This window comes from Herbiconiux moechotypicola, assembly GCF_024979255.1.
GTDB lineage: Bacteria > Actinomycetota > Actinomycetes > Actinomycetales > Microbacteriaceae > Herbiconiux > Herbiconiux moechotypicola.
Genome location: NZ_JANLCN010000003.1, coordinates 226,583 through 283,637 on the forward strand (window position 1 = coordinate 226,583; position 57,055 = coordinate 283,637).

At 70.1% G+C, this 57,055-nt stretch carries 50 protein-coding genes and 1 pseudogene (2 of these 51 cut by a window edge); 22 read left to right on the forward strand and 29 right to left on the reverse strand.

What is annotated here, in order from left to right; genetic code table 11:
* The 12 genes from N1031_RS06190 to N1031_RS06245 all read right to left on the reverse strand — a co-directional run.
* On the reverse strand, positions 1-691 hold the 5' end (the start) of the coding sequence (locus N1031_RS06190) for a sensor histidine kinase (RefSeq protein WP_259478734.1). Its footprint begins 1,409 nt before the window's first position; 691 of the gene's 2,100 nt are visible here — the first part of the coding sequence; it begins with the start codon at positions 689-691; the stop codon falls past the left edge of the window.
* A gap of 107 nt (positions 692-798) precedes the next feature.
* Complete coding sequence (locus N1031_RS06195; RefSeq protein ID WP_259478735.1) at positions 799-1,191, reverse strand: hypothetical protein; 393 nt, start codon at positions 1,189-1,191, stop codon at positions 799-801.
* Entirely contained in the window at positions 1,188-1,796 is a 609-nt protein-coding gene (locus N1031_RS06200) for a nucleotidyltransferase domain-containing protein (protein ID WP_259478736.1), read from the reverse strand. The genes N1031_RS06195 and N1031_RS06200 overlap by 4 nt, the downstream gene beginning before the upstream one ends.
* Before the next feature lie 158 nt (positions 1,797-1,954).
* Positions 1,955-2,344, reverse strand: coding sequence for a hypothetical protein (locus tag N1031_RS06205; protein ID WP_259478737.1), 390 nt, complete (start codon positions 2,342-2,344; stop codon positions 1,955-1,957).
* A gap of 144 nt (positions 2,345-2,488) precedes the next feature.
* Positions 2,489-3,646 (reverse strand): NAD-dependent formate dehydrogenase, encoded by a 1,158-nt coding sequence (locus N1031_RS06210; protein ID WP_259478738.1) that lies wholly within the window; start codon positions 3,644-3,646, stop codon positions 2,489-2,491.
* 45 nt (positions 3,647-3,691) lie between these two features.
* The gene (locus N1031_RS06215) at positions 3,692-5,047 is read right to left on the reverse strand and encodes a hypothetical protein (protein ID WP_259478739.1); all 1,356 of its coding nucleotides are present in this window, start codon (positions 5,045-5,047) and stop codon (positions 3,692-3,694) included.
* A 68-nt stretch (positions 5,048-5,115) separates the two neighbouring features.
* Entirely contained in the window at positions 5,116-6,297 is a 1,182-nt protein-coding gene (locus tag N1031_RS06220) for a Bcr/CflA family efflux MFS transporter (protein WP_259478740.1), read from the reverse strand.
* Positions 6,298-6,314: 17 nt separating this feature from the next.
* The gene (locus N1031_RS06225; RefSeq protein WP_259478741.1) at positions 6,315-6,746 is read right to left on the reverse strand and encodes a RidA family protein; all 432 of its coding nucleotides are present in this window, start codon (positions 6,744-6,746) and stop codon (positions 6,315-6,317) included.
* Complete coding sequence (locus N1031_RS06230; RefSeq protein WP_259478742.1) at positions 6,743-7,603, reverse strand: fumarylacetoacetate hydrolase family protein; 861 nt, start codon at positions 7,601-7,603, stop codon at positions 6,743-6,745. The genes N1031_RS06225 and N1031_RS06230 overlap by 4 nt, the downstream gene beginning before the upstream one ends.
* Positions 7,600-8,049 (reverse strand): YybH family protein, encoded by a 450-nt coding sequence (locus N1031_RS06235; RefSeq protein ID WP_259478743.1) that lies wholly within the window; start codon positions 8,047-8,049, stop codon positions 7,600-7,602. Before N1031_RS06235 ends, N1031_RS06230 begins: the two co-directional genes overlap by 4 nt.
* Entirely contained in the window at positions 8,049-9,332 is a 1,284-nt protein-coding gene (locus tag N1031_RS06240; RefSeq protein WP_259478744.1) for an FAD-dependent monooxygenase, read from the reverse strand. Before N1031_RS06240 ends, N1031_RS06235 begins: the two co-directional genes overlap by 1 nt.
* The gene (locus tag N1031_RS06245) at positions 9,325-10,077 is read right to left on the reverse strand and encodes a dienelactone hydrolase family protein (protein ID WP_259478745.1); all 753 of its coding nucleotides are present in this window, start codon (positions 10,075-10,077) and stop codon (positions 9,325-9,327) included. The genes N1031_RS06240 and N1031_RS06245 overlap by 8 nt, the downstream gene beginning before the upstream one ends.
* A 328-nt stretch (positions 10,078-10,405) precedes the next feature.
* On the opposite strand from N1031_RS06245, the gene N1031_RS06250 reads away from it, so the two are divergent.
* The 5 genes from N1031_RS06250 (at position 10,406) to N1031_RS06270 (ending at position 16,760) form a co-directional block, all read left to right on the forward strand.
* Positions 10,406-11,458, forward strand: coding sequence for an ABC transporter permease (locus tag N1031_RS06250; protein WP_259478746.1), 1,053 nt, complete (start codon positions 10,406-10,408; stop codon positions 11,456-11,458).
* Positions 11,459-11,526: 68 nt separating this feature from the next.
* Positions 11,527-12,717, forward strand: coding sequence for a sugar ABC transporter substrate-binding protein (locus N1031_RS06255; RefSeq protein ID WP_259478747.1), 1,191 nt, complete (start codon positions 11,527-11,529; stop codon positions 12,715-12,717).
* A complete protein-coding gene (locus N1031_RS06260) occupies positions 12,714-14,312 on the forward strand; it encodes a sugar ABC transporter ATP-binding protein (protein WP_259478748.1) in 1,599 nt (532 codons plus the stop codon). Before N1031_RS06255 ends, N1031_RS06260 begins: the two co-directional genes overlap by 4 nt.
* 26 nt (positions 14,313-14,338) lie before the next feature.
* On the forward strand, positions 14,339-15,388 hold the full coding sequence (locus tag N1031_RS06265) for an amidohydrolase family protein (RefSeq protein WP_259478749.1): 1,050 nt from the start codon (positions 14,339-14,341) through the stop codon (positions 15,386-15,388).
* A gap of 13 nt (positions 15,389-15,401) precedes the next feature.
* Entirely contained in the window at positions 15,402-16,760 is a 1,359-nt protein-coding gene (locus tag N1031_RS06270; RefSeq protein ID WP_259478750.1) for a DUF3500 domain-containing protein, read from the forward strand.
* On the opposite strand, the gene N1031_RS06275 is transcribed toward N1031_RS06270, so the two are convergent.
* Positions 16,703-17,389, reverse strand: a complete 687-nt coding sequence (locus tag N1031_RS06275) for a GntR family transcriptional regulator (RefSeq protein WP_259478751.1) — start codon at positions 17,387-17,389, stop codon at positions 16,703-16,705. The genes N1031_RS06270 and N1031_RS06275 overlap by 58 nt on opposite strands.
* A gap of 79 nt (positions 17,390-17,468) precedes the next feature.
* Positions 17,469-18,389 (reverse strand): LysR family transcriptional regulator, encoded by a 921-nt coding sequence (locus N1031_RS06280; RefSeq protein ID WP_259478752.1) that lies wholly within the window; start codon positions 18,387-18,389, stop codon positions 17,469-17,471.
* 125 nt (positions 18,390-18,514) lie between these two features.
* Between N1031_RS06280 and hpaD the strand changes: the two genes are divergently transcribed.
* The 4 genes and pseudogenes from hpaD to N1031_RS06300 all read left to right on the forward strand — a co-directional run bounded on the left by hpaD (position 18,515) and on the right by N1031_RS06300 (position 21,807).
* Positions 18,515-19,510 (forward strand): 3,4-dihydroxyphenylacetate 2,3-dioxygenase, encoded by a 996-nt coding sequence (gene hpaD, locus N1031_RS06285; protein ID WP_259478753.1) that lies wholly within the window; start codon positions 18,515-18,517, stop codon positions 19,508-19,510.
* 1 nt (position 19,511) lies between these two features.
* Positions 19,512-20,219, forward strand: a pseudogene (locus N1031_RS06290) (RraA family protein); the annotation flags it as partial.
* Positions 20,216-21,019 (forward strand): 2-oxo-hept-4-ene-1,7-dioate hydratase, encoded by an 804-nt coding sequence (hpaH, locus tag N1031_RS06295; RefSeq protein ID WP_259478754.1) that lies wholly within the window; start codon positions 20,216-20,218, stop codon positions 21,017-21,019. The pseudogene N1031_RS06290 and the gene hpaH, both read left to right, overlap by 4 nt.
* Positions 21,004-21,807 carry an HpcH/HpaI aldolase family protein gene (locus tag N1031_RS06300; protein ID WP_259478755.1) on the forward strand — a complete coding sequence of 268 codons (804 nt, stop codon included), beginning with the start codon at positions 21,004-21,006 and terminating at the stop codon, positions 21,805-21,807. The genes hpaH and N1031_RS06300 overlap by 16 nt, the downstream gene beginning before the upstream one ends.
* Here N1031_RS06300 and N1031_RS06305 read toward each other — a convergent pair.
* Positions 21,801-23,132: a bifunctional folylpolyglutamate synthase/dihydrofolate synthase gene (locus N1031_RS06305; RefSeq protein ID WP_259478756.1), complete on the reverse strand. Its 1,332-nt coding sequence runs from the start codon at positions 23,130-23,132 to the stop codon at positions 21,801-21,803. The genes N1031_RS06300 and N1031_RS06305 overlap by 7 nt on opposite strands.
* Positions 23,116-24,444 carry an aminodeoxychorismate synthase component I gene (gene pabB, locus N1031_RS06310; protein ID WP_259478757.1) on the reverse strand — a complete coding sequence of 443 codons (1,329 nt, stop codon included), beginning with the start codon at positions 24,442-24,444 and terminating at the stop codon, positions 23,116-23,118. Before pabB ends, N1031_RS06305 begins: the two co-directional genes overlap by 17 nt.
* Positions 24,445-24,593: 149 nt before the next feature.
* Between pabB and N1031_RS06315 the strand changes: the two genes are divergently transcribed.
* On the forward strand, positions 24,594-25,088 hold the full coding sequence (locus tag N1031_RS06315; protein ID WP_259478758.1) for a MarR family winged helix-turn-helix transcriptional regulator: 495 nt from the start codon (positions 24,594-24,596) through the stop codon (positions 25,086-25,088).
* An 18-nt stretch (positions 25,089-25,106) separates the two neighbouring features.
* Here N1031_RS06315 and N1031_RS06320 read toward each other — a convergent pair whose 3' ends face one another.
* On the reverse strand, positions 25,107-26,471 hold the full coding sequence (locus tag N1031_RS06320; protein ID WP_259478759.1) for an aminomethyl transferase family protein: 1,365 nt from the start codon (positions 26,469-26,471) through the stop codon (positions 25,107-25,109).
* 180 nt (positions 26,472-26,651) lie between these two features.
* On the opposite strand from N1031_RS06320, the gene N1031_RS06325 reads away from it, so the two are divergent.
* From N1031_RS06325 to N1031_RS06370, 10 genes are all read left to right on the forward strand, one after another.
* Positions 26,652-27,986 (forward strand): aminomethyl transferase family protein, encoded by a 1,335-nt coding sequence (locus tag N1031_RS06325; RefSeq protein WP_259478760.1) that lies wholly within the window; start codon positions 26,652-26,654, stop codon positions 27,984-27,986.
* A 117-nt stretch (positions 27,987-28,103) separates the two neighbouring features.
* The gene (locus N1031_RS06330; protein WP_259478761.1) at positions 28,104-28,958 is read left to right on the forward strand and encodes a methylenetetrahydrofolate reductase; all 855 of its coding nucleotides are present in this window, start codon (positions 28,104-28,106) and stop codon (positions 28,956-28,958) included.
* A complete protein-coding gene (gene purU, locus N1031_RS06335) occupies positions 28,955-29,860 on the forward strand; it encodes a formyltetrahydrofolate deformylase (protein ID WP_259478762.1) in 906 nt (301 codons plus the stop codon). The genes N1031_RS06330 and purU overlap by 4 nt, the downstream gene beginning before the upstream one ends.
* Before the next feature lies 1 nt (position 29,861).
* Complete coding sequence (locus tag N1031_RS06340; RefSeq protein ID WP_259478763.1) at positions 29,862-30,737, forward strand: bifunctional methylenetetrahydrofolate dehydrogenase/methenyltetrahydrofolate cyclohydrolase; 876 nt, start codon at positions 29,862-29,864, stop codon at positions 30,735-30,737.
* A 63-nt stretch (positions 30,738-30,800) separates the two neighbouring features.
* Positions 30,801-32,138, forward strand: coding sequence for an aminomethyl transferase family protein (locus N1031_RS06345; protein ID WP_259478764.1), 1,338 nt, complete (start codon positions 30,801-30,803; stop codon positions 32,136-32,138).
* 112 nt (positions 32,139-32,250) lie between these two features.
* Positions 32,251-33,258, forward strand: a complete 1,008-nt coding sequence (locus N1031_RS06350) for a FecCD family ABC transporter permease (protein WP_259478765.1) — start codon at positions 32,251-32,253, stop codon at positions 33,256-33,258.
* Positions 33,255-34,289, forward strand: a complete 1,035-nt coding sequence (locus N1031_RS06355) for a FecCD family ABC transporter permease (RefSeq protein WP_259478766.1) — start codon at positions 33,255-33,257, stop codon at positions 34,287-34,289. Before N1031_RS06350 ends, N1031_RS06355 begins: the two co-directional genes overlap by 4 nt.
* Complete coding sequence (locus tag N1031_RS06360; protein WP_259478767.1) at positions 34,286-35,122, forward strand: ABC transporter ATP-binding protein; 837 nt, start codon at positions 34,286-34,288, stop codon at positions 35,120-35,122. The genes N1031_RS06355 and N1031_RS06360 overlap by 4 nt, the downstream gene beginning before the upstream one ends.
* A complete protein-coding gene (locus N1031_RS06365) occupies positions 35,119-36,132 on the forward strand; it encodes an ABC transporter substrate-binding protein (RefSeq protein WP_259478768.1) in 1,014 nt (337 codons plus the stop codon). Before N1031_RS06360 ends, N1031_RS06365 begins: the two co-directional genes overlap by 4 nt.
* 7 nt (positions 36,133-36,139) lie before the next feature.
* Positions 36,140-36,952, forward strand: a complete 813-nt coding sequence (locus N1031_RS06370) for an alpha/beta fold hydrolase (RefSeq protein ID WP_259478769.1) — start codon at positions 36,140-36,142, stop codon at positions 36,950-36,952.
* A 24-nt stretch (positions 36,953-36,976) separates the two neighbouring features.
* Here the strand turns inward: N1031_RS06370 and N1031_RS06375 are convergent, their stop codons facing one another.
* Positions 36,977-38,380: an alpha/beta hydrolase gene (locus tag N1031_RS06375; RefSeq protein ID WP_259478770.1), complete on the reverse strand. Its 1,404-nt coding sequence runs from the start codon at positions 38,378-38,380 to the stop codon at positions 36,977-36,979.
* Positions 38,381-38,473: 93 nt separating this feature from the next.
* Here N1031_RS06375 and N1031_RS06380 point away from each other — a divergent pair, with 93 nt between their 5' ends.
* Complete coding sequence (locus N1031_RS06380; RefSeq protein ID WP_259478771.1) at positions 38,474-39,436, forward strand: hypothetical protein; 963 nt, start codon at positions 38,474-38,476, stop codon at positions 39,434-39,436.
* A gap of 15 nt (positions 39,437-39,451) precedes the next feature.
* On the opposite strand, the gene N1031_RS06385 is transcribed toward N1031_RS06380, so the two are convergent.
* The 10 genes from N1031_RS06385 to N1031_RS06430 are packed head-to-tail and all read right to left on the reverse strand — an operon-like array spanning position 39,452 to position 55,701.
* Entirely contained in the window at positions 39,452-40,378 is a 927-nt protein-coding gene (locus N1031_RS06385) for a sugar phosphate isomerase/epimerase family protein (protein ID WP_375163612.1), read from the reverse strand.
* The gene (locus N1031_RS06390; protein ID WP_259478773.1) at positions 40,321-41,520 is read right to left on the reverse strand and encodes a dihydrodipicolinate synthase family protein; all 1,200 of its coding nucleotides are present in this window, start codon (positions 41,518-41,520) and stop codon (positions 40,321-40,323) included. Before N1031_RS06390 ends, N1031_RS06385 begins: the two co-directional genes overlap by 58 nt.
* Before the next feature lie 3 nt (positions 41,521-41,523).
* Complete coding sequence (locus N1031_RS06395; protein ID WP_259478932.1) at positions 41,524-42,651, reverse strand: Gfo/Idh/MocA family protein; 1,128 nt, start codon at positions 42,649-42,651, stop codon at positions 41,524-41,526.
* A gap of 23 nt (positions 42,652-42,674) precedes the next feature.
* On the reverse strand, positions 42,675-46,196 hold the full coding sequence (locus N1031_RS06400) for a polysaccharide lyase family 8 super-sandwich domain-containing protein (RefSeq protein WP_259478774.1): 3,522 nt from the start codon (positions 46,194-46,196) through the stop codon (positions 42,675-42,677).
* 23 nt (positions 46,197-46,219) lie between these two features.
* Positions 46,220-47,431, reverse strand: coding sequence for a serine hydrolase domain-containing protein (locus N1031_RS06405; RefSeq protein ID WP_259478775.1), 1,212 nt, complete (start codon positions 47,429-47,431; stop codon positions 46,220-46,222).
* Positions 47,428-50,472: an alpha-mannosidase gene (locus N1031_RS06410; RefSeq protein WP_259478776.1), complete on the reverse strand. Its 3,045-nt coding sequence runs from the start codon at positions 50,470-50,472 to the stop codon at positions 47,428-47,430. Before N1031_RS06410 ends, N1031_RS06405 begins: the two co-directional genes overlap by 4 nt.
* Before the next feature lie 16 nt (positions 50,473-50,488).
* The gene (locus N1031_RS06415; RefSeq protein WP_259478777.1) at positions 50,489-52,375 is read right to left on the reverse strand and encodes a glycoside hydrolase family 3 protein; all 1,887 of its coding nucleotides are present in this window, start codon (positions 52,373-52,375) and stop codon (positions 50,489-50,491) included.
* 31 nt (positions 52,376-52,406) lie between these two features.
* On the reverse strand, positions 52,407-53,330 hold the full coding sequence (locus tag N1031_RS06420; RefSeq protein WP_259478778.1) for a carbohydrate ABC transporter permease: 924 nt from the start codon (positions 53,328-53,330) through the stop codon (positions 52,407-52,409).
* Positions 53,327-54,322: a carbohydrate ABC transporter permease gene (locus N1031_RS06425; protein ID WP_259478779.1), complete on the reverse strand. Its 996-nt coding sequence runs from the start codon at positions 54,320-54,322 to the stop codon at positions 53,327-53,329. Before N1031_RS06425 ends, N1031_RS06420 begins: the two co-directional genes overlap by 4 nt.
* Positions 54,319-55,701: an ABC transporter substrate-binding protein gene (locus N1031_RS06430; protein WP_259478780.1), complete on the reverse strand. Its 1,383-nt coding sequence runs from the start codon at positions 55,699-55,701 to the stop codon at positions 54,319-54,321. Before N1031_RS06430 ends, N1031_RS06425 begins: the two co-directional genes overlap by 4 nt.
* 202 nt (positions 55,702-55,903) lie before the next feature.
* Here N1031_RS06430 and N1031_RS06435 point away from each other — a divergent pair, with 202 nt between their 5' ends.
* Positions 55,904-56,944, forward strand: a complete 1,041-nt coding sequence (locus N1031_RS06435) for a hydroxyacid dehydrogenase (protein ID WP_259478781.1) — start codon at positions 55,904-55,906, stop codon at positions 56,942-56,944.
* Positions 56,945-57,000: 56 nt separating this feature from the next.
* Here the strand turns inward: N1031_RS06435 and N1031_RS06440 are convergent, their stop codons facing one another.
* Positions 57,001-57,055, reverse strand: the 3' portion of a protein-coding gene (locus N1031_RS06440; protein ID WP_259478782.1) for a glycoside hydrolase family 9 protein. The gene runs 2,801 nt beyond the window's last position; the window shows 55 of its 2,856 coding nt (coding positions 2,802-2,856); its start codon lies beyond the right edge, outside the window; it ends in the stop codon at positions 57,001-57,003.

Below are 57,055 nucleotides of genomic sequence, written 5' to 3' on the forward strand. Positions count from 1 at the left end.
CCGCCGTGGCGCCGCGGCGACGGCTGATGGTCACGGCCAGCGCCCCCACACAGGCGAGCACCGTGGTGGGGAAGGCGAGGGCGAGCAGCACCTGCCAGAGGGCGTCGGGCAACGGCAGTGCCGGCACCCCGGGGTCGAACCGCACCAGCAGCTCCGACCGGGCGGGATCGCCGTCGGCGAGCACCTCCGCCGGGGCGAGCAGGAAGGTGAGCGGCATGACGGCCGCGAGCGCGAGGCTCACGATGCTCACCGCGCGCCAGACTCCGGTGGCGAGCGTGCCGTCGGGGAACAGCAGCAGGATGAGCGGGATGGGGAGCACGAGCACCGCACCGAGCCTCACGTAGTACCAGAACCCCCAGGAGGCGAGCACGTCGGCGACCCCACCGACGGACTCCGTGGCCAGGGCATGGTTCACCAACCCCACGGCCGGCCCGTCGAGGCCCCAGAGCATGCCGAACACCACCAGCACCACGGCGATCGGGTGCGGGCCGAGTCGCCACATGAGCAGAGCACCCGGAATCGTGAGCACGAGCCCTGGAACGGTACCGCTGGAGGCCGAGCCGAACTCCTCCACGATCGGCGCCCCCAGGTCCAGGACCACGGCCACCACGGCGCACGCCACGACGACCACGACCGCCGCTGCGGCAACCAGCCGCCACAGCACGGTCGCCCGATCCCCCGTGCGGTCCATGCCCCCATCCTGGCAGCCCGACGGTCCCGCCCACACGGGACTCCGGTCCCGCATCCCCGGGCGCGACGCCCCCGACAGCGAGCGCCCCAGGCTTGCGTCGCTCCCCCTCAGATCGTCTGCGCGCGTTCCACGAGCGCCAGATGGGCGGTGTACGCAAGCCTCACGTCCGCAGCCGACACCGAAGCCGCGGCGTAACCGGCCTTGGTCTTCAAGCCCAGCAGGCGTCGAAGGTGCTTCGCCGCACTCGGATCTGCCCGCTCGAGTAGTCCGATCGATTCCTCGTGATTGCCCGAGGCGTTGTAGCCGGCGCCGCGACGGATGCAGATGGCATCGGCTGCAGCGATCCCCGCGTGAACGGCGAGAGTGACGTAGGCGTCGGCGCTCTCGACCACTCCGCTGGCCGGATCTCGGAGGAACGCTGCCGCATCGGCGAATTCGTGTGCTTTTCTCAACCGTGCTGCCGCATCCGCCGGTGTGGCCGGGCGCACCGGCGGTGTCATGCTCCGATGAGCCGCCGGAAGGCAGCCCGTTCTCCGTAGACAGGGATGCCTTCGGCGAGCACCTCGCGAAGCACGGGAACTTTGGCGGCCGCATCCGTCGCCTCGCTGGTCGAAAGCACCAGGGGCCGGACGTCGTTTCCCGTCCATCGCTCGACGGCCCCCGCCAAGTCGCCGACCTGGCCCTCCCAGAGAGCCGATGTGGGGTCATCGGTGATCATCAGAAGATCGATGTCGCTGTCGGTTCGCATGTCGCGCCGCGCGGTCGACCCGAAGATCGCGGCGAAAACGGGTGGAGCAGCCCACCCTCTCATGGACTCGGTGATCCGTGCGATCAACGTGGCCGAGAGCTCTGCAAGCTCGAGGATAGCGGGAGCGGCCAGGTGATCGCGGTTGAGGCGATAGGCCGTGGACCTGCCGATGCGCAACCGCTGCACGATGCCTTGGGATGCCAGTCGGTCGAGAGATCTGCGCACGCCTTCTGTCGACCGCCCGATTCGTGCGTGCACTTCAGCGACCGTGTGCTCGACATCGGCCTGAGCGAGCGCGCCCAACACGTCGCCGTCGACACCCGCGGTCACCACACGGAACGGCGATTGCAACTCCACCCTGCCTCCTACAAAAATACGCGTAGGCGTACAATTGTATGCGCGCTGCGGAGGAGAAGAAAGCCGTGACGTCATGCCCGAATGGTGTACCCGAGACGACGGGATGACACCTGAGTACTTGATACTCAGAGAGACAACCTCACCGCGGAATGGCCCGCTCAGGGGCGGGGCACCACCGGGCTGGTGACCGCCTCGCCGTTGACCGTGGCGGTGGCCCAGAAGAGGGTGCCCGCGGAGAACCACGCCGCCGGGTAGGAGGTGACCGTGGTGCCCGCCGGGCTGGTGTCGCCCGATACCAGGGGCGACTCGGCGCCGCCGTCGTTGTACCAGACCGTGTACGGGCCGCCGAGGTGCACCCCGGGCGAGACGTAGGTGTCGATCGTGAACTGGAGGTCGTCGCCGACGAGCAGCACCTCGAGCGTGACCGACGCCGTGGTCGACGCCGCCGCGGCGGGCGCGGCCGCCACCGCCAGCACGACGGGCGCGGCCCAGGCCGCCTGCACCACCGTGCGGCGCGGAATCCCCGAACGGTCCTGTCCCTCCCCCATGCTGAGGAGGATAGCGCCAGGAGCGCCCGCTGTCACCCCCGAGCGCCCCGCACCGGTTGACGACGGAGGTACCTAACCGTTCCGTGCCCGAAACCGGTGCGGGGCTGTTCCACCCACCCGACGACGGCCGGGCGGAGACCTTGCCTACTTCGCCTGGTACGAGTGCGCGCCGGTTCCCGCGTACGCCCCGCCCTCGACGATGAGGTATTCGGGGCGGATGGCGCGCCCCGCGAACCACGACTCCAGGATCTCGCGCACCCCGGCCGCGTACCGTGCCTGACCGGCCAGCGAGGTACCGGAGGTGTGCGGGGTCATGCCGTGATGCGGCATCGACCGCCAGGGATGGTCGGCCGGAGCGGGCTGAGGAGCCCACACGTCGCCCGCATAGCCTGCGAGCCGGCCGCTCTCGAGCGCCCGCACGACGGCGTCGCGGTCGGCGATCGCACCGCGCGCAGGATTGACGATGTACGAGCCCCGCCGCATGGAGGCGAGCAGCTCGTCGTCGATGAGGCCGCGGGTCTCCTCGGTGAGGGGCGCGTGCACGGTGAGCACGTCGACCTCTTTCACCAGGCTGCGGATGTCGTCGTGGAAGGTGAGACCGTACCGCTCCTCCACGTCGGCGGGCAGACGGTACCGGTCGTTGTAGTGCAGCTTCACCCCGAACGGCGCGAGGCGTTCGATCACGGCGCGCCCGATGCGGCCGGCGGCGAACACGCCGACCTCCATGCCTTCGAGGTCGTAGGAGCGCGACACCGCGTCGGCGATGTTCCAGCCCCCGCCGATCACGATCTCGTACTGGGGGATGTAGTCGCGCACGAGCGCCAGCACCTGCATGACCGTGTGCTCCGCCACCCCGATGCTGTTGCTGTAGGTCACCTCCGCCACGGTGATGCCCCGCTCGATCGCGGTCGCCAGGTCGACGTGGTCGGAGCCGATTCCCGCCGTGATCGCGAGCGAGAGACGCTCTGCCTTCGCCAGCCGCTCCGGTGTGAGGTAAGCGGGCCAGAACGGCTGCGAGATCACGACGTCGGCGTCGGGCAGCTCGCGTTCGAACTCGCTGTCGGGTCCCTCCTTGTCGCTCGTCACCACGAGGGTGTGCCCCGCGGCCTCGAGGAACGTCCTCAGTCCCAACTCACCCGACACGCTGCCGAGCAGTTCACCGGGCGTGAAGTCGATCGCGTGAGGACTCGGCAGGCTCTGGCCGTTCGGATACGACTCGATCAGCGGGATCGAGTCCCGCGCGTAGGCCGGTGGGAAGCCGGTGACCGGGTCGGGATACAGCACGCACAGCACTTTCGCCATCGCAGAACTCCTTCGTCGCAGTTGTCGATTGAAGCTTACATGTTTTCAGATGTCTGTAACATCGATCCGCCGCCGATCCGGTTTGAACGGCAGCGTCGTGACCGTCACGCGCACGGTGCGTTGTGCGGTTCCCGGCGCGCCCCACACCACCTCGAGCATCCCGCCGGCCCCTGCCAGCCCGCGGTCGACGACCGCGAGCGAGATGGTCTTGCGCAGCCCCAGACTGAGGGTGCGCCCCGTCGACACCCCGACATCGACACCATCGCGCAGCACCCGGTCGAACACGGGCCCCTGCACCTTCGGCCGCTCCATCGGCTCGGGCAGCTCGCCGTCGCCGAAGTACGCCCCCATGATCGCGGCCACGTCGTCCCGATTCCACTCCAGGCCCACGAGCACCCTGGCAGGCCCGCCCTCCCGCCGCTCGGCGAGCAGGCTCTCCCGGCCGAGGAAGTCGTGGTCGAGCGCCCCACGGTCGCCCCATCCGAGTTCGGTCGGCCGGCGGAAGTAGTCGGCGAACTCCGTGGTCACGAAGCTGCCGCCCGGGTAGCCGCGCTTGAACTGCCAGGGCGCCCCCGGCGTGATGGCCGACGCAGGCATGTAATCCAGCCCGTTGGTGGCGATGCCCGCTTCGATGTGCTGCACCGACTGCGCCCGGAACCCCAGCTGGCGGATGCCGTGAGCGGCACCGGCCGCCACGATCGCCTCCCAGATCGCGTCGGCGCGATCGACCGGCCCGTGCACCTCGTAGCCGAGCTCGCCGGAGATGCCGGTTCTCAGGATGCGCACCGGAGCACGCAGGATGCTCGCCGTCACGCTGCGATTGAACGCGAGCCCGCGCAGACCCGTCCCGGTCACGGTCTCGACCACGGCGATCGATCGCGGTCCCTGCACACCGAACACGAAAAAGTCGGGGCTGATGTCGTCGGCTTCCACCTCCCAGTCGCCCTGGGCGAGTTGCCAGAGGAGCCACTCGCCGCTGCCCGCCGTATAGACGAACTCGTCGTCACCGGTTCTCAGCAGAATGCCCTCCGAGGCGATCCACGCGTTCTGGTCGAGCTGCACGTGGTGCTTGATCTGACCGATGTCGAAGCGGCTCAGGTCGTTCATGCCGAGGCCGCTCAGGAATTCCCGCGCCTGAGGTCCGCGCACCCGGGTCTTGGCCAGCCCGCTCCAGTCACCGATGTAGCAGCTCGTGACGTGGGCGATCGACTCCTCGGCCCAGTCGCTGTACTCCAGCGGCAGGTACTGCGGGCCGAACCGCCCGACGGCGGTCTTGGCCGTTCCGGCGTCCTGAGCCGCTGCGGCAGGACTGAACAACGGCGGCCGCTCGGTCACGAGCGGGCCCGAGCTGGCCTTCTTGAAGGCGAGGTACGTGTCCCGGAACAGGTTCGCTTCGTCCATCGGGACTCACTCCTGTGAAAGCGCATCATCGCGCATATGAATACACCTTATATGTATACAGTTCTCTGTCATAGTGATTCCGGTCGGGCGGCCAGCCAGGCAAAGAGCGCGAGCGACGAACTGATCGCGATCACCACTCCCAGGTTCGCCGCACCCGCGCCGAGCAGACCGGTCACGGGAGACCCGAGCGCTCCCCCGAAGAACTGCGCCGACCCGACGAGGGCAGAGGCCGCACCGCTCGGCACGGGAGCGAGCTGGCCCCAGCTGTGCGCCCCGGGCAGCACGAATCCCGTCGCGGCCGCGAAGGCGAGTGAAGTGCCCCACAGAACCGGTTGCGGCGCCTGCGACACGGCCGCGACCGCCATCGCTGCGCCGCTCACCGCCGCGAGGGCCAGCCCTGCCCCGAGGGGCCACGACGGATGCCGGGTTCGGACGAGCCGCCTGAAGACGAGGTTGGCCGCCAGCATCGCTACGGCATTGGTGGCGAAGACCACCGCGAAGACCCACGGCGGCTGCCCGAACTCGCCCTCCACCACGAACGCGGCCGAGGCCACGTAGGCGTAGAACCCGAAGGAGTGGGCAGCCAGACCCACGGCGATCCACCGCAGACGACGGTCGCGAGCGGCCACCGACAGCCCGCCGAGGAGACTCGTCGCCGGCGATCGCCGCGCGGGTGGCAGCGTCTCGGGCACCATCGAGGCGAACGCGAGTGTGACGACGGCCCCGAAGGCGGCCAGCACCACGAAGTCGGCCCGCCACCCCCAGGCGAGCGCGATGACCGCCCCGGTCACGGGCGCGACGACGGGGGCCACGGCGGTGACGAGCGACAGCACGCCGATGCGCGACGCGAGACTCGGCGCATCGGGTGACAGATCACGCACGATGCTCCTGGCCACCACGATCCCCGCCGCGCCGCACAGTCCCGCCAGACCTCGCACCACGAGGAGCATCACGGCGTCGACGGCGAACGCGCTGAGAACCGAGGTCAGGGTCCAGCCCGCGACCCCGACGAGCACCACGGACCGTCGTCCGCTCCGATCGCTGAGGGGGCCCCAGATCGACTGACCGACAGCCACTCCGAGCAGGCAGGCGGTCACGCTGGCTTGGGTGAGCGACTCCGATCCACCGAGCTCCGAGCGCAGCAGGGGCAACGAAGGGGTGTAGATGTCGACCGAGAGCGGCGCGGCGGCGGTGAGCAGAGCGAGCACGACGAGGATGCGGGCCAGGCGGGCCGACGAGGTGGCACCCACACCGGATCCGCCGACGGTCACGGGTCGGTGACCGCGCCGCGCTCCGCCCCGGTGCCGGAATCCGGCACAGCGAGCACCGCCACCAGATCGCACTGGATGAGGGATCCGCCGTCGAGCTGGGCCGCCATCACCTGGCGAGCGGGCCGGCTCGACGCGTCGGGGAACAGCTCGATCCAGGAGCGGTTGATCGCCTCACGGTCGCGGTAACGCACCACCCAGAACGTCATCTTGACGATGTCGTCGACCGAGCCGCCCGCCGCAGCCAGCAGCGCGGCCACGTGGCCGAAGACGTGGCCGACCTGCTCCTCGAGCGAGTCGGGCAGCTCCCCCGAGTGCGGGTCCCGCCCGGTCAGCACCCCGGAGAAGAGGAACGGCCCGATGCGCGAGCCCGCGGGTACGGGGTTCACGTGCGAGAAGCCCGCCAGCTCGATGCTGCTCCGTCGCGTCATGGTCGCACCTCGGCCACGACGCGATTCTCGATCGCGCCCAGCCCCTCGATCTCGGCCCGCACCACGTCGCCCACCGCGAGGAAGCGCCCCGTCGGAGCCCCGATCCCGGCCGGCGTTCCGGTGGCGAGCACGTCGCCGGGCTGGAGGGTCATCACCTGGGTGAGATAGGCGATCTGCTCGTAGACGTCGTAGATCATGTCGTCGGTGCGCCAGTCCTGGCGCACGTCGCCGTTGACCGAGAGCGTCATGCGCAGGTCGAGCGGGTCGGCTATCTCATCGTCGGTGGTGAGCCACGGCCCGAGCGGCCCATGGGTGTCGAACGACTTGCCCAGGGTGAAGGTGGGCGAGCGCTTCTGCAGCCAGTCGCGCACCGAGACGTCGTTGGCCACGAGGTACCCGGCGATGACCGAGCGGGCGTCCTCCACCGCGACGTGGCGGCACGGGCGCCCGATCACCACGGCGAGCTCGATCTCGTAGTCGAGCTGATCCGAGATCGCGGGCTTCACGATGTCGCCGTGCGGCCCGATGATGCAGGAGACCTGTTTGTTGAACCACAGCTGGCTGGTGGGGATCGGGATGCCGGCGGCCCGGGCCTCCTCGGCGTGCTCCTTGTAGTTCATGCCGATGCCGAGATACTTCTGCGGAGAGTCGACGGGCGCCTCGAGCACCACGTCGGCCAGCGGGACGGCGTTCCCCTCCGCCGCACGGATCGCCGGCGCGAGTGCGGGGAGCTCGGGGAGGATCGCACGGAGCGAAACCCCCACCCCGGGCACCGAGGAGATGTCGACGAGATGGTCGCCGTCGACCCGGCCCAGCCTGGTCGGGCCGTCGCCCCGTCGGTAGCGCGCGATCTTCACGAACGCACCCCGCTCGTCTCCGCCTCGGAGGGCAGCGCCGGCCAGGCCTGCTCTCCCCGCGGTGTCATCTGAAAGGAGAGATAGTGCCACTCGCCGTCGTCGTCGCGGTAGAGCACCTGCGTGACGACACCCTCGACGGTGCGTTCGCCACCCTCGGCGGTGCGCAGCCGGTTGCGCATGGGGCCCGTGAGCACGGCGGTGTCGCCCACGACACGGATGTCCAGTTCGCCTCGGGTGATCTCGAGGTAGGCCCGCCGCAGGGCGACGTGCTCGAGCAGCTGCTCCTTGCGCTGGGTGAGCCCGGGAGCGTGCACGTGCACCAGCCGCTCGTCGAACAGGCGGTCGAGTGCTTCCACGTCACCGTCGATCAGTGCCCGGATGCGGCGGCTCTCCACCTCGAGCAGCTGCCTCTCGACCTCGGGTCCGGGCCGACTCACCGTGGCCATCAGGCCGTCGGCTCGCTCGCCACGAGCTCCCAGGTGCGGAACCCGGTCGCCTCGCCCGCCTCGTGCCCGGGGCGCGGCTGCCCCACGAGGGCGTGGTATTTGCTGAAGATCGCGTCGGCCTCGGCGAGAGGCAGCACCTCCTCGATGTCGACGAACCGCTCGCCCTGCGTGCGCTCTTCGACCATCCGGCGGATCACCTCGTAACCCTCACCACGGTGTGCCATCACGATCCCGTTGACGGCCTTCAGCCGCTCGCCCTCGAAAGCGGCGAGCGCCTCCCCCAGGTCGCCGATCGTGGCGAGCTTCTCGGCGAGCACGCCGCCGTCGACGATGGCCTGGCACGCGCCGTTGCCGCCGCGCGGGTACATGGCGTGGGCGGCATCGCCGATCATGACGACCCGCCCGTCGATCCAGGTCTCCAGAGGATCGTGACGGATGAGCGGGAAGAGGTATACCTCGCGGGCCTCGCGCAGCATCTGCTGCACGTCGAGGAAGTCGAGGTGCGTGTCGTCGTAGTGGTGGATGATCTCGTCGACCGAGCCGAGCTGGTTCCAGTCCTCGACCGTCTCGTCACGGGTGGCCTCCACCACCCAGTTCACCAGGGTGAGTCCCGTTCCCTCGAAGTCGTCGGCGATCGGGTACACGATCATGCTCGAGATCTGGGGGGCGCCGATGTGCAGGATGGTGCCGCCGGTCTTGAAGGGCTTCATGAGCGTGGTGCCCCGCCACATGGTGATGCCGGAGTAGACCGGGTCGGCGCTCTTCGGGTGCATCTGACGGCGCACCACGGAGTTGATGCCGTCGGCGGCGACCACCAGGTCGGCGCGCACCGAGCTCGAGCTGCCGTCACGGTGCTGCAGGTCGAGCGTCACCCCGTCGGCGTCCTGCGTGTAGCCGAGCAACCGGCGGCCAGTGACGACGGCATCGGCCCCGAGACGCTCGATCACCGTGCGGTGCAGCAGCATCTGCAGGTATCCGCGGTGCACGAAGCGCTGCTCGTAGAGGTAGCCCATGTGCGCGCCGCAGAGCTCGGCGTAGATCTCCTGCCCGTACTTGTTGTAGAAGATCGACTCCTGCGCATCGACCGAGATCGCACGGAACTCGTCGAGCAGCCCCAGTTCGTCGAGCTCCTTCGAACCGTAGACCTTCACGTCGATGCCCACACCGAGCGGGCGCAGTTCTTGCACCGACTCGTAGATCGTGGGGCGGAAGCCCTTCTGGTGCAGCCGCAGCGCGGCGGCGAGCCCGGCGGGTCCGGCTCCGATGATGGCGATGTCAAGCATGGGTGGTCTCCTTGGTGAGGGGGAAGAGGTCGTCGAGGAAGCAGGTCGCCGAGGCCCAGGCGCGCTCGGCGCTGCGCGGGTTGTAGGCGACGACGTCGCGCATCGGTGAGAGATCGGAGGCGGGGTTGGTGAAGGCGTGCTTGGTGTGGCCGTAGAGATCGAGCTCCCAGTCCAGGCCGGCCGCCGTCAGCGACGCCTCGAGTCCGGCGCGCATCGGCGCCGTGGCCATCGGGTCGTCCGCACCGGCGCACAGCAGCACCCGCGCGGAGGCGACGGGCTCGTCCCACCCGGTCTCGAGCAGGTCGAGACCAGGGTGGATGCTCACCACGCCCCGTACCACCCCGCCTGTGCGGAGGTGTTCCAGCGCCGACGATCCCCCGAAGCAGTAGCCCATGCTCGCGAGCGCGGAGGCGTCGACCTCGGGCTGCGCGCCGGCGGCCCGATGGGCCGCGTCGATCCGGCCTAGCCAGCTTTCGCGGTCTCCCGCCATCCCGCCGATGAAGGCCCCGATCTCCTCGGGTGTCTCCGGTCTCGCGCGCCCGCCCCAGACGTCGGCCGCGAACACCGCGAGACCCCGGGTGGCCAGGCGCTCCGCGGTCGCCATGAGTTCGTCGGTGAGACCGAACGCGTCGTGCAGCAGCACCACGCAGGGAAGCGATGCCGACGAGGCCGGTGCGACGAACCAGCCGAGCATCCGGGTGTCGTCGTGGTGGTACTCGACGTCTCGAGCGGTCAGGTTGGCCATGCGTCACCTTTCTGATGCACGCGCTCTGCGATGAGGCGTGCTGCGATCGTAGGCATGATCGCACACGATTTCAAGGTGAATCGTATGCGAACCTTCCACCCGCTCTGACACGGCGGAGATTCACACAAACTGCTTTAAGCGTCTTTGATCAGCCTATTCTCACGAGCTGGCCGAATTTCGTGTGCGATCGGTCTATCTAAACCGGCTCGATCCTCATATGATTTCGCACACGATACCTGGCGACCGCATCGATGCGGACCGCCGGTGCGAACCGTTGCACACAGCCGTGCAGCGGCACCCACGCAGCACGGATCGGGAGCACGACCGAATGACCAGCCCTTCCAGCGCAACCACGACGGCCTCGACCGCCCCCACGCCCGACCCCTACACCGGCGCCGTCGGTCTCGCCACGGAACCGGGATCGGGGAGGGGTGCCTCGTTCGGATGGTTCAGCGCCCGTTTCGCCGTGATCGGCGTCTGGCTGCTCATGATCGTCCTGTTCGCGGTGCTCGAGCCCTCGACCTTCTTCACGATCGGGTCGTTCCGCACCATCTTCGGCAGCCAGCAGGCGCTCGTCTTCCTCGCGGCCGCCCTCCTGTGCACGATCATCGTCGGCGAGTTCGTCGACATGTCGGTAGCCTCGAACTTCGGCCTGTCAGCCATCCTCGTGACGGTGCTGACCGTCACCCACGGCTGGAACGTGTGGGTCGCCGCCGTGGTCGCCGTCGCCACCTCCACGCTCGTGGGGGTGATCAACGGACTGCTGGTGGTGAGGCTCGGTGTCAACACGATCGTGGTGACCCTGGGCATGGGCACGTTCCTGCTCGGCATCGCCCTCTTCCTCAGCAATCTCATGCCGGTGAGCGGGCTCCCGGCATACTTCGCCCAGATCGCGCTGTTCCCCGTGCTCGGCCTGCCGATCAGCTTCTATCTGGGTGTGCTGCTCATGCTCGGCTTCGCCTACGTGCTGGCGTTCACGCCGCTCGGCCGCAACATAAGATTCGTCGGCGAGAACCGCGAGGTGAGCCGGCTCGCGGGCGTGCGCGTCACCCGCGTGCGCATTGGCGCCTTCACGGTGGCCGGCCTCATCGCCGGGGTCGGCGGGGTGTTCGCCGCCGCGGCGACGGGCGGTTTCGACCCCGCCGTCTCGCAGAGCTACCTGCTCCCCATCTTCGCCGCCACCTTCCTCGGCACCGCGATCCTCTCCCCGGGCCGGTTCAATCCGCTCGGAACCCTCGTCGCCGTCTACTTCCTCGCCACGGGTGTGCTCGGGCTGCAGCTGCTCGGCGCCACCTCGTGGGTGTCGAGCGTGTTCTACGGCGGCGTGCTGGTGGTCGCCGTCACGATCTCCACCGTGCTCCACGCCCGATCGCGACGCTGAGCGCGCCGGGTCACTCTTCCCCTGTCCCCTCCATCCGATTGCCGACGTTGTCAACAAGGAGAACCAGAATGATCACAGCATCAACCCACCGGGGCCGACGGTCACGGGGGCTCGCCCTCACCGGAGCCCTGGCCGCCCTCGCCCTCACCCTCGCCGCCTGCTCGGGCGATTCCGGCACGGCCGAGGGAACCGGCTCCGCATCGACTCCCGCGGCGAGCGCCGGCGGCGACTCCGAGCTCGCGCAGACCGTCGCAGCGGCCCAGCAGCCTCTCGACGCCTACCCCGTTCCCACAGACCCCATCGACGACGCCTCCTCCCTCGCGGGCAAAACGGTCTACTACGTGCCCATCACCCTGCAGGCGCCCTCGTTCTCGGTGGCACTCGAGGGGCTCGGCGCCGGCCTCGAGGCGGTCGGCATGAAGCTGCAGGTGTGCGACGGCAAGGGAACACCCACCGACATCAGCGCCTGCGTGACTCAGGCGACCGAGGCGGGCGCGGCCACCATCATCGCCGACGCCATCCCCTACGGTCTCGCCGGCAACGCGTTCGATGCCGCCCAGGCGGCGGGCATCCCCGTCATCATCCAGAACCAGGTCCCCGACGCGGCGCACCCCGCATCCGACACCCTCGCCTACATCGAGGGCGGCGGCACCGCGATGCAGATCGCACTCGCCCAGTGGGTCGCGCTCGACTCCGACGGCACCGCGAACCTGCTCATCAACCAGAGCACCGACGGCCCGTCGCCCGCGGCCTACGTCGAGGCCTCGAAGACCGAGCTGGCCAAGGACTGCCCCGACTGCACGGTGACCGTCAACGAGATCTCGGTGTCGAGCTTTCAGCTGATCCCGTCGTCGACGAGCTCGCAGTTGCTGCAGAACCCCGACATCGACTACGTCGCGGCCCAGTTCGAGCAGTACCTCCAGCCCACCCAGAGCGGCGTGCAGCAGTCGGGCCGAGCAGACTCGGTGAAGGGGATGACCGGGGCGGCGCAGCTGGGCAGCCTGCAGGCGCTCGCGAACGACAACTTCCTCTACGCCGCAGCCGCTCAAGCCACCGCCTACCAGGGTTGGGTCGACGCCGACGCCGCCATGCGCCTGACACTGGGACTGGGGCTTCCGGAGTACGTCATCCCGATCAGGCTGTTCACCCGCGAGAGCGTGGGCGACGTCGACCTCACCGAAGACGCCCAGAACTCGGGCGAGTGGTTCGGCCCCACCAGCTACACCGACGATTTCCTCACCCTCTGGGGTGTTGCGTGAGCTCGGAGACCCTGCCGGGGGTGCGGCCCGAGTCGGGCGCACCCCCGGTGCCGCGCCTGGAGGTCGAGTCGCTCTGCATGACCTTCTCGAACAACAGGGTGCTGCGCGATGTGGCGATCGACGTGCGGCCGGGCGAGATCCACGCCCTCATCGGTCAGAACGGCTCCGGCAAGTCGACGCTCGCGAAAGTGCTCACCGGGCTCTACGAGCCCGATCCCGGCACGCGCGTGATGGTCGACGGCGTCGGATTGAGACTCCCGGTCCGCCCGCGGGAGGCTCGCGAGCGCGGGGTCGCCGTGGTGCACCAGAGCCTGGGGCTGATCGAGGGCCGGTCGGTGCTCGAGAACATGCGGGTGGGCCGGCTTCAGGCGAGCCGGCTGCTCCGGCGCATCGACTGGAAGCGGGAGCGGGCAGCGGCCGAGGCCGTGTTCCAGCGGCTGGGCCGGTCGGTCCCCCTGAACGCCGAGGTCGGTTCGCTCCGCGAGGAGGACAGAGCCACGGTCGCCATCGCCCGTGCACTGCAAGACGCTGAGCCGGGCAGCGGCCTGATCATCTTCGACGAGTCGACACGGTCGCTGGGTCGCCGCTCGCTCGAGCACTTCTTCCAGATCCTCGACGAGATCGTGTCGACCGGCACGGCGGTGCTCATGATCACCCACCGGCTCGAAGAGGTCGTCGACGCTGCCGACCGGGTCACCGTGCTGCGCGACGGCCGGGTCGTGGAGGCGGGTCGCGAGGTGGAGGGTCTCAACGAGGCCGCCCTCACCGCCATGATGCTCGGCCGCAACCTCATCGATCTGGAGCGCCGGTCGCCCGGGACCGCGACCGTCGACGCTCCGGCCGTGACCGTGGAGGGCCTGACCGGGCTCGGCGTGCGCGACGTCGCGCTGACGGTGGCGCCCGGTGAGGTGCTCGGCCTCACCGGATTGGCCGGCTCGGGATACGACGACGTGCCCTACCTCCTCTCGGGCGTCACACCGGCCGAGTCGGGCACCCTCGATCTCGGCGGGCAGCGTCTCGATGTCCCCGGGCTTACGCCCGCCACGGCGATCGATGCCGGGATCGCGCTCGTGCCCGAGGGTCGGGAGCATGCCGGCCTGGCGATGAGCCTGTCGGCCGCCGAGAACGCGGTGTTCCCCGCAAGCAGCCGGTCGACGAGACCGCTCTCCCGACTCGACCGAGCGGGCGAGCTCGCCCGCGTGAGCGAGTGGATGGACCGGCTCGACGTGCGCCCCCGGCAACCGAAGGCTCTCGTGAAGACGTTCAGCGGCGGAAATCAGCAGAAGGTGCTGCTCGCCAAGTGGCTCGCCACCTCCCCTGCCCTGTTCATCCTGCACGAGCCCACCCAGGCCGTCGACGTCGGCGCCCGGCACACCCTGGTGGCCGCGATCCGTTCGGCGGCGAGCAACGGATGCGCCGTGCTCGTGGCCGGCTCCGACGAGAACGAGCTCGCCCTCCTCTGCGACCGCGTGATCGTCTTCGGGGAGGGGTCGGTGCGCCAGGAGCTCTCCGGTGACCTCACCCCCGACGGCATCGTCGAAGCCATCTACTCCAACGGCTCCCGCACCCGCCTGCGGCACACTCCGAACCACTGATCACTCACGGAAAGAGACACACACCGATGACCGTCGTCGACATCAACATCCACCACCTGCCCGAAGACCTCTTCACCAACGAGAAGATGCTCGACGGCTTCCTCAGCACCGCTCCGCGCGGATTCGGTGAGATCGCCCGGGTCATCACGATGGAGGACGGCAAGAAGCAGCTCATCCTGGAGAAGCCCGTCGGGTCGCAGAACCTCAACTACGTCGAGGGCGACTACTCGGTCGAGTCGAAGCTCGCGGCGATGGACGAGGCGGGGGTCGACTACGGCATCATGCGGGTACCGGTCTGGCAGGAGTGGCTGAGGCTCGACACCTGCAAGGAGGTCAACGACAACGCCCACGACATCGTGAAGCGCTCGAACGGCCGGCTGTTCGCCACGGCCTGCGTGCCTCCGTGGGGCGGCAAAGAGAACATCTACGAGCTCGAGCGGTGCGTGGGTGACCTCGGCGCGGTGGGCGTGCAGCTGGCCTGCCACTACGGGCAGCTCTACCTCGACGACGAGGCCTTCGAGCCCTACCTCAAGGTCATCGAGAAGCTCGACATCCCTGTGGTCGTGCATCACACGCCCCTGCCCGTGGAGTGGAAGTCGGTCGTCGACTACACGAACCTGCGCCGGGAGTACGGGCGCATCATCGACCAGGGCATCGCGGTGGGTCGCGAGCTGTTCAGCGGCATGTTCGACCGCATGCCGAACCTGCGCTTCATCCACACCATGCTCGGCGGCAACTGGTTCGCGCAGACCGCGCTTCTCACGCCCCACGCCTCGAACAAGAAGGAGGCGATGGTGCGGCTCGACCCGACCGGGGGCGACAAGATCAAGAGCTACCTCGAGAACAACCTCTTCTTCGACCTCACCCACCCGCACTCCTGGGGCAAGACCCAGGTCGAGGCGGCGCTGAAGATCAACGGCGCCGACCACTACCTGTTCGGGTCGTCGTTCCCCGTGTTCTACGGCTGGATGGGTCAGGGTGTCGAGTTCGTGAAGAACGAGCTCGAGATCAGCGACGCCGATCGTGAACTCGTGCTCTACGGCAACGCCAAGCGCCTGTTCAACCTGCCGATCTGAACGGGGCGCACCCATGACCACGCACGACGACGACATCGACGGCTACTTCTCCGCCGCCCGGGTCACCGGGCGGGCGGGGGCGATCGAGCTGCCCCCGGACGGCTACCGCGATCACCTCTACGACCTCGACGATCCGGTGCTGGCCGGGAGCAGAGGGATGGACTACGAGGAGTTCTCGGCCGACCGGCAGACCGCACCGTTCCTGCAGGAGCTCCTCGCCTACTGGGACGGTCTCTACCGCGAGCCCTTCGTGGGCATCACCATCGACGGGCAGGTCAGAGAGGGTCTCTACCGACTGGCCGACGAACCCGCGCAGAACGACATCGTGCCCGTCGAGGCAGCACGCCGGGTCCTGGAACTGCTCACCGACGGTCAGCGCGAGCTCATCCGCCATGACATCGATTCTCCGGAATGGCGGGCGTGGAGCAACCCCGAGTTCGTCTTTCACCGGGTGGGCCTCCGGCTCGAGGCGCTCGAGGACAGGGTGGTGGAGGCCGTGCTCGAGATGGTTCGGTGTTCGCTGAGCCCGGAGGGCTACGACCGCGTGCGCGAGGCGATGGCCCTGAACGGCTTCCTCGGCGATCTCGTCGACCTGCCTCGGATCATGAACGATCGCAGTTACTGGGTCTCACTGTTCGGCGATCCCTCGTCCGACGAGCCGTGGGGCTGGCAGCTGTTCGGTCACCATGTCGCTGTCAACGTCGTCTTCGTGGGGGGCCGTCAGGTGGTCGCGCCCGTCTTTCTCGGTGCAGAGCCGGCGCTCTCCGACGGTGAGAGGCCACCGCTGTTCGAGGCGCGGGAGCGACTCGCGCTCGATCTGGCGGAGTCGTTCACGCCGTCCCAGCGAGCACACGCCGTGGTGTACGACTCGGTGCTCGACCCCGCCATGCCCGAGGACCGCCTGCATCCCGCCGACGAGCGTCACGTGGCCGGGGCATTCCGCGACAACCGCGTCGTGCCCTACGAGGGCGCGAGCGTGCGCCTGTTCTCGGCCTCGCAGAAGAGTCTGCTCCTCGCGATCGTGCAGGACTTCCTCCTGCTGCTCACCTCGTCGCAGAGGTCGGCCACGCTCCACGACGTCGAAGCCCATCTCGATGAGACCTGGTTCTCCTGGTACGGCGCGACCGACGGCACGCAGCCCTTCTACTTCCGCATCCAGAGCCCCGTCGTGTTGGCCGAGCTCGACCACCACGCGGGCGTGTGGCTGAGCAACCGCCTGCCGGCGCGGTTCCACGTGCACACCACGCTCCGGCTGCCGAACGGCAACGACTACGGCAAGGCCTACCTCTCCGAGTGGCGCCGGCGTGCCGCCGGTCAGTCGGATGCGTGGACCGCGCCCGTCTCTCCTGACGCCGACAGCTCCGCGTCGTAGCTGGTCACCGCCTCCAGGGTGTTGATGTCGTGCCGGCGCGCGGCCGTCTCGACGAGCTCGGGGTCGGCGCCGCCCTCGATCAGGTCGAGGATGGCGTCGTGCTCGGAGATCGAGGCGAGCGCGCGGCCGGGTGCGTACCAGAACGCCGATCGGCGCACGAGTTCGAGCCGGGTCCATTCCGCCGACACGAGGTCGTTGAGCCGCTCGTCGTCGCAGCGTGAACAGAGCACCGCGTGGAACCGGCGGTTGAGCACACCGAACCGACCGGGATCGAAGTTCGCCAGCGCCTCCCCCATCTCGCGGTTGAGCGATCGGGCGAGCGTCAGGTCGTCCGGGGTGAGGTGTACACCCGAGAGCGCTGTCGCGAGCCCCTCGAGGCGCGCCAGCAGACGCATGGTGCGCTGCCACGTCTCGGTGTCGAAGCTCTTCACCACGGCGCCGGAGTGTCGCACGATGTCGACCCAGCCTTCGGCCTCGAGCCGGCGCAAGGACTCCCGCCAGGGGATCGAGCTGATGTTGTACTCGCGACCGAGCTGGTCGATCACCAGCCGGCGACCAGGCCCGTACGTGCCGTCCATGATCCGTTCTTTCAGGATCTGGTAGGCCTGTTCGGCCTTGCTCCCGGCCATGGGCGCCTCCCTTCCGCTATCCGACGGTGGATGCGTTGTCCCCACCGATCCTATCTGTGATCGCACAGGATCTGCTCGATCAGGTCGCCGGAGGCACCGGATGCGCCGAGATCCAGTCGAGCAGCCTCTCGGTCACCGCGCCGCGCGAGCCGGCCTTCCGGGCCAGGACGAGAGCCCGAAGCGGCTCGGGTTCGGGTTCGAGCCGCCGCAGCACGAGATCGAACCGGGCGAGGCTCCGGCCGTCGGGGTCGGGGAGGATCCCGCGCACCAGTCCCGCCTCGATCAGCGGCACACTCGTCTGGATCGTCTCCACGGTGCGGAAGGACGAGGGGGTCACACGGCTCTCCCCCAGAGCGGCCTCCACCGCTTCGGGCAGGCTCGGCACCGCCGAGGTACGACGGGGGATGACCAGTTCGCGGCTCTCGAACGACGAGATCGGGAGAGGTGAGGGCGCCGTCGTCTCATCGGGCGGGAGCGCGGCGACGAGGGGAACCGCGCCCCAGTCGACGATGTCGAGCGTCGACCGGTGACGCTGCACGAAGCGGTCGGCGTCGGCCACCAGGATGGCTGCTAGGTCTGCGCCGCGCTGCTGCAGCAGCTCGATCGCCGCCCACGGCGGGGGATCGACGACCCGGAGCTCGACCCCGGGCAGGTCTCGGGCATAGGCGCGCAGCAGCCACGGCACCCGGTGCCACATCAACGCCGGCACCGCCGCGATCGTCAGCGCGCCCGCAGCGCCCGAACCGAAGCGCCCGATCGTCTGCGCGATGTCGTCGACCTCGCCCAGCACCCGCGAGGCGGCGTCGAGGAGGTAGCGCCCGGCGCTCGTCGGTTCGACGCCGCGAGGGGTGCGCACGAGCAGTTGCACGCCGAGTTCGGCCTCGAGCTGCGCGATGGCGACGCTGAGCGGTGGCTGCGACACGTGCAGCAGCCCCGCGGCGGCGGTGAACGACCCCGCCTCGACCACGGTGTTGAAATACCTGAGGTGTCTCAGCTCCACAAATCAGAGCATAGCCAACCGCTCTCCATAGCCACAGCCTATGGCGAATAGAGGAACTCGGTAGTTCTGCCGGCCGGCCGTGACTGTCAGGCTCGGTCACGTCACCGAACGATCAGGAGCCGCCGATGTTGCCGACCACGAACTTCGATCCCCCCTTCACGCTCACCCGGGCGAGCCACGTGTCGCTCTCAGTGACCGATCTCGCCGCCAGCCGCGACTTCTACCGCGACGTGGTGGGGCTCGTCGTCACCGAGGAGACCGACGACGCGGTGTACCTGCGCGGCCTGGAGGAGGCCGCGCACCACAGTCTCGTGCTCGAGCGAGGCGACGAGGCGAAGGCCCTTCGCGTGGGATTCCGGGTGCGCACCGACGCCGACGTCGTGGCCGCCGAAAGGCACTTCGCCTCGATCGGCCTCGAGCACCGCCGGGTCGAGAAGCCCCACCAGGGCCCCACCCTGCAGTTCCGCGACCCCGTGGGCACCCACCTGGAGATCACGTCGTCGATGGATCTCGTGCCCCGCAAGATGCAGAACTTCGACGAGTTCGTCTCCGGGTCGCCCCAGCGCCTCGACCACTACCAGGTGGTGACCTACGACGTGCAGACCGCGACCGACTTCTGGACCGGGCTCGGCATGCGCATGTCGGAATACACCGCGAAGGATGGCACTGACGAGCTCTGGGGCAGCTGGATGGAGGTCAAGGGCAACACCCACGACCTCGTGTTCACCAACGGGCACGGCCCGCGGCTGCACCACTTCGCCTACACCGTCCCCGACGCCTCGTCGCTGCTGCACGCCGCCGACGTGGCCGGGGCGCTGGGCTTCGGCCAGGAGATCGACCGCGGCCCGGGCCGGCACGGCATCAGCAACGCCCTCTTCCTCTACCTGCGCGACCCCGATCAGCACCGCGTGGAGCTGTTCACGACGCACTACCAGTTCATCGATCTCGAAGACGTGCCGATCCGCTGGGACGTGAGCAACCCGCAGCGCGCGCAGCTGTGGGGCATGCCCGCTTCCCGACGCTGGTTCTTCGAGGCGAGCGAGTTCCCGGGCGAGGGGCTCCACGAACCGCTGCTGCACGCGACGCCCGCCACACTGGAGGAGTTCCTCGGTGTGCACTGAGCCCCTCTCCCCCACGCTGCGCGCCAAGCTCGAAGCGGCGCCGACCGCGGGTCTCTCCGCCCAGTTGCGCAAGCGCGGACTGACCCGCACCACGATCGACGGCCTCGTGCCGATGCACCCGGGCGCGAAGCTCGTCGGCACCGCGGCCACTCTGCGCTTCATCCCACTCCGCGAAGACCTCTTCGCCCTCCACGGCACCGGACACAACGCCCAGAAGCGCGCCTTCGACGAGGTGGGCGAGGGCGAGGTGATCGTCATCGAGGCCAGGGGCGAGGCCGGTTCGGCGACGCTCGGCGACATCCTGGCCCTCAGGGCGCACGCCCGGGGAGCGGCGGGCATCGTCACCGACGGCGGTGTGCGCGACTACGCGGCCGTGGCCGCCGTCGGCATCCCGGTGTTCTCGAGCGGTGCCCACCCCCAGGTGCTCGGCCATCGCCACGTGCCCTGGGAGGCCGGGGTGACCATCGGATGCGGAGGTGCCGCGGTGCAGCCGGGCGACGTGCTGGTGGGAGACGGTGACGGGGTCGTGGTCATCCCGCCCCGCCTCGCCGAGGAGGTCGCGGATGCGGCGCTCGCGCAAGAGGACGAGGACGCCTGGATCGCGGAGCGGGTCGCCCAGGGGGCCGCGCTCGACGGTCTGTTCCCCCTGGGGCCGGAGTGGCGGGCGCTGTACAACGCCGGCCACGCCGAGCGGGAGACCCCGCGATGAACCGGGCGGATCGCACCCTCTCCGAGGCTGGCGTCGCCGCGATCGCCGATGAGCTCGCCTCCGCCGAACGTGAGCGCACGACCGTGCCCCTGCTCACGGCTCGGCACCCCGGCATGACGGTCGACGACGCCTACGCCGTGCAGAACGAGTGGCGCCGCCGCGGCACGGCCGCCGGGCGACGGCCGGTGGGCCGCAAGATCGGTCTCACCTCGAAGGCCATGCAGCAGGCGACCGGCATCACAGAGCCCGACTACGGAGCCGTGTTCGCCGACACCGTCTTCGCCGACGGCTCAGCGATCGAGCACGCCCGCTTCTCGAACGTGCGCATCGAGGTCGAGGTCGCGTTCGTGCTGGGCGAATCGCTCGAGGGCCCGGGGGTCACGATCTTCGACGTTCTGAGGGCCACCGAGTACGTGGTGCCGGCCCTCGAGATCCTGTCGTCGCGCATCGAGCTCGCCGGCCGCACGATCGTCGACACCATCAGCGACAACGCCGCCTACGGCGGACTGGTGCACGGCGGAACGCCGGTGGCGGTCGACGCTGTCGACCTGCGCTGGATCGCCGCCCTCCTCCACCGCAACGAGCAGATCGAGGAGAGCGGAGTCGCCGCGGCGGTGCTCAACCATCCCGCCACCGGTGTCGCCTGGCTCGCCCGCAAGCTCGCCCAGCACGACGACCGGCTCGAGGCCGGCGAGATCGTGCTGGCCGGATCGTTCACCCGCCCGGTCTGGGTGGAGCGGGGCGACACCGTGCTCGCCGACTACCACGAGCTGGGGACCGTCTCATGCCGCTTCGTCTGACTCCGCCGTTCAGCGAGGTGCTCGCCGGCTCGGCACGACCGCTCGCGGGCATCTGGGTGTGCTCGGGCAGCCCGCTGGTGGCCGAGATCGTGGCGGGGTCGGGCACCGACTGGCTGCTCATCGACCAGGAGCACGGGCCGAACGATCTCGCCTCGACCTTGGCCCAGCTGCAGGCCGTGGCCGCCTACCCGGTCACCCCCGTCGTGCGCGTGCCCTCGGGTGACCCGGTGCAGCTCAAGCAGGTGCTCGACCTCGGTGCCCAGAACCTCCTCGTGCCCATGGTCTCCTCCGCCGAGCAGGCGGCCGCGCTCGTGCGCGCGGTGCGCTATCCGCCGCTCGGGACGCGCGGGGTCGGCAGCGCCCTGGCCCGCTCGGCCCGCTGGAACCGGGTCGACGACTACCTCGCCGACGCCCACCGGCACGTGTCTCTGTTCGTGCAGATCGAGACGGCCGGCGGCGTCGACGACGCCGCCGGGATCGCCGCCGTGGAGGGCGTCGACGGCGTCTTCTTCGGCCCCTCCGACCTCGCCGCCTCGATGGGCCTGCTCGGCCGGCAGACGCATCCGGAGGTCGTCGCCGCGGTCCTGCGCGGTTTCGACGCGGTGATCGCCGCGGGCAAGCCCGCGGGCGTCAACGCCTTCGATCCCGCGGCCGCGCGCGCCTACCTCGAGTCAGGTGCGCGCTTCGTGCTGGTCGGAGCCGACGTCGCGATCCTCGCCAGGGCGACCGAGGCCCTGGCCGCCGAGTTCGGCGACGTCACGCTCCCTGGAGACCGGCCGTCCTACTGACCGCCCGGCTCGTCCGCATCGCCCGCGAACTCACCGATCAGCGTGATCGACCCCGTCACAGCCACACCGCGGCTCCCGCTGCCGCTCGCCCACGCCGTCGCCGCGTCGACGGCCGCCCGGGGCCGTTCATAGGCACGCACGCCGATACCGGGCGCCTCCTCGGCCACCAGCCGGGCGAGCTCCTCCGCCGCGATCGCCCGCTCCGAAGCCGACGCGGTGGCGAAGAACGCCCCCGCGACGCCGGCCAGCGCCCGCACGATTCCCCGTGCATCCTTGTCGTCGAGCACCGAGAGCACGAAGCCGAACCGCTTTCCCGTGAAACACTCGGCGAGGGCGGCGGCGAGACTCTGCGCGCCGGCGGGATTGTGCGCGGCGTCGAGCACCACGAGCGGGGTGCGTGACACGATCTGCAGCCTCCCGGGCGAGTCGGCGGCGGCGAGAGCCGCACGCACGGCGTCGGGGTCGAGCCGGCCAGTGCCGAGGAAGGCGTCGACCGCCGTCACGGCGACCGCGGCGTTCATCGCCTGATGCCGCCCTGCGAGGCCGAGCCGCGCATCCGTCACCGCCCCGAACGGCCCGGTCAGGTCGATCGTGAGGGTGCTGTCGGTGGTCGCGTGGCTGGTCACGGTGAAGTCGCGCCCCGCCCGCCGCAACGGAACTCCCCGGGCGCGGGCTGCGCGTCGCAGCTCGCGCATCGCCTCCTCGGGCTGCGGTGCGGTCACCGCGACGGCCTCCCGTTTGATGATGCCCGCCTTGGTCGCAGCGATCTCTCCCACGGTCGACCCCAGCTGCGCGACGTGGTCGAGCGCGATCGGGGTGAACACCGCCACGCTGCCGTCGGCGACGTTCGTGGAGTCCCAGCTGCCCCCCATGCCCACCTCGACGACGGCCGTGTCGAGTCCGTCTCTCGCGAATGCGGTGTAGGCCACCGCGGTGAGCGCCTCGAAGAACGTCACCCGGCGCCGGCCGTCCCCGAGCAGCTCGGCGTCGACCACGGCGAGCGCCCCTGCCACCTCGTCGTAGACCCGCTCCAGCACGGCGTCGTCGATCGGCCGCCCGCCGAGATCGATGCGCTCGGCGAACCGCACCAGGTGAGGACTCGTGAACAGTCCTGTGCGCTGCCCGTGCGCGCGGAGCAATGCGGCCGACATCCGGCTGGTGCTGGTCTTGCCGTTGGTACCCGTGACGTGGATGAAGCGGAAGGCGTCGTCGGGCCGGCCGAGCAGGTCGAGCACCCGCCTGGTCGCATCGAGCCGGGGCTCGGGCGCCGCCTCACCCGTGCGGTCGTAGAGGGCTTCCGCCACGGTGTCAGCGGTGGTGCGCATCAGCGTCTCCGATCGTGGTGCCGAGTGCCGCCAGCAGCGGCGCGATCTTGGTATGGGTCTCGTCGATCTCGGCATCGGGCCTGGACAGTGCGGTGATGCCGCCGCCGCTCCCGATGCTCGCTCGGTCGCCGCGCATCACGATGCTCCTGATCGTCATGGCGAGTTGGGCGGTTCCGTCGGCCGAGATCGATCCGAAGGCGCCCGCGTAGGCCCCACGCGGCCCTCCCTCGAGCTCGTGCAGAATCGACATGGCCGCGCGCTTGGGCGCACCGGTCATCGAGCCGGCGGGAAAGGCCGCGGTCAGCAGCTCCCCCAGTCCGCAGTCCTCCCGCAGTCTCCCGGTCACCGTGCTCACGAGCTGGAACACGTTCGGATGCGCCTCCACGTCGAAGAGCGAGGTCACCGCCACCGAGCCCAGCTCGCACACCCGCGAGAGGTCGTTGCGCATGAGATCGACGATCATGAGGTTCTCGGCACGCTCCTTCGGGTCGTCCTTCACCTCACGGGCGAGGCGGTCGTCTTCGTCCGCGGTCCGCCCTCGTGGACGCGTGCCCTTGATCGGCCGGGTCGTCACGAGCCGGTCCCGGTCGAGCTCGAGAAAAGTCTCCGGTGAACTGCTGAGCAGCGCGTGCTCGCCGGCTCTGATGAACCCGCCGAGCGACGAGGGGTTGAGCCTCCTCAACCGCCGGTACACCGCGAGTGGAGCCTCGTCGGTGGTGGTCTCGAAGCGGTTGGTGAGGCAGAGCTGGTAGGCGTCACCCGCGGTGATCGAGGCCTGACAGCGTTCGATCAGCCGCCGGTACTGCTCGACGGTGTGCCGGGGCTCGACCGGTCGCCTCCTCGGCGCGGGCGCCGGCTCGTCCGGAGCCCTGCCCACCAGGGCCCGCAACTCCTCCTCGGTGCGGCGCATCCACGCCTCCGCCTCGGGGCCGGCTCGGGCGGAGAGCCGGACGGTGCGCGCGCTATGGTCGAAGTCGACGCGCCGCGCGACCGGCAGCATCGCCGAATCGGCCCGCTGCGACTCGGCGAGAGGGGCCCCCATGTGTCGGGCCGCGGTCTCGTAGCCGAACCACCCCACCCAGCCGAGGGCGGGAGGGTCGTCCGCCCTCGAGACCACGTCGATCGGCGACTCCCCGAGCGGCGTCTCCCGCCCCGGCTCCGGATGCACGAGTACACTGCCGCCACCGGGCACCGAGAGGACCGCGACCACTCTCTCCTCGCCTCCCGCGTCGCCGAGCGAGGAGGTGCCGCGGTCGGTTCCCGGTCCGGCATCGAGCCAGAAGGCGTGCTCCGACGCCCCGAAGAGGCGCACGAACGCCACCTCCGGGTCGACCCAGAGCGTCAGTTCCCGCTCGCATGTCGGCGTCGAAATCACAGATGTCTGCAATCTATAATCATGTCTACTATTGTCATCAACTCACCGCGGAGGACGACCGTGGTGGCGGACCGACCGGAGGACCTGTGGCGACGACACCCCGCGACCCGGAGGGATTCTCCTGGGAGGAGAGCCTTCCCTACACCCTCTGGCGCACGCAGAACGCCGTGCACCGCTACATCCAGGGCGCCATCGAGGGCCTCGGGGTGACCGTCACCCAGCTGGGGCTCGCCGTCCACCTCGACAAGCTCGGGCCGCTGTCGGCCTCCGACATGTCGCGGGGGTTCCGCATCACTCCGCAGAGCGTGGCGACCGCGCTCGCCCGGCTCGACAAGATCGGCTGGGTGGAGCGCCGGCCCCACCCGGTGCACGGCCGGGTGATCCTGTACGAGCTCTCGCCGGCGGGCCTCGAGGGGGTGCGGGTCGGCTCGCAGCGCATGGCCGAGGTCACCGAGCGGGTGAACGCGGTGCTCTCCCCCGAGGGCTCGCGGAGCGTGGTGCTCGAACTCCGCAAGATCCTGCTCGAGCTCGAGGGGAGCGACCGGCCGATGGAACTGCTCTGGCCGATCCGCACCGCGTGAGCCACGCACGGCACCGGGCTAGCGGTTGCCCGAACCCTCTGTGCTCTCGCTGAACGGCCGGGCGATGATGGTGGCACCCACCTTCGTCTGCGTGTGCCGTTCGACGAACGGTGTGTCCCGCCCACCGTCGGGCTCGCCCCACACCATCTCGACGCGGTCGCCGATCACGTGCGCATCCTCGTCGATCATGCCGAGCGAGATCCACCCGCGCACGTTCGAGGAGTAGTTCGGCAGGTTCATCACGCCGACGAGCTCGCCGTCCTTCTCCACCCGGTCCCATTGCGAGGCCGTGTAGAACGCGGCGGGCGTCTCGATGTACTTGAAGCGCTTGTCCCCCTCCTCGTACATGCTCGAGAAGATCCGAGCCACGTCGTCGCGATCCCACCGGATCCAGGCCTTCACCCGTCGCTTCTCGCCCGCCCGCCGCTCGAGGGCCTCACGGCCGATGAAGTCGTGGTCGAACTTGGCGATGTGGGTGTATCCGAGGTCCCACGGGGTGACGTAGTAGTCCTCGATGCGGTCGGAGACGAAGCTGCCCCCGAGCGCCAGGTTCGCCTCGAAGGAGCGCGCCGGCAACCACTCCCGGAAGGGCTTCATCTCGTCGCTGGAGTAGATCGCCGGAACGGTGTTGGCGATCCAGCCCGATTCGCCCGCGACGGAGGCGTAGGCCCGCCCGCCGATCTGCGTGATGCCGAACTCGGCGCCGGCGGCCAGGAGCGTGGAACGCACCCCGTCGAGATCGGCCCAGGGCCCGAAGAACTCCAGACCGGGGAAGCCCGACATGCGGTGGTTGAGCGCCGTGGTCTGGTAGTCGCCGATGTGGAAGGTGCCCATGTGGAAGAACTTGATCTCGGGCAGCGGACCGCCGTTGACCTTCTCGAAGATCTTCGTGGCGTTCGGCCCCTGCAGTTGCAGGCGGTAGAACTCCCGGGTCGGCTTGTCGCTCTGCACGCTGCGCTCGTCGCGGCTGAGCTCCACGTCGTAGTCACCCGTCTCGGCGTTGAACTGCACCCAGTTCGACACCGGGGGCCGGCCCACGATGCGCACATGGTCCTCACCCAGGCAGAACAGGATGGCGTCGCCGATCATGTTGCCGTCGTGCCCCACGGCGATGAGCTGCTTCGCCTTCATCGGGCCGAACCCCCTGAAGCTGTTGGCACCCAGATCGGAGAGCAGCCGATAGGTGTCCGGCCCCTTCACGGTGAGGTCGTTCATGTGCAACGACAGGTCCATCAGTGCGGCGCTGGTGCGCCACGACTCCTGCTCGTCGCGCCAATTGCTGAACTCGGGCTTGACCGGGAACTGGTAGGCGCCGGACCGGCCGCTCTGCAAGAGCTGCAACGGCCCACCGGCGGAACGGATCTCGTCTTCGAGACTGGCCATGGGTCTTCCTCTCGGAATGGTGCCCGCGTCGATGCGGGATCGGGTTCAGACTATATCAGTCAACTGTCATCATCAAAGTCATCTTCAACACTCGACGGCACCAATGTTTGCAGACTCCTGTTATCAATTCTGATGACTGCTACGGTGGTGGCCACGACTCGATGGAGAGGAACGGCCACCATGAACGCACCCAGCCTTCAGGACGGGATCGACCGAGCGGGATCGCCCGTGCGACTGCTCTGGAAACCGGGGAGCGCTCCCTGGTCACCGCCGGTCGTGAGACCCGAGTACGCCGGGTGGGCCACGGAACAGGAGGCGTGGAGGTCCACGGTCGTCCTCTCCGACCTCTCCTTCCACATGTCGGACATGTTCCTCGAAGGCACGGGCGCGCTGGCGCTGCTGCACGCGGTCAGCGCCAACAGCTATCGCTCGTTCGCCATCGGCCAGGCCAAGCAGTTCATCCCGGTGGCCGCCGACGGCCAGCTCGTCACCGACGGCATCCTGCTGCGCACCGGGGAGGAGTCGTTCACCCTGAGCGGGGTGCCGGCCGCCCAGAACTGGGTCGCCCACCACGCGACGGCAGGCGGCTACGACGTCGCGTTCGAGATCGATCCCGATCGGGCCTACCGCCCCGACGATCCACGTCTCTTCCGGCTCCAGGTGCAGGGCCCCCTGGCGCTCGACCTCGTGCAGAGGGCCTTCGGAGCACCCCTGCCCGAGACGAAGTTCTTCCACTCCACCGAGGTGACCCTCGACGGCCGCCGCTTCCGCGCCCTGCGGCACGGAATGGCAGGCCAGGCCGGCTACGAGTTCATCGGCGACTACACCGACCACGACGCCGTGCTCGAAGCGCTTCAGCGTGCGGGTGAGCCCCTCGGTGCAACCTCGCTGGGAGGGCTCGCCTATGCCACCAACGGGATCGAGAGCGGGTGGATCCCCACCCCCACACCGGCGATCTACTCCGACCCCGCGCTCGAGGACTACCGGCGATCGCTGAGCCTGTTCTCGTTCGAAGGGCAGAACCCCCTCTACGGCAGTTTCTACTCCGACGACATCGACGACTTCACCACGTCGCCCTGGGAGCTGGGCTACGGCCGGTCTCTCAGCTTCGATCATGACTTCATCGGCCGAGACTCCCTCGAGGCCGCGCGAGAGTCGACGTCGCGCACCAAGGTGACACTCGAGTTCGACGCCCACGACGCTCGCGCGGTCCTCGGCGCCGATGACGAGTACGCCCTCAGCTACGGGCGCTACCGCGTGGAGAACCACACCGGGCTCGTAGGCACCGCGTTCTACACGGCGCGCATCGCCCCGGTCGGCACGGTGCTCTCGCTCGCGCTCGTCGACCGCGCCGTGGACGAGCCGGGCACGGAGGTCGAGGTGGTCTGGGGCGACCATCCCGGCCACGGCACCCCGGCGGAGGTCGAACTCGGTCTGCCGCGCGTCCGGGCCGTCGTGCGGCCCTCACCCTACGATGCCTATGCCAGAACCGCCTACCGTGCAGCCCGTCTCTGATCGTGCTTGCATCCCGAAATGTTTTAAGGTTACAGTGATGTTCACAGACGCCTGCAATACCTGTTCCAAGGGTAGGCCCGGCGCTGCTGCAGCCACGACGAAGTGCGGAGGAACCCGATGCCCACCACCCTGACCCCCTCGGCCCTGCTCGAGAGGTTCTCTCTGGAGATGACCGGCAAAGACGTGCCCGGACTGCACGAGGCCGCCGCACTCATCCCGCCGTCGACGCGCATCAACGTGACGTTCCTGGGCAACGAAGACCTGCCCGCCCGCCTCACCGCTTCGCGCGCCGTGCAGCACGCCGGCTTCGTTCCCGTGCCGCACGTGTCGGCGCGTCGCCTCGCCGGGCAGGCCGAGCTCGAGGAGTTCCTCGGGCTCCTGCGCGACCAGGGAACCATAGAGGACGTGTTCGTCGTAGGAGGCGACCCGCACACGCCTGTCGGGCCCTACGACGATTCGCTCCAGGTCATCCAGACCGGCCTGCTGCAGCGGTACGGGGTGGCCGAAGTGGGCATCGGCGGCTACCCCGAGGGCCACCCCGACATCAGCGACGATCGTCTCTGGGGCGCTCTGACCGACAAGGCCGCCGCGCTCCGCGACCAGCAGCTGCGGGGTACCGTCATCACGCAGTTCGGGTTCGACGTCGCGCCCGTGTTCACCTGGATCGAACGCGTGCGCGAACGCGGCATCGACCTCCCCGTGCGGGTGGGCGTGCCCGGCCCGGCGGGAATCAAGCGGCTGCTCGCTTTCGCCGGCCGTTTCGGCATCTCCTCGAGCGCGGGCATCGCGAAGAAGTACGGGTTCTCTCTCACCAACCTGCTCGGAACAGCCGGCCCCGACCGCTTCATCACCCAGCTCGCGCAGGGATACGACGCCGAGCGGCACGGTGAGGTGCGGCTGCACTTCTACACCTTCGGCGGGCTGAAGGCCACGGCCGAGTGGATCACCGCGTTCGAGGCGGCCCAGGCATGACCATCACGGATGCGCCACCCGCGGTCGCCCCACTGCGCGGCTCGGTCACGAACCAGGCCTGCCTCATGGTGCACGGTCTCGATCGGCCTGGCATCGTCGCCGCCATCTCCTCGACGCTGGCCAGGCACGGCGCGAACATCGTCTCGCTCGACCAGCACACCGACGACCCCGCCGGCGGGCACTTCTACCAGCGCACCGTCTTCTCCCTCGACGACCTGGTGGTCGCCCGCGAGTCGCTCGAGAAGGACCTCACCGCCGAGCTCTCCGACCGCTTCGACCTGGAATGGTCGCTCACCAGCCGTTCGACGCCGAAGCGGGTCATCATCCTCGCCTCCAAGTCCGACCACTGCCTCCTCGATCTCCTCTGGCGGCATCGCAGAGGGGAGATCCCCATGACGGTGCCGATGGTCGTCTCCAATCACACCGACCTGGCCGAGGAGGTGCGCGCCTTCGGCATCCCGTTCTTCCACGTCCCGTCGGTCCCCGGCCCCGACAAGTCGGCGGCCGAGGCCCGGATCGTGGAACTCATCCGGGGCAACGCCGACCTCGTGGTGCTGGCGAGGTACATGCAGATCCTCTCCCCCGGCTTTCTCGAGGGCGTCGGAGTGCCGGTCATCAACATCCACCACTCCTTCCTGCCGGCGTTCATCGGGGCGGCGCCCTATCGCAAGGCGAAGGAGCGTGGTGTGAAACTCATCGGCGCCACCGCGCACTACGTCACGGAGGAGCTCGACGAGGGCCCCATCATCGAGCAGGACGTGGTGCGCGTCTCGCACGCCGACTCCGCCGCCGACCTGCAGCGCAGGGGTGCCGACGTCGAGCGCGCCGTGCTGTCGCGGGCCGTGTCGTGGCACTGCGACGACCGGGTCATCCGCACGGGCTCCGAGACGATCGTCTTCTGAGATGACGGCTCGACGACTCGACGGCCTCGCCACCGCGGCCGCCATCAAGGCCGAGCTCGCGGACCGTGTGGCGACGCTGCGTGGGAGAAGGGTCGTCCCCGGCCTCGCCACCGTGCTCGTGGGAGACGACCCCGGCTCGCGGTGGTACGTCGCGGGGAAGCACCGCGACTGCGCAGAGGTCGGCATCTCGTCGATCAGGCGGGACCTGCCGGCGGACACCGACCAGGCAGAGCTCGACGAGGTCATCCGCGAACTCAACGCCGACCCGGCCTGCACGGGTTACATCGTGCAACTCCCACTCCCCGCCCATCTCGACACCGACCGTGCGCTCGAACTCATCGATCCCGCGAAAGACGCCGACGGGCTGCACCCCACCAACCTCGGTCGGCTCGTGCTCAACGTCGACCGCCCGATCGGGTCGCCACTGCCCTGCACTCCGCGCGGCGTGATCGAGCTCGTCGAGCGTCACGGTCTGTCGTGGGACGGCGCCGACGTGGTGGTGATCGGCCGGGGTGTGACCGTCGGCCGATCGATCGGGGCACTGCTCACCCGGCGTGAGTACAACGCCACCGTCACACTCACCCACACGGGCACCCGCGATCTCCCGGCGAGGCTCCGCGAGGCCGACGTGATCGTGGCCGCGGCGGGATCCGCCGGTCTCGTGCGGCCCGAGCACGTCAAGCCTGGCGCGATCGTGCTCGACGTGGGGGTGTCGCGGTCCGTCGACCCGATGACCGGCCGCTCCCTCGTGGTCGGCGACGTCGACCCTCGGGTCGACGACAGGGCCTCCTGGCTCTCCCCCAACCCGGGAGGTGTCGGGCCGATGACCCGGGCCCTCCTGCTCGCCAACGTCGTGGAGATGGCCGAGCGCACCTGAGCGCCCGCCCTGCTCCACGCACACTCGCTCCACGCACACTCGACGATGAGAGGAACCACCAGCATGAACGCACCGAGCCTGCAAGACGGGATCGACAGGGCCGGATCGGCCATCAACCTGCTCTGGAAGCCCGGAGTGGCACCCTGGACCGTGCCGGTGGTGCAGCCGGAGTACGTGGGGTGGAGCGAGGAGCAGAACGCGTGGCGCAGCACCGTCGCCCTCTCCGACCTCTCGTATCACATGTCCGACACCGTCATCGAGGGTCCGGATGCGACCAAGCTGCTCTCGGCGGTGAGCGCGAACAATTACGAGAACTTCGCCATCGGCCAGGCCAAGCAGTTCGTTCCGGTCTCCTACGACGGCAACATCATCGTCGACGGCATTCTGCTGCGCGAGAGCGAGAACCGCTACACGCTCACCGGAGTGCCGGCCGCGCAGAACTGGGTGAAGTACCACGGCACCACCGGGGGCTACGACGTGGAGTTCTCCACCGACCCCGACTCCTCGGTGCGCAAGGACGGCGACCCGAAGCTGTTCCGCTATCAGATCCAGGGTCCGCTCGCCCTCGAGCTAGTGGAGCGCGCCTTCGGCGGTCCGCTCCCCGAGACGAAGTTCTTCCACTCGATCGTCACCGAGCTCGCGGGCAAGCCGGTGCGCGCGCTGCGGCACGGCATGGCGGGGCAGGCAGGCTACGAGTTCATCGGCGACTACGCCGACCACGCCGAGGTGAAGGCGGCCCTCATGGCGGCCGGCGAACCGCTGGGCCTCGTGCTCGTGGGCGGGCTGGCGTACTTCACCAACGGCGTCGAGAGCGGCTGGGTGCCCACGCCCACACCGGCCATCTACACCGATCCGCGACTGGAGGACTACCGGCGATCCCTCGGCCTGTTCTCCTACGAGGGCCAGAAGCCGCTGAACGGCAGCTTCTTCTCCGAAGACATCGAGGACTACTACCTCTCCCCCTACGACCTCGGGTACGGGCGTTCGATCTCGTTCAACCACGACTTCATCGGCCGCGAAGCCCTCCTGGCCGCCAAAGACGCGCCGCGCCGCACCAAGGTGACACTGGAGTTCGACGTCGACGACGTGCACCGCGTGCTCGGCGACGACCCGGGTCACACGCTCACCTACGCCCGCCATCGCGTCGAGAGCGAGGGCGAGCTCGTCGGCGTGACCTACTACACCGCACTCATCGGACCGGTCGGTACGGTGCTGTCGCTGGCACTGGTCGACGCCGAGCACGCGACCCCGGGCACGCGGGTCGAGGTCGTGTGGGGTGAGCACCCGGGCGCGGGCACGGCTCCGGATGCAGACCTCGGCTTCCCGCGCATCCGGGCCACGGTGCAGACCTCCCCCTACGACGAGTTCGCCCGAACCCAGTACCGACTCAACCGGGTGTGAGCGCACCCGCCGGCGATCGGGAGCCGCCCCGCGGGGGATGCCTGCCGATGAGGCCACCATGACCGCACCCGATGCGGCGAAAGACGTCAGGTGAGGCTAACCTAAATCACTGATGCCTCCCCGACTCACCGCCCGCCGCACGCTCGCCTTCGTGAGCGTCGTCGTCGTGCTCGTGATCGCGGTGGTGCTGAGCCTCATGGTGGGGCGCCAGGCGCTCTCCCCCGTCGAGGTGGTGCGTGCGCTGATCGAGGGCGGCACCGGCAACACCGTCGACATCGTGCGCGGCCTCCGGCTCGAGCGCACGCTGGTGGCGCTCGCGGTGGGGGCGGCCCTCGGCGCCGCGGGCGCGCTCATGCAGGCGCTCACCCGCAACCCGCTCGCCGACCCCGGCCTCCTCGGCGTGAACGCGGGCGCCGCGGCGGCGGTGGTCACCGGGTTCACCTTCTTCGGCATCACCAGCGCGCTCCCACAGATGTGGCTCGGCCTGGTCGGCGCGGCCGTCGCTTCGGTCGTGGTGTACCTCGTCGGCTCGGGCGGGCGCGCCTCCGCCGGCCCCGCCCGGCTCGCCCTGGCCGGTGCCGCCCTCACGGCGGTGCTGTTCAGCTACATCAACGCCCTCGCGATGAGCGACCAGGCCACCTACAACGAGGTGCGCTTCTGGGTTGTCGGCTCGGTGGTCAACCGGGGCCTCGACACGCTCGTCATCGCGCTGCCGTTCCTCGTGCTCGGGGTCGTGCTCGCCCTGATCGTCGGCCCCGGCCTCAACGCCCTCGCGCTCGGTGAGGACAGCTCGCGCTCGCTCGGCCTCGGCGTGGGGCGCATCCGCGTGCTCACCGCCGTCTCCATCACCCTGCTCTGCGGAGCGGCGACCGCGGTGGCCGGTCCGATCGGCTTCCTCGGGCTCACCGTGCCGCACGTCGCGCGGGCCGTCGTGGGCGCCGATCAGCGGCGCATCATCCCGTTCGGCATGCTGCTCTCGGCGGCGTTCCTCGTGCTCGCCGACACCCTCGGCCGGGTCGTCTCCGGCGGGGCCGAGATCGAGGCGGGCCTCATGACCGCGATCCTCGGCGGCCCGGTGTTCATCGCGCTCGTGCGCCGGCGACGGATGGTGCCCGCATGACCCGCCGCTGGAACGTGGTCGCCGGGCCACTCGCCCTCCGCTTCCACGTGCGCTCCGTGGTGGTGGCGGGGCTCCTCGTGCTCGCCCTCGTGGGCGCGATCCTCGCCTCGCTCACCCTCGGTGCGCATCCGGTCGGCCTCGTGCCGGCCCTGCAGGCCGTCTTCGGCGAGGGGAGTGTGGCCGACGAACTGATCGTGGGTCAGCTGAGGCTGCCGCGAGTGCTCACCGGAGCGCTCGTGGGTGCCGCGCTCGGCATGGCCGGCTCGCTGTTCCAGTCGGTCACGCGCAACCCGCTGGGCAGCCCCGACGTGATCGGCTTCACCTCGGGAGCCTCGACCGGCGCGCTGGTGGCCATCCTGGTGCTCGGGATGGGCGCGGGCGGCACCGCGATCGGTGCGGTCCTCGGCGGCGCGGCGACCGCCGCGATCGTGTTCGCCCTCGCCACCCGCCACGGCGTCGCCCCGCTGCGGCTCGTGCTCGTGGGCATCGGAGCGGGTGCCATCCTGCTCGCCGTCAATCAGCTCATGATCGTACGATCCCAGCTCTACGACGCGCAGAGCGCCGCGGTGTGGCTGGTGGGCAGCCTGGCCGGTCGCGGCTGGCCCGACGTGATGTTCCTGCTCCCTGTCGTGATCATCGGAGGCGTGCTGGCGGCGGCGCTGGCGTCGGCGCTCACGCTCGGCGAGTTCTCCGACGACCGGTCGGCAAGTCTCGGCCTCCGCCCCGGGCGGGTGCGCCTCGGGGCTGTGACCGTGGGGGTGCTGCTGGCTTCGGCCGCGGTCGCCGCCGCCGGCCCCATTCAGTTCGTCGCCCTCGCCGCACCGCAGATCTCGCGCCGCCTCACCGGCGCCACCGGCCCGAACGCCCTCACCGCGGCGCTGACCGGCTCGGTGCTCCTGGTCCTCTCCGATCTCGCCGCACGCGAGGCCTTCCAGCCCCGGCAGCTGCCGGTCGGCGTGGTCACCGGCCTCGTCGGAGGCCTCTATCTGATCTGGCTGCTCGGTCACGAGTGGCGGAAGGGACGCGGATGACCGGCACAGAACGCCTTCGCGCCGAGAACGTGGTGCTCGGCTACGGCGACGCCCCCATCGTCGACGGACTCAGCATCGAGGTGCCCGACGGCTCGTTCACGGTGATCGTCGGAGCGAACGGCAGCGGCAAGTCCACCCTTCTGCGCGGCCTCGCCAGGCTGCTGCGCCCGAGCCAGGGAGAGGTGGTGCTCGACGAACGCCCCCTGCGCGCCTACGGGTCGAAGGAGCTCGCCCGCCTGCTCGGCCTGCTGCCGCAGTCGCAGGCCGCACCCGAGTCGATCGGCGTGGCCGACCTGGTGGCGCGCGGACGGTACCCGCACCAGACCCTGCTGCGCCAGTGGTCGCCTTCCGACGCCGCGGCCGTCGAGCGGGCGCTCGAGCGCACGGGCACGGCCGAACTCGCCGACCGCACCTTCGACGAGCTCTCCGGCGGGCAGCGGCAGCGGGTATGGGTGGCCATGGCGCTGGCGCAGGAGACGAGCATCCTGCTGCTCGACGAGCCCACCACCTTCCTCGACATCGCCCACCAGGTCGACCTGCTCGACCTCTGCTCGCAACTGCAGCAGGAGAACGGCTACACGATGGTGCTCGTGCTGCACGACCTCAACCTCGCCACGCGGTACGCCACCCACCTCGTCGCGATGAAGGACGGGTCGATCGTGGCCCAGGGCGAGCCCTCGGCGATCATCACCCCCGCACTCGTCGAGGAGGTGTTCGGCCTCCCCTGCACCGTCATCCCCGACCCGGAGACCGGCACGCCCCTCGTCATCCCGCGGCGTTCGCCGCACATGCCCCCGAATCCCCTGCCAGAACAACAAGGAGAATCACAGTGAACCGACGACACATCCGCCTCGCCGGCGTCGCCCTCGCGATGGGCACCGCCCTCGCCCTCACCGCGTGCAGCGGCGGCACGACCGACAGCGGCACGGCGGGCGAGACCTCCGCCGCCACCACCGGCGCCTTCGAGTACACGGATGCGCGCGGCGAGACCGTCGCGCTCGACTCGGTGCCCACCACCGTCGTCGCCCAGGCCACCGTGGCCGCCGCGCTCTACGACGCGGGCTTCACCGTCGCCGGCGCCTATGGCGAGCTCGTGCCCGACGCCGACGGCGCCTACAGCTACCAGGTCGGCGACCTGCCGGTCGACGAGATCGAGGTGATCGGCAGCACCTACGGCGAGTTCGACATCGAGGACTTCGCGCTGCTCGAGCCGCAGCTGATCGTCGACTACACCTTCGACGGCGAGACGCTCTGGTACGTGCCCGCCGAGCAGGCCGAGCAGATCTACGCGCTCGCCCCCGGCATCGCGCTGAACGGCTCTCCGGCCACCACCGACGAGGCGATCGAGAGCTTCGTCGAGCTGGCCGGCCTCCTCGGCGCCGACACCGAGAGCGACGAGCTCGCCGCCGACAAGGCCGCCTACGACGCCGCGCTGGCCACCATCGCCGAGGTCGCGTCCGCATCCGGCCTCACCGTCGCCGTCATGTCGCCCGGCACCGACAGCCTGTACGTCGCCGACCCCGCGTTCCTGCCCGAGTTCTCCACGCTCACCGCGCAGGGTCTCGACGTGATGACCCCGGTCGACCCCGACGGCCAGGTGTTCAAGCAGGTCAGCTGGGAGCAGGCCTCCGACTACTCCGATGCCGACGTCATCCTCGTCGACGCCCGCGGCTACGACGCCGTCGCCGACGACCTGATGGGCGTGCCCACCTGGGCCAGCCTCCCCGCCGTGCAGGCGGGCCAGGTCTACAACTGGTACGCGGCTGCGCCCTACTCCTACAAGCAGTACGCGCAGATCTACCAGGAGCTGGCCGACGAGCTGGCGAACGCGTCGAAGCTGTAAGGACCGGATGAGCCGCGCCCGTCGCTTCGGCGACTCCGCCGCGCAGCCCGGCGCCCGTCACCGCGAGGTGGCGGGCGCCGGGTCGCCGACGGTCGTGTTCGAGGCGGGGCTCGGCATGTCGGGCGTCGTGTGGGCGCTCGTGCACCCGCGCGTCGCCGAACACACCCGCGCCGTGGTGAGCGACCGCCGGGGCATCGGGCGCAGCGCCGACGCCGTAGGCCCCCGCACCCTCGACGCCCTCGCCGCCGAACTCGGTACGCTGCTCGACGAGCTCGGCGGACCGTTCGTGCTCGTCGGCCACAGCTGGGGCGGCCCCATCGCCCGCGTCGCCGCCGCCGGTCGCGACGACGTGCGCGCCCTCGTGCTCGTCGACCCCTCCGACGAGCACCTCGACGAGTACTTCACCCCCGCCACCCGGCGCCGCATGGCCATCGCGGGCCCGGTCACCCGCGCCGCCGCCGCTCTGGGGCTCTACCGCCGTGCGTCGTCCATGGGCGACGTGCTGTCGCCGGATGCACGCCGCCGCTTCCGCGACGAGAACTTCGGCCGCCGCGCGGCCCGGCAGCTCGACGCCGAGGTCGCCCACTTCCTCCCCGGTCTCGCCGCGCTGCGCGCGCATCCGCCCGCCGTCGACGCCGCCCTCACGATCGTCTCGGGCTCGGGCGGGGCCATCGAGGAGGCCCACGCCCGCTCGGTCGCGCTCGCCGGAGGCCGCCTCGTCGTCGCCGAGGGCGCCGGTCACAACGTGATGCTCACCGACCCCGACACCGTCGTCGACGCCGTCGTCGCCGCCGTTCTCGCGGCGCCGCCCGCCGGCTGAACCGGCCCCGCCACCGCCCGCTGCCTACCGCGGGTCGGCGAACCTCGCGAGCCAGTCGCCGAGGGTGGTCTCCAGCACCGACGAGAACGGGTACGCGATCTGGTCGGCGGGCTGGGGCACGTCGGCCGAGCCGACGTCGCGCAGGATGTGCACCATGTCGGGGATCTCGGTGAACTCGGCGACACCGGGCGCGAACTGCCCCGCGACCGCGACCACGCCCGAGTCCGGTGTCCCGTCTCCGCACGGGGTGTTGAAGTCCTTCGTGCCACACGTGACGAGCGTCGGCACGCTCACGAGGGGCGGCAGCTCGTACGGGTCGACCGCGTCGTACTGCTTGCCGTACAGGGTGCGGTAGGCGTGGGTCACCACCATCTGCGCGGGGTCCGACCCATAGATGTTCGACTCGATCGTGCTCTGGAAGACCGCGGTCATGTCGACGGCGTCGGGCAGCGGCACGGGGCCGGGCGCGGGATAGGGCGGGGTGCCGGTGCGGATCTCCGCCACGCCGGCGGCCATCCAGTCGGCCAGTGTCTGCTCGTCGTCGGCGGTCATGGCACCCGCGGCCACGGCGGCCTCCATCTGCACGCTGAACTGGGAGGACACGACGTCGAGGATGTGCGTGTAGGCCGGCTCGATGAGCAGCAGCCCCGCCAGCGCGGGCGCGTCGCCGAGCTCGGTCGCCACGATGAGTGAGTCGGCGCCGCCCTCGCTGTGCCCGAGCAGCAGGATGCGGTCGGAGTCGACCCCCGGCTGCTCCGCCACGAACGAGAGGGCGTCGCGGATGGGCTGCACCCGCAGCTGGTCGTAGCCCAGCGCGAGCATCTCGTCGGGGTCGGCCGCATAGGGGCCGAGCCCCGTCGCACCCGTGCCGAGCTTGTCGTAGCGCAGCGACGCGACGCCGTTCGCGCTCATCACGTCGGCCAGCCATTCGTAGGCCTCGGTGTCGAGGGTGGGCGCGTTGCCGTTGCGGTCGACACCGCCGGTGCCGACGACGATCACGACCGCCGGAACCGGCTGCGAGGTGTCGGTCGGGCCGCGGAAGCTGCCGTGGAAGGTGACGCCGCCGCTGTCGAAGGCGACCTCCTGATCGGCGCCGATCACGGGCTGCACCGGAGTGGTCGTCGGCGTGGGGGTCGGAGCGGGCGTCGGCTCCGAGGTGGGGCCGGCAGAGGGGCAGGCCGAAGCTTCGGCCGACGACACGGATGCGGTCGCAGGCGCCGCGGCTCCTCCCAGCTGGAGGGCCCCGGATGCGGCGAGCACGGCCAGTACGATGGCGAGCGTCGTCGTCGCAGCACCCCGGCCGCCGCCCGAACCGCGCCGGCGACGCAGCAGCACGAGCACCACCGCGCCCGCCGTGAGCACGAGCACACCTACCAGCAAGAGGGGCAGCGACCCCGCGGCCCCCGTGTCGGCCAGACAATCCGTCATCGCACATCCCTCCGATGACTCAGTGTCCTGAACCGTCCACCCCGCCGACAAGACCCGCTTGCGGACATGTCCGCTACAGGACACGCTGAGACGATGAACGACGAGTCCCTGCTGTCCATGGCCTATCGCGGCCGCCCGTCGACCGTGGCCGAGCTCGCGACGCTCTCGCACCTCCCGCTCGACGAGGTGGAGGCGATCGTCGCCAGACTCCGAGACCGCGGCAGACTCGGTGGCCACGGCGCCGACCTCACCTACACCGCGCCCGCCGACTGGGCGGCCGAAACCGTCGCGGCGCACGCCGCCGAGCTCCGCCACAGCGCGCGCGACCTGCTGGGCGAGATCGAGCGGATCGTGGCCGAGCTGCCCGGGATGATCGGGCACTGGTCGATCGGCGAGACCTCCGCCGATCCGATGCCCGTCGTCACCCGCCACGGGCCGCGGGCCGCCGAAGACGTCTGGTACGAGCTCGGGCAGCGCGACACGGGAACCTTGGAGGCCGTGCTCCCCGACATCACCCGCTTCCTCTCGAGCCCCGCCGAGCGGGTGGAGCGTTTCTCGACCGCGTTCCGCCGCAAGGACGCGGTGCGCGTCGTGCTCTCCACCCCCGCGGCGGCCGATCCCGCCCTGCAGCAGCTCCTCACCGCCTTCACGGCGGCCGGGATGGAGTACCGCTTTCTCGACGATCCCCCGAGCTGGTTCTGGGTCGACGGCGACCAGCTCGCCGTGCCGTACGAGTGGGGCGAGGGCCGCCCCACGAGCGTGGTGAGCGTGCGCAACACGGCCCTGGCCACACTGGCCTCCGCGTACTTCGCCACGCTGTGGCATTCAGCGGCCCCAGCAGTGCCGGCCTCCGCATCCGCGCAGCCCTGGACACCGCTGCTCACCCTGATGCGCAAGGGCATCACCCTCGAGACCGCGTCCCGGATGATCGGGGTGAACCCCCGCACCGGTCGCCGCCGGATCGCCCAGGCGATGACGCACTACGGCGTCTCCACCCTGTTCGCGCTCGGAGTGGCCTGGGCCGCGGACGCCGACGCCGCCGCAGACCCCGAATGACCACGATGCGCCGGGCTACCGGCCTGCCAGGTGTGGAGACACGACCGTGTCGAACGCCTCGGCGGTGCGCCGCACCGCCTCGACAGGGTCGGCCGACCACACCTCGGCGTTGAAGATCTCGACTTCGATGTCCCGGTCGTAGCCCGTCGCCTCGACGGCGCGGGTGAGCAGCGCGAAATCGATCACGCCGTCGCCGGGCTGGTGACGGCTGAGCAGCACGTCGGCGGGGAGCGGGGTCTTCCAGTCGCACACCTGATAGCTCGCGATGCGGCCCTCCTGCCCCGCCGCGGCGATCGACGTCAGCACGTCGGGGTCCCAGAACACGTGGAAGGTGTCCACCACGACCCCGACCGCGGAGGGATCGAAGTCGGCGGCGATGCCGAGCGCCTGGGCGAGGGTCGAGACGACACAGCGATCGGTCGCGAACATCGGATGCAGCGGCTCGATGGCCAGCGTCACACCGGCCACGGCCGCATCCGGCACCAGCTCACCGATCGCGTCGCGCACCCGTTCGCGCGCACCCGCCAGGTCCTGCGACCCCTCGGGCAGTCCGCCCGCCACGAGCACGAGTACCGCCGTGGAGCCCGGTGCTCCGGCGGCCGCGAGAGTCGCGGTCTCCTCGATCGCGACGCGGTTGTCGTCGAGGGAGGCTCGGCGCTCCGGGCCCTCGGGCATCGTGAAGAACCCCGACCGGCAGTGGGTGGTGACGCGCAGGCCCGAGTCGGTGAGCATCCGTGCCGCGGTGTCGAGGCCGACTTCCTGCACGGGCTCGCGCCACAGCCCGATCGCCTCGAGCCCCGCATCCGCCGTGACGCGCAGGGCCGTTGCGAGGTCGGCGTGCTTGATGGTGGCCTGGTTGAGGGAGAGTCGCGGGTGGGGTGTGGTCACGAGCGGGCCCCCGCCAGTGGCCGCAGGCCGTTCAGGGCGAGCATCCCGTGCCATCTCTCGGCGGCGAGTTCGGGCTGCTCGAGAGCGTGCGCCGTGTTCGCGAGTTCGATGATGCGGCTCAGGTGGGGCAGGTCTCGGGCGGAGTGCAGTCCGCCGACCATCTGGAACGCGGGTTGGTGGCCGTTGAGCCAGGCCAGGAAGGCGACGCCGGTCTTGTAGTAGAAGGTCGGTGCCGCGAACACCTGGCGTGAGAGCGCCTCGGTGGGGCCGAGGATGCGGGCGTAGCCCTCGGGGTCGCCGGCGTCGAGCGCCTGGATGGCTGCGGAGGCGACCGGGGTGATGGCCGCGAAGGCGCCGAGGAGCGCATCCGAGTGCCCGGGGCCGGATCCGGTGCCGGTTCCGAGGGAGTCGCCGCCGATGAGGTCGACGTAGTTGAAGTCGTCACCGGTGAACATGCGCACACCGTTGGGGAGGCGTTCGCGCACCCAGATCTCGGCATCGGCGTCGAGGAGGCTCATCTTGACGCCCGCGACGGCGTCGACGTTCTCGGCGATGATCTGCAGCAGCACGGTGGCAGCCTCACGCCAGTCGGCCGAGCCGAAGTAGCCGGCCAGCGACGGGTCGAACGCGGTGCCGAGCCAGTGCAGCACGACCGGGGTCGATGCGGAGCCGAGCACGCGGCGATAGACGCGATGGTAGTCGTCTGCGGTCGTGGCCGTGCGAGCGAGATGACGGCTGGCCATCAGCACCGGCCCCGCGCCCTGCTCTTCGGTGAAGTGCAGCTGCTCGAGGTAGGCGTTCTCGATGACGCTGAGCGACACCGAGACCTCCTCGAGGTGGTCGGTGTTGACGCCCACCACGACCGAGCCGCCCTCCTCGCGAGCGAGCTGCGCCGACCGGGTGATGAGTTCGCGAGTGGCGGCCGCATCCAGGCCCATGTTTCGTTGGGCGGTGTCCATCGCGTCGGCGACGCCGAGACCCCAGGAGTACACCTGACGGCGGAACGCGAGGGTCGCGTCCCAGTCGATCTCGGCGGGGGAACCGGGGGTGTTGTCCGCCCAGGTGACCGGCACCACATGAGCCGCAGCGTACGCCACGCGCGATCGCAGCGGGCCGGCCGGTTTCGCGTAGTCCGGCGCCTCGAGCAGCTCCGCGGTCGTGAGGGCGCCGTCGGCGCCGAGAAGAGTGAGTGTCATGGCTCAGTCCAGGGCGAGGGGGTCGAGTGCGATCTTGCGGCCCTCGCGGCTGGACCGGAGCCCCGCCTCGGCGAGCAGCACCCCGCGCGCGCCGGCGAGCAGGTCGAACTCGTACGGGGTGCCGAGCACGTACGAGGTGAGGAACTCCTCCCACTGCTGCCGGAACCCGTTGACGAACACGTCGTTCGTGGGCACCCCGGCCCAGTCGGCGTCGTAGTCGTGCGCGTCTTCGAGGTCGGGGTTCCAGACCGGCTTCGGCGTGGCGTTGCGGTGCTGGATCTTCGCCCCGAACAACCCCACCACCGCCGAACCGTGCGTGCCGTCGACCTGGAACTCGACCAGTTCGTCGCGATCCACCCGCACCGTCCACGACGAGTTGATCTGCGCCACGACCCCGCCCTCGAGCTCGAATACCCCGTACGCGGCGTCCTCCGCGGTCGCGGTGTAGTGCTCGCCCCGCTCGTCCCACCGGTCCTGGATGTGCACGGCGGCCTGGGCGTAGACGGTCCGCACCGCCCCGAACAGGTTCTCGAGCACGTAGTTCCAGTGCGGGAACATGTCCACGATGATGCCCCCGCCGTCCTCCGCCCGGTAATTCCAGCTGGGCCGCTGGGCAGGCTGCCAATCGCCCTCGAACACCCAGTACCCGAACTCGCCCCGCACCGACAGGATGCGGCCGAAGAACCCCGAGTCGATCAGCCTCTTCAGTTTCTGCAGACCCGGCAGGTAGAGCTTGTCGTGCACCACTCCGGTCTTCACCCGCGCCGCCGCCGCGAGCCGGGCGAGCTCGAGCGCCTCCTCGACCGACTCCGCTGTGGGCTTCTCGGTGTAGATCGTCTTGGCCGCCGCGATCGCCTTCCGCAGAGCGGATGCGCGGGCCTTCGTCACGAGGAAATCGGCATAGATCTCCCACCGCGGGTCCGCCAGCGCCGCATCCAGATCGGTCGTGAAGTCCTCGATCCCGTGCCGCTCAGCGAGCTCGGCGAGCTTCGCCTCACTGCGACCCACGAGCAGCGGCCGCACCGTGACCCTCGAACCGTCACCCAGCTCGATACCGCCCTCGTCGCGGATCGCGAGAATCGACCGCACCAGATGCTGGCGATACCCCATCCGCCCCGAAACACCGTTCATGATGATGCCGATCTCCCGCGCGCTCACGGCTCCACCACCGCATCCAGCTGCACGAAGTCGAGCGGCAGCTTGTAGCCGAGCGAGCTCGCGTTCTTCGCCGTGGCCGTGAACCTGAACTCGTGCGATCCCGCGCTCAGGGTCACCTCGCCGAGGTCGACGTCGACCACCTTGCCCGAGGGGCGGTACAGATCGAGGGGTGTGCCGTGATCGACCCCGTCGATCTGCAGCTGGTACGCGCCGTTGTCGCTGAACCTCATGCTGCGGAGCGTCAGCTGATACGTGCCCGCTGTCGCGACCGGCACCGTGTACTCGATGTGCTCTCCGGTGCCGTAGGCGTTGAAGATGCGATACGAACCGCCGCTGGCGTCGACGTTGGTCTTGACGACTCCCGTACTCGCCGTCAAGGACTCGGCTTCGAAACGGGTGCTCGTGCCGGCGGTCGTCGCGCTCGCCGGCGCGCTGGGTGCGGAGAGCTGGGGAACGGCGTCGGATGCCCGCACCGTGTAGACGTAGCTCGTCGACGGGGTCAGACCGGTGTCGCTGAACGACGTCGTCGTCGAGGTGCCGATCGCGGTGCCGTCGCGGTAGACGGTGTAGCCGGTCACGCCCACGTCGTCGGTCGAGGCCGTCCAGCTCAGGTCGATCTGCGTGGTCGAGACCGCGGTGGCCGCGAGACCGGTCGGCGCCGTCGGCGGCTCGGTGTCACCTCCTCCCCCGGTCGCCTCGATCAGGCTGAGGGAGTCGAGCATCAGCTTGTAGCCCGAGGCGCTCGCGTTCTTGCCCGTCACCGTCAGCCGCACGAGGTGGCTCCCCGGGGTGGTGAAGGTGTGGGAGCCCAGGGTGACGTCTCGTCGCGACTCGGAGGTGCTCCAGAAGAGATCCTGTGCCGCGCCGGCGGTCACCCCGTCGACCGACAGCTGGTAGCTGCCGTTGTTGCCCGCCTTGAGCACGCGGGCCACGACGTCATAGCTGCCGGGCTGTGTCACGTCGAGACTGAACTCCACGTAGTCCCCCACCGCGTTGTGGTTGAGTCCGGCCTTCTTGCCGCCGCTCGCCGTCGCGTCGGTGTACACCGACACCGAGTCGGTCTGGAGGTTGATCGGCAGGGTCTCGGCCTCGTAGGGGTTCGGGATCGCGATCGGGGCCGGGTTCGGCGCCGCGGTGCCGGTGAGGGAGAACTTCACGCCGAAGGTCTTTCCGCGCGCACCGTTCACGTCGACCTTGAGCTTCACGGTCGGGTGGTACTGGATGACCGTGACTCCCGGGTCCTTCGAGATCAGTCCGGTCGCGCTCGTGTCGACCGTGAGGTAGATCGTGCCGACGTTCTTCTGGGTGGGGTCCGACACCGAGAGCTCGAGCTCACCGGCGGTCTCCTTCATCATGACCGCCGCCTTCCTGTCCGACGTGACCGGACCGGCCGTGGTCGGCTCGTCCTTCCAGAAGGTCATCCCGGTCACGTTCAGGGCGTTGTCCTTCACCGCCTGCACGGAGTCGGAGTTCTCCAGGATGCTGATGTCGGGCGCCGCCGCGTAGGCGTCCACCTGCGAGCTGGTCTTGTTCGGCAGCAGCACGTAGGAGTACGACTCTCCGGCGGGGTTCGTCCCGTGATCGAGCGCGAGACTCAGGTAGTTCCTCGTGCGCGGAGTCGTGTCGTCCCAGGCCGAGGAGGAGTTCAACTGCTTCCAGGTGCCCGTGCGGGCCTCGCGCAGTCCCTTCACGGTCGCGCCTTCCGGAAAGTAGTAGCCGATGTCCGAGCCCGGCACCGAGCCCGCCAGGTGCAGGGAGCTCGCGCCGGTGATCGTGTCCGACCATCCGAGGGTGGTCGGCGCAGCCGTGCCGTCGACGGTGAGCACGTTGTCACCCGCGGCGTCGAGCTTGCGGTTCTCGACGACCGTCTCCACGGCGATGCCGTCGGTGCTCGTGATGCCGGCGCCGAGGGCCACGACCTCGTCGTCGAACAGGAACCACGACTTCTTGGCCTCGAGACTCCGCCCCACCGGGTGGAGATCCATACCGGTGACGCCGTACTGGCCGAGCAGTTCCGCACCGCCGACCCACGACCGGTCGGAGCGGGCGTTCGCCGCCTGGGTCGTGTTCTTCAGCACGGTCGTCCCCGGCAGCCGGTAGCTGTCGACGGTCGGCCAGAAGTCGTCGTTGAACTGGCTGAGATCGTCGTTGTACAGGTACGTCATGCCCTCGCCCGTGTGCCAGCCCTTGTTGTTCTCGGCGTTGATCGCCTCGTAGTTGCCGATGCGGCTCGACGACATGCTGATGCCGAAGCCGAATCCGGGCCGGAGGTGCACCGCACGGTCCATCGCCGCGAACTGCCGGTAGCCGGTCAGCTCAGCGCGCGGCGTGACCGAGGGGTCGTCGAGGATCTCCTGCGCCGCGATGATCTGGGAGATCGGCACCTGGGTGAGGAAGGTCTTGTCGGCGTCGAGCTGCAACCAGTACAGGATCATCGCCCGGAACGCCTCCGCGTCGGCGGACGGCGCCACCTCGGCCAACCGGATGATGGCGCCCATCACGTGCACGGCGACGTCGAGGTCCTGCGCTCCGAACCGGCTGATCTCCCGGCCCCGCACCATGTCCATGAGATTCCCCTTGTAGAGCAGGGGCTCGAAGGAGTCGTAGACCCATGAGAACACGTTGGCCACGTCCGGATCGGTCACGTCCCAGGTGGAGCCGTGCAGGAGGAAGAGCAGATCGGCGATCCCCTCGAGCAGCGAGACGCCGTAGCCGCCGTTGTAGGCGTAGAAGGAGTGCTGCACGAAGGAGCCATCGACCGAGAAACCGTCCCCCGCGGTCACGTAAGGGAACAGGTCGCCGGTCCCGTCCCGCCCGGCGGCGATCCGGACGGAGTCCTTGGCGTTGATGCCCGAGAGCACGATCACCTGGCTCTCCCAGAGCCGGTTGGCTCCGCTCATCGTCACACTCGGCTGGGCGTAGGCGACGGCGGCCATGTAGGCCGCGACCTGGGTGGGCGTGAGCTCGTCGTAGATCAGGGCGACGATGTCGTTCAGGGCCAGTGGGGCGCCGATCTGCCAGTGCCACCAGTTCTGGTACATCGTGACGCCGTCGTAGAACCGGGTGCTGTTCATCCAGTCGAGCGCGTCGATCAGATCGGTCCTCAGCTGCACGTCGCCTTCGAGGTCCGACCCGTGCGTGGCGTAGGCGAGCGCCATCTCCTTCAGGTGCTCGTAGGTGCGCGTCACGCTCGCGGAGTCGTTGCCGAACGGGGAATCGGCCCACAGTCGCACGCGTCCCGCGGTCTTGTCCATGGTGTCCCACGAGAGCTGCGCGGCGTCGGTGATCTCCGTGATCCTCGCCGCGATGTCGGGATCGGTCGGGTCGTAAGCCGCGCCCCCGGTCAGCATCGTCGCGTATCTCTCCCTGAGCTCGTCGAACTCGTCCGGGGTTTCGACCACCCGCACCCCACCGGTGGGCGTGCCCGGTGCGGCATCGGCTCGCGCCCCGAGGGGAGCGAGAAGCAGTGCGGTCGTGAGCATCGCCACGGCGGCCGCGCCGCCGGCGGCTCGTGTCATCGAGATCCTGAACATCGTCGTCCTTACCGTGTCGGTGTGTGGTGCTGAAGGGTGGATGGGGAGGCCGCCCCGTCGAGCACGGCTTCCCGGAGCGCCTGCACGACGACCCGCGAGCGATCGTCGTCGGCGAGCCGCAACCCGTTGCTGATGAAGGCGAAGCCGACTCGCGACGCGGGGTCGGCGAAGGCGAGTTGCCCTCCCAGGCCGTCGTGCCCGAACGAGCTCGCCGAGAGCATCGGGCGCCGCTCGGAGGAGAGCATGAAGCCGGCACCCCAGCGATGCCAGGGTCCGGGGGCCGGCACCGCGGGCGGCCCCTCGCTGACCGGGCGGCACAGCTCGGCGACCACCTCGTCGCTCAGCAGACGGATGCGCTCGCCGTCGCAGACGGTCGCGCTCCACATCGTGGCGAGCGCCCTCGCGGTGCCGATGGCTCCGGCGCCCGGGATCGCCGCGTGCTGCACGACGGGGTCGTTGAAGCCCTCCCCGGGGTCCGCGAAGCGGCGGGGCAGACCGTGTCCGAGCGTCAGGGCGCGATCGGCCAAGCGTTCGAGGTCGGAGGCGCCGGAGTTGGGCGGAGTGTCGGTCCAGTAGTCGTCGAGCACGACGCTCTCCGCCACCGTGGGGAGAACGCCGGCGGGAGCGCCGAAGAACAGCGGAATCTCGAGCGGCCGCGTGATCCGGTCGGCGAGCAGCTCGCCGATGGAGCGGCCGGATGCGCGCACGAGCACCTCCCCGACGATCCAGCCCAGGGTGAGCGCGTGGTACTGGTGGGTCGCGCCGGGCGGGAACAGAGGAGTCTCGGCCGCCAGGAGCCGTGTCATCCGGCTCCAGTCGACGACGTCGCTGCGGCGCAGTTCGGCCCGGAGCACCGGAAGCCCCGCACGATGGGCGAGCAGATCCCTCACGGTGAGACCGTCCTTGCCGGCGGCTCCGAACTCGGGCCAGTAGTGGCACGCCTTCTCGTCGAGGTCGAGCAGCCCGTCCCGCACGAGGGTGCCGGCGAGCACGGCGAGCACACCCTTGCTGCAGGAGAACAGCACGGCGAGGGATTCCCCTGTCCAGGGCCGGCCCCCTCGGGCGGTGCCGCCCCAGCGATCGATCACCGGGCATCCGTCGACCCGCACGTGGAGTGCGGCCCCGCCCGGAGAGCTCTGCGCCACGGCATCGTCGAAGGCCGCGGCGACCCGCTCGAATCCGGGAGCGACCGTCCCGATACCTGGCGACGGACTGGTCATGACAGGCCGTACCGGAGGGTGATGATCTGGAAGGGACGGAGCTGCAGGTTGACCCGGTTCAGCCCACCGTCGAGCGGCTGCGCATCCAGCGGACGCTCGAGCAGATCGACGACCTGCACCCGCTGTACTGCGGCATCGGTCTCGACGACGGTCGACCGCCGGCCACCGCTCGATTCGAACAGTCGCACGATCAGGTCGCCGCTGCGGTCCTCGGCCGGTTTCACCGTCTCGATGCGCACGGCCGGATCGCTCGACCGCACCAGTGGGGCGATCTCGCGCCCACCGGCGACCTCGCGAAGGGCACGGTCGAGGCGGTGGCCCTCCTCCGCCGCGTCGGCGAGGGAGGCGCCCGGCCGGAGCGCGAACCGGAGCGTGTGCCGTCCCTGATCGGACTCGGGGTCGGGGAAGGTGGGGGCCCGCAGCACCGACAGTCCGACCGAGGTCGTGGTTCCGCCGTCGGCTCGCGTGTCGCGGGTGACCGAGTGTCCGAAGGTCGAGTCGTTCGCGATCGCGATCGCGTAGCCCTCTTCGCCGAGCCGGATCCAGCGGTGGGCGACGAACTCGAACCGGGCCTCGTCCCAGGAGGTGTTCGTGTGGGTCGGGCGGTCGAGGTGCCCGAACTGGATCTCGGAGGTCGAGCGGTCGGCGTGCACGTCGAGGGGGATGACGAGCTTCAGCAGCTTGTGCCGCTCGTGCCAGTCCACGTCGAGCGTGATGTCGACGGCGTCGCGCCCCGGCCCCAGTGAGATCGTCTGCACGATGGTCGTCGCACCGACGCGGCGCGTGGCCTCGACGACGGCGACGCCGTCGCGGACCGACGCCGAGACCTCCTCCGCCGTGTCGAGGTCGACCGCGGAGGTGCGGTAGTGCCGATCGAGGTCCCAGGCGTCCCACTTGTCGGGCACGTCGCGATGGAGCCGCAGGAGGGCCACGCGTTCCCCCGGAGCCACGGCCTCGCGGCCTGACGCGTCGCACACCGAGCGCACGAGGCCGTCGGCGTCGACCGCCACGCGCATCCGACCGTTCTCCAGGATCCATCCACCGGGCCCGCCGCTCTCGCCCGGCCAGGGGCGGATCGTCACCCCCGGCGACGCGGGCGACGACGACGGCGACGACCACGACGCGATCGCACCCGCCGCGACCCCCTCCAGCGCGACCGACGCCGAATTCGCGACGAGACGCTGCTCGCCCTCGCCGGCGAGGGCGCCGAGCGCCGCCCGCACGATCTCCTCGAGTTCCCCCGCGAGCCGCGCGTGATCCGCCTCCGCCTCGCGGTGCACCCACGCGATCGAGCTCCCCGGCAGGATGTCGTGGAACTGCAGCAGCAGCGTCCTCCGCCAGATCCGCTCGAGCTCGTCGTAGGGGTACGGCCGCCCGAGCGTGACCGAAGCGGTGGTCGACCACAGCTCGGCCTCGCGCAGGAGCCGCTCGAGCCGGCGGTTCCCCTGCTTCGTGCGCAGCTGGCTGGTGAGCGTTCCCCGATGGAGTTCGAGGTACATCTCCCCCGACCACACGGGCAGCTCGTCGCGCTCGGCCCTGGCCGCCTCGAAGAACTCGCGCGGGGTTCCCAGCCGCACCCTCGGCGAACCGTCGAGGTCGGCCTGCCGGTGCGCCGACGCCACCATCTCGCGGGTCGGGCCGCCTCCGCCGTCGCCCCAGCCGAACGGCGCGAGCGAGACCGAACCCGCACCGTGGTCGCGGTAGGTGCGCTGCGCGTGGGCGAGCTCGGCGGGCGAGAGCTCGGCGTTGTAGGTGTCGATGGGCGGGAAGTGGGTGAACACCCGGGTGCCGTCGATGCCCTCCCACCAGAAGGTGTGGTGCGGCATGGCGTTGGACTGGTTCCACGAGATCTTCTGCGTCATGAACCAGTCCGAGCCCGACAACCGGATGATCTGCGGCAGCGACGCGGTGTAGCCGAAGGTGTCGGGGAGCCACACCTCGGTCGTCTCCACCCCGAACTCCTCGAGGAAGAACCGCTTCCCGTGCACGAGCTGCCGCACGGTCGACTCGCCTCCGGGCAGGTTGGTGTCGGGTTCGACCCACTGCCCACCGACGAGCACGAACTGCCCGGTGGCGACCTTCTCGCGGATGCGCGCGAAGAGCTCGGGGTAGCTCTCCTTCACCCACGCGAGCTGCTGCGCCGACGAGCACGAGAAACGGAAGTCGGGATGCTCGTCCATCAACGCCACGACGTTCGAGAAGGTGCGGGCGCACTTGCGCACCGTCTCCCGCACCGGCCAGAGCCACGCGCTGTCGATGTGCGCGTGGCCCGTCGCCACGACGGTGTGCGCGCTCGCGGCGGCGGGTGCGGCGAGCGCCGGCGCCAGTGCTGCGCGGGCGGCGGTGACGGTGGCGCCGACTGAATCGGGGTCGACGACGTCGAGCATCCGGTCCAGCGCCGTCCACAGCTGGGCCGAGCGGGGGTCCTCGGCGGAGAGCTGTTCGGCGAGGCCGCGGGCGACGCCGATGTCCTGCAGCAGGTTCCAGACCTCTCGGTCGACGAGAGCGAGCTCCAGCCGTCGGAGGCGGTAGAGCGGCTCGGATCCGGCCGTCGCCTTGTCGCCGAGGGGCGTCGTGCGCCAGTGCGACTCGGGCGGGATGCCGGGGTTCGCGGCGAGCTCGAGGAAGAGATCCACGACGCCGCCGGAGTCGACGGGCAGGTGGGAGTTCCGGGGCGACACGCCTTTGACGATCGTGCCGTCGGGCCGGAAGGCGAGTCCCTCCGCCTGGAACCCCGGCGCGAGCCCGTCGAAGCCGAGATCGATGCTCACCTCGGCACTATGGCGCTCGTCGATCGCCCAGTCGCCCGGCACGGTGCCCTGCACCCGCAACCACAGCGTGCTCCAGGGTCTGCCCCACGGCGAGCCGACCGCGAACGGCTCGAAGCGCTGCCGCTGCGCCACGCCGAAGGGCACCGGCTCGTCGGGCACCTCCCAGCTCGCGAGCGCGAGGGGTGCGGTGCGCGTGTGCAGGGATGCGCGCAGGCTCTCGTCGACGAAGCGCGTGAGGCGGTCGCCGGTACGGCGGGGGTCGGAATGCACGGTGGGGCCTCGATGGTCAGTGTGCGGCGGCGGCCGGTCGGGCCGGTTCGACGGCGACGGGATGCGCGAATCCGACCGGGAAGACCGGATCGGCGGTGTCGTTGGGCACGTCCTCGTGGGAGCGGCGCACCGCATCCATCGAGCGGGGGATCTCGAACGGAAGCCGGCCCCGCGCGACGACTCCCCCGGTGAGGGTCTCGATCAGCGCCGCATCGCTCGTGCCGAAAGTGGCCACCACGACCGACGAGAACGGGAGGAGCGGGGTGAGTATCGCCGGCCGGTCGAGCGCGACGTCGAGCACGAGCGGAACCCGCGCGGCGATGCTCGAGAGCCTGGCCACGAGACCGGGCCGGAACTCGAGCGATCCCTGGCGGAACCTCGATTCGAACAGCAGGTCGTCGCGCGGGTCGAAGGGCGCCGCGATGCGCACGACGGCGAGGTCGGCCTCCTCCGGCCGGTCCACGACGACGCCCAGGGCGCCGGACACGACCGGGTCGATCCCCTCGACGTAGACGCGCCGGTCGTCCGACCGGGCGATCGGGAGCAGCGGGTCGCCGTCGGGCCCGGAGTCCTTGAGGATCGTGACCGCCTGCGCCTGAGCCCGGAAACCGGCCGCGCGGTGCTCCGGGCGGCCCACCACGTCCTCCGCGGCGTCCTCGTCGACGAAGGGGTCGTCGAACAGTCCCAGCCGGAACTTGAGTTCGAGCACGCGCCTCGCCGACTCGTCGATCCGCGCCTCGCTCACACGTCCCGCGCGCACGAGGACGATCAGCAGGTCGACGCACTCCTCTCCGCCGAACTGGTCGCATCCCGCATCCAGCACCGCGACCAGCCGTTCCGCCGGGTCGAGGTGCTCGACCCCCCACGCCTTCGCGGGGAGCACCTGCCCCTGCGCGACGTTGTCGTTCACGAGCTCCCAGTCCGTGACGACCACGCCGTCGAACCCGAGCTCCTCCCGCAGCAGCCCGGTCACGATCTGCCGGTTGTAGCCGAACCCCACCTCCTCGATCGGAAGGCCGTCGCGCTCGAGCCCGATGGGCATCCCGTAGTACGGCATCATGCCGGCGACGCCCGCCGTGATCGCCGCCCGGAACGGCTCGAGGTGCAGCTCGAACGCCCCGCCCGGGTAGACCTGCTCACGTCCGTAGGGGAAGTGCGCATCCTCGCCGTCTTCCTGCGGCCCGGCCCCCGGGAAGTGCTTCGCCACGCACGCGACCGAACCGCTGCCGAGCGAGGCGCCTTGGAATCCCTCGAGATAGGCGATGAGCGCGCGCGAGGTGCGCTCGGGATCGGAACCGAAGGTGTGCAGCTGGCGGCCCCAACGCGGTTCGGTCGCCAGGTCGATCTGGGGATGCAGCGCCATGCGGATGCCGACGGCCAGGTACTCCCGGCGAGCGATGTCGGCGAACTCGCGGATGTCGTCGTCGCTCAATGCAGCCAGCCCCAGGGGCTCCGGCCACTGCGAGAACGATCCCGCGGCGAAGGAGGTGCCCTCGTTCTCGAAGAAGCCGTGACGCGGGTCGGTGCTGATCGTCACCGGAATGCCGTGCGGCGTCTGCGCGGCGAGACGCTGCAGGGCGTTGGCCCATCGTGCGGCGTCGCGCGCCCGGCCGAGGGCGTGCACGTTGAAGTGGTTCAGGTGTTTGCCGAGCACCACGGTGCTCGTCGGCGATTTGCTCAGCGCGCCAGGTGTCTCCAGCAGCGTCCCGTCCGGTCCGGCCTCGATCACCGTATGGAAGAGGAGTCCCGCCTTCTCCTCGAGGCTCAGCCTCGTGAGGAGGTCGGCGGTGCGTTCCTCGGGGGTCAGGCGAGGGTCCTCGTAGGGGTCGAGCCGCCCGTTGCCGTTGAGGTCGCGCCAGACGAGGTCGACGGATGCGGGTGGAGCGGTGGGATGTGCGGGCACGGCGGAGCGGTCCTTTCGAGGTCGAGCGAGGTCAGCCCTTGAGGCCGGTGAATCCGATCCCGCGCACGATCGAGCGCTGGAACACGAGGAAGATGAGGATGGGTGGGATGCTCGCGATCAGCATCCCGGCGATCAGATAGGCGGGATCGGTCGCCTGGGCGAGACGCGGAAGCGCCACGGCGAGCGGCTGCGTGGTCGGGTCGGTCAGCACGATCAGCGGCCAGAGGAACTCCTTCCAGGCCGTCATGATCGACAGCAGCGACACCACGGCGAGGATGGGACGCGACATCGGGAGAACGATGCGCCAGAAGATCGTCCACCACCCGGCTCCGTCGAGCTGGGCGGCCTCGAACAGCTCGCGCGGGATCTCCTCGAAGAACTGCTTGACCAGCAGGATCGTGAAGGCGTTCGCGCCGGCGGGCAACCACACCGCCCACGGGGTGTCGGTGAGACCGATCCCGAGCAACGGCAGGTCGAGCACGGTCAGGTAGAGGGCGATGAGCGTCACCGTCGCGGGCACGAACAGGGTCACGAGGATGGCGCCGTAGACGATCCTCCCGTACCAGGGTCGGATGACCGCCAGCGCGTATCCGGCGGTGGCGGAGACCAGCAGCTGCACCGCCCACGAACCCCCTACGAGCACCACGGTGTTGCCGAGGTAGTGGCCGATGTCGAGCAGGTTCCACGCGGTCGGGATGTTCTCCCAGCGTGCGGGCTCGGGAATCAGGCTGAGGGGCCGTTGCACGAGGTCGGTCGTGGTCGAGATCGCGGCGCGGATCATCCACACCACCGGGATGGCTCCGAAGGCGATGAGGCCGGCGAACAGGGCGACATGCATCGCACGCCAGCCGACGAAGATGCGCGGCCGGCGCCAGTCGAACGAGGAGAGCAGTCCGCGCTCGCGGACCGGAGACGACCGGCGGCGGGTGCGGCGGGCTGAGGCGGTGGCGGTCATCGCGAGCTCCACGATCTGGTGAGCCTCAGATAGATCGCCGAGACGATGATGAGCACGACCGCGAGCAGCACGCTGAGCGCCGTCGCGACCCCGTAGTCGCCGAACAGGAAGGCGTAGCGGTAGATCATCAGCAGGATGGTGACCGTGGCGTTGGCAGGGCCGCCATCGGTCATGACATAGGGCTCGGTGAACACCTGGATGGCTCCGATGATCTGGAGCAGCAGCAGAACCAGGATGACGCCGCGCAGCTGGGGCAGGGTGACGTAGCGCACCCGCTGCCAGACCGAGGCGCCGTCGAGCTCGGCGGCCTCGTACAGCTCGGTGCTCACCCCGGCGAGGGCGGCCAGGTAGATGAGGATGGCGGTGCCGGCGCCCGACCAGGTGGCCACGATGACGAGGCTCGGCATGGCCAGCTCGGGCGACTGGAGCCACGGGAGCGGACCGATGCCGACCAGCGCGAGGAGCGAGTTCACGACCCCGGTCTCGCCGGGGCTGTAGAACACCTTCCACAGCAGCACCGCGACCACGGGTGGAATGACCACCGGCAGGTAGGCGAGCACCCGGGCCAGCGTGCCGCCGCGCCGGAGCTCGGAGAGGAGCACGGCGCACAGCAGCGGCACCGGTAGCCCGATGGCCAGGGAGAGCACCGTGAACCACAGCGTGTTGAGGGCGGCCTTGGGCAGCAGCGGGTCGGCGAAGAGCACCTCGAAGTTGCGCAGCCCTACCCACTCGGCGGGGTCGACCAGGTTCGTCTGCTGGAACGCGAGCACGGTGCTCTGCAGGATCGGCCACCAGGCGAAATAGCCGAAGGTCACGAGGGCCGGGAGGAGGAACAGCAGCGCGGCGATCGCGGCGCGGCGGCGTTGAGGGCTGCGGCGTCCGCGCCGGCGCCGCTGCCGCTGCCGCTCGCGCTCGGCCGCGGTCTCGGCGGCCGCCGCCTGGGCGGTGCGGTCCAGGTCCGCACCGCCCAGGCGTTCGGGGGCGATCGTCATGACGCGTGCTGCGCCAGGATCGCGTTGACGCGGGACTCCGCGTCGGCGAGGAGGGCGTCGATGTCCGCGTTCGGATCGGTGAGGACCGCCTGCACCAGCGGGTCGAGCGCCGCGTAGATCTCCTGAGAGGCGACCTCGGGCTCCGGCACGTACTCGAAGGCTCCGAGCGAGGCGACGTAGGGGGCGAAGTTGTCGACCGGCACGTTCACGAACTCGTCGATCGCGTCGCGGTAGGCCGCGTACGCCTCGTCGCTGAAGATCGGGGCGACCGGAACACCGACCGGCAGGCCGTCGGCGGCCGACGCCTCCGCCGTCTCGGCCGCGACCTCGAGGTCGTAGTTCGGCCGCAGCGCACGCCAGTCGATCCACTTCACGGCGGCCTCCTTCTCGGCCTCCGTCGCCTGGGCGTTCACCATCAGCACCGTGGCGCCGGCGAGCGTGGAATCCGCGCCGCCCTGCGGCATGGGGCCGGCACCGAAGGCGTCGGGGTCGCCGCCCGCGGCGATGTAGTTCGGGTAGACGTCCGGCGGAGCGGAGACCCACATGCCCACGTTGCCCGCGGTGAACTCGGCCACCAGGTCCTCCTGCTTGCCGAGCACGTTGTCGCCCAGCGAGTCGTCCTCCCAGCGCATCGCCTTCCACAGCTCGAGCACCTCGCGGGCGTCGTCGTCGTTGAACGCCGCCGTCCAGTTCCCGCTCGCGTCCTGCTCGATGATGCGGCCGCCGTGCGTGTAGTCGTACCCCGTGAGGTGCCAGCCGCCGCTGTTGTTCGTCGTGATCTCGCCGAAGCCGGTCTTGCCGGTGGTCTCGGCGATCTGTGCGGCGTACTCGCGCACCTCGTCCCACGTCTCCGGCGGGCTGTCGGGATCGAGACCCGCCTGCTCGAAGAGATCGCGGTTGTAGACGAGACCGAAGGCGTAGCTCTTCTCGGGGATGCCGTAGACGGCGCCGTCGCGCTCCAGGAACTGCATCACTCGCGGGTTGAGGTCGTCGAAGCTCTCGAGCTCGGCCGCCACGTCGGAGATGTCGGCCACCTGACCGCGCTCGATGAGCGCCGGGGGCTCGGTGAGCGGCACCCGCAGGAGCGTGGGCGCGTTCCCGCCCGCGAGCCGGGTGGCGAAGGTCTTGGCGTCCCACGGCACGTCGGACGCCTCGATGGTGATGTTCGGGTTCGCCTCCTCGAACTCCGCGACCTGGCGCTCGAAGAGCTCCACCGCTGCGGTGTTGGTGGCCGCGGGCTTGCCCATGATCGTGATGGTGACCGGCTCGTCGCCGGCCTCGGTCGGCGCGTCGCTCGAACCGCTGGTGCAGGCGACGGTGCCTGCGAGCAGCGGGAGCACGACGAGCGCGGCGAGGGCGCTCCGGGTGCGTCGATGCATGATTCCTCCGTTCGGCGCGGTGGCCTGCTGCTACCGCGATGGTCGCCGACGAGGCCGGATTCCGGAGGTTCCGGTCAACACCGCGTCGTGCGTCTCGCCCAGTATGCAGACCCTCTGAACAGTTTGCAAGCTTTGCGATCATTTCTTTGCAATCTGGTTTCTAACTTGTGAAGTTTGTGCGGACTGTGCTCTCATTGCTGACATGGCACAGCTCAGCGCAGACCGTGTGGATGCGGATCGCCCGTCCGCCCTGCTCCTGATGAATGCGCGGGCGTTCGGCGATCTCTTCGACCCCGACCGCCTCAGCCGGCTGCACGGCCTGGTCGCGCTCGGCGATCCCGTGCGCCTCGACGACCTGCGAGGCCCCGACGCCGTCGCGCGCCTCGCGAGCACCGAGATCCTGGTCACGGGATGGGGTTCGCCGGTGCTGGGCCCCGACGTGCTGGCCGCAGCCCCCGGGCTGCGCGCGGTCATCCACACCGGAGGATCGGTGAAGCAGCACGTCTCCCCCGCGTTCTGGGATCGCGGCATCCTGGTCACCAGCGCCGCCGACGCCAACGCGATCCCCGTCGCCGAGTTCACGCTCGCCACGATCCTCCTCGAAGGAAAGCGCGTGGCCAGCTACGTGGAGGGCTACCGGCGTCATCGCGAGGTCGGCGGGGTGTGGCGCGACGCCATCCCCTCGGCCGTCAACTTCGGCGGCACCGTGGGCATCATCGGACTGTCCCGCGTGGGCCGGCGGGTCGCGGAGCTCCTGCGCCCGTTCGGGCTCGAGGTGCTGGTGGCCGACCCGCACGCCCGCCACGCCGACGCCTCTGCCGTGGGCGCACGCCTCGTCGAGCTCGATTCGATGCTCGCGGCGAGCGACATCGTCAGCATCCACGCCCCCGAGCTGCCCGACACCCGGCACCTGCTCGACGCCCGGCGGATCGCGCTCCTGCGCCCGCACGCGGTGCTCATCAACACGGCGCGAGGCTCGCTCGTCGACACCGAGGCCCTCATCCGGCGCTGCCGTCTCGGCACCCTCCGGGCGATCCTCGACGTGACCGACCCGGAGCCCCTCCCGGCCGACTCGGTGCTGTTCGACACACCGGGGATCGTGCTCAGCCCGCACATCGCCGGCGCGATGCACGCGGAGACCGGCCGGCTGGCCGACTCCGCGCTCGACGAGATCGAGCGGCTGTGCCGGGGACTCCCGCCGGTGCACCGCGTCGAGGGCGAGTCGCTCGGCATCATCGCCTGACGAACGGATGCGGTGGGGAGCGGCTCGCCGTCGCTCCCCACCGCATGCCGCCCGGGTCAGCCCACCGTCACCCCGGTCACCAGGGGCGACTGCACCACGGCCGAGGTCGTG

Excerpts from the sequence above, each read along its gene's own strand:
- N1031_RS06270 (WP_259478750.1), top strand. The coding sequence starts at position 15,402 with ATGACCACGCACGACGACGACATCGACGGCTACTTCTCCGCCGCCCGG.
- hpaD (WP_259478753.1), top strand. The coding sequence starts at position 18,515 with ATGTTGCCGACCACGAACTTCGATCCCCCCTTCACGCTCACCCGGGCG.
- N1031_RS06240 (WP_259478744.1), bottom strand. The coding sequence starts at position 9,332 with ATGCTTGACATCGCCATCATCGGAGCCGGACCCGCCGGGCTCGCCGCC.
- N1031_RS06250 (WP_259478746.1), top strand. The coding sequence starts at position 10,406 with ATGACCAGCCCTTCCAGCGCAACCACGACGGCCTCGACCGCCCCCACG.
- N1031_RS06380 (WP_259478771.1), top strand. The coding sequence starts at position 38,474 with ATGAACGACGAGTCCCTGCTGTCCATGGCCTATCGCGGCCGCCCGTCG.
- N1031_RS06355 (WP_259478766.1), top strand. The coding sequence starts at position 33,255 with ATGACCCGCCGCTGGAACGTGGTCGCCGGGCCACTCGCCCTCCGCTTC.
- N1031_RS06350 (WP_259478765.1), top strand. The coding sequence starts at position 32,251 with ATGCCTCCCCGACTCACCGCCCGCCGCACGCTCGCCTTCGTGAGCGTC.
- N1031_RS06195 (WP_259478735.1), bottom strand. The coding sequence starts at position 1,191 with ATGACACCGCCGGTGCGCCCGGCCACACCGGCGGATGCGGCAGCACGG.
- N1031_RS06405 (WP_259478775.1), bottom strand. The coding sequence starts at position 47,431 with ATGACCAGTCCGTCGCCAGGTATCGGGACGGTCGCTCCCGGATTCGAG.
- N1031_RS06235 (WP_259478743.1), bottom strand. The coding sequence starts at position 8,049 with ATGGCCACGGTGAGTCGGCCCGGACCCGAGGTCGAGAGGCAGCTGCTC.
- N1031_RS06385 (WP_375163612.1), bottom strand. The coding sequence starts at position 40,378 with ATGGCACGGGATGCTCGCCCTGAACGGCCTGCGGCCACTGGCGGGGGC.
- N1031_RS06370 (WP_259478769.1), top strand. The coding sequence starts at position 36,140 with ATGAGCCGCGCCCGTCGCTTCGGCGACTCCGCCGCGCAGCCCGGCGCC.
- N1031_RS06430 (WP_259478780.1), bottom strand. The coding sequence starts at position 55,701 with ATGCATCGACGCACCCGGAGCGCCCTCGCCGCGCTCGTCGTGCTCCCG.
- N1031_RS06425 (WP_259478779.1), bottom strand. The coding sequence starts at position 54,322 with ATGACGATCGCCCCCGAACGCCTGGGCGGTGCGGACCTGGACCGCACC.
- N1031_RS06360 (WP_259478767.1), top strand. The coding sequence starts at position 34,286 with ATGACCGGCACAGAACGCCTTCGCGCCGAGAACGTGGTGCTCGGCTAC.
- N1031_RS06390 (WP_259478773.1), bottom strand. The coding sequence starts at position 41,520 with ATGACACTCACTCTTCTCGGCGCCGACGGCGCCCTCACGACCGCGGAG.
- N1031_RS06265 (WP_259478749.1), top strand. The coding sequence starts at position 14,339 with ATGACCGTCGTCGACATCAACATCCACCACCTGCCCGAAGACCTCTTC.
- N1031_RS06420 (WP_259478778.1), bottom strand. The coding sequence starts at position 53,330 with ATGACCGCCACCGCCTCAGCCCGCCGCACCCGCCGCCGGTCGTCTCCG.
- N1031_RS06330 (WP_259478761.1), top strand. The coding sequence starts at position 28,104 with ATGCCCACCACCCTGACCCCCTCGGCCCTGCTCGAGAGGTTCTCTCTG.
- N1031_RS06395 (WP_259478932.1), bottom strand. The coding sequence starts at position 42,651 with ATGAACGGTGTTTCGGGGCGGATGGGGTATCGCCAGCATCTGGTGCGG.
- N1031_RS06345 (WP_259478764.1), top strand. The coding sequence starts at position 30,801 with ATGAACGCACCGAGCCTGCAAGACGGGATCGACAGGGCCGGATCGGCC.
- N1031_RS06275 (WP_259478751.1), bottom strand. The coding sequence starts at position 17,389 with ATGGCCGGGAGCAAGGCCGAACAGGCCTACCAGATCCTGAAAGAACGG.
- purU (WP_259478762.1), top strand. The coding sequence starts at position 28,955 with ATGACCATCACGGATGCGCCACCCGCGGTCGCCCCACTGCGCGGCTCG.
- N1031_RS06305 (WP_259478756.1), bottom strand. The coding sequence starts at position 23,132 with ATGCGCACCACCGCTGACACCGTGGCGGAAGCCCTCTACGACCGCACG.
- N1031_RS06210 (WP_259478738.1), bottom strand. The coding sequence starts at position 3,646 with ATGGCGAAAGTGCTGTGCGTGCTGTATCCCGACCCGGTCACCGGCTTC.
- N1031_RS06255 (WP_259478747.1), top strand. The coding sequence starts at position 11,527 with ATGATCACAGCATCAACCCACCGGGGCCGACGGTCACGGGGGCTCGCC.
- N1031_RS06320 (WP_259478759.1), bottom strand. The coding sequence starts at position 26,471 with ATGGCCAGTCTCGAAGACGAGATCCGTTCCGCCGGTGGGCCGTTGCAG.
- hpaH (WP_259478754.1), top strand. The coding sequence starts at position 20,216 with ATGAACCGGGCGGATCGCACCCTCTCCGAGGCTGGCGTCGCCGCGATC.
- N1031_RS06215 (WP_259478739.1), bottom strand. The coding sequence starts at position 5,047 with ATGGACGAAGCGAACCTGTTCCGGGACACGTACCTCGCCTTCAAGAAG.
- N1031_RS06340 (WP_259478763.1), top strand. The coding sequence starts at position 29,862 with ATGACGGCTCGACGACTCGACGGCCTCGCCACCGCGGCCGCCATCAAG.
- N1031_RS06245 (WP_259478745.1), bottom strand. The coding sequence starts at position 10,077 with ATGGCCAACCTGACCGCTCGAGACGTCGAGTACCACCACGACGACACC.
- N1031_RS06375 (WP_259478770.1), bottom strand. The coding sequence starts at position 38,380 with ATGACGGATTGTCTGGCCGACACGGGGGCCGCGGGGTCGCTGCCCCTC.
- N1031_RS06205 (WP_259478737.1), bottom strand. The coding sequence starts at position 2,344 with ATGGGGGAGGGACAGGACCGTTCGGGGATTCCGCGCCGCACGGTGGTG.
- N1031_RS06435 (WP_259478781.1), top strand. The coding sequence starts at position 55,904 with ATGGCACAGCTCAGCGCAGACCGTGTGGATGCGGATCGCCCGTCCGCC.
- N1031_RS06325 (WP_259478760.1), top strand. The coding sequence starts at position 26,652 with ATGAACGCACCCAGCCTTCAGGACGGGATCGACCGAGCGGGATCGCCC.
- N1031_RS06225 (WP_259478741.1), bottom strand. The coding sequence starts at position 6,746 with ATGACGCGACGGAGCAGCATCGAGCTGGCGGGCTTCTCGCACGTGAAC.
- N1031_RS06300 (WP_259478755.1), top strand. The coding sequence starts at position 21,004 with ATGCCGCTTCGTCTGACTCCGCCGTTCAGCGAGGTGCTCGCCGGCTCG.
- N1031_RS06400 (WP_259478774.1), bottom strand. The coding sequence starts at position 46,196 with ATGACACGAGCCGCCGGCGGCGCGGCCGCCGTGGCGATGCTCACGACC.